This window comes from Mucilaginibacter sp. P1_A3, from assembly GCF_056406855.1.
This window is the reverse complement of record NZ_JBFTZJ010000018.1, coordinates 1-57,671: the sequence shown is the minus strand read 5'-3', so window position 1 is coordinate 57,671 and position 57,671 is coordinate 1. Positions and strand designations below refer to the sequence as shown.

At 40.8% G+C, this 57,671-nt stretch carries 50 protein-coding genes and 1 tRNA gene; 17 read left to right on the top strand and 34 right to left on the bottom strand.

Going from position 1 to position 57,671, the window contains the following annotated elements; genetic code table 11:
* Positions 1–99: 99 nt before the first annotated feature.
* From AC1D0K_RS29515 to AC1D0K_RS29505, 3 genes are all read right to left on the bottom strand, one after another.
* The gene (locus AC1D0K_RS29515; RefSeq protein ID WP_477395708.1) at positions 100–582 is read right to left on the bottom strand and encodes a hypothetical protein; all 483 of its coding nucleotides are present in this window, start codon (positions 580–582) and stop codon (positions 100–102) included.
* A gap of 427 nt (positions 583–1,009) precedes the next feature.
* Entirely contained in the window at positions 1,010–1,399 is a 390-nt protein-coding gene (locus AC1D0K_RS29510) for a hypothetical protein (protein WP_477395710.1), read from the bottom strand.
* A gap of 206 nt (positions 1,400–1,605) precedes the next feature.
* A tRNA-His gene (locus AC1D0K_RS29505) sits at positions 1,606–1,679 on the bottom strand.
* A 116-nt stretch (positions 1,680–1,795) separates the two neighbouring features.
* Here AC1D0K_RS29505 and AC1D0K_RS29500 point away from each other — a divergent pair.
* Positions 1,796–3,898 (top strand): heavy metal translocating P-type ATPase, encoded by a 2,103-nt coding sequence (locus tag AC1D0K_RS29500; RefSeq protein ID WP_477395712.1) that lies wholly within the window; start codon positions 1,796–1,798, stop codon positions 3,896–3,898.
* Between the two features lie 77 nt (positions 3,899–3,975).
* Complete coding sequence (rnhA, locus tag AC1D0K_RS29495; protein WP_295719950.1) at positions 3,976–4,443, top strand: ribonuclease HI; 468 nt, start codon at positions 3,976–3,978, stop codon at positions 4,441–4,443.
* A 38-nt stretch (positions 4,444–4,481) separates the two neighbouring features.
* Here the strand turns inward: rnhA and AC1D0K_RS29490 are convergent, their stop codons facing one another.
* Positions 4,482–4,976 (bottom strand): metallophosphoesterase family protein, encoded by a 495-nt coding sequence (locus AC1D0K_RS29490; protein WP_477395715.1) that lies wholly within the window; start codon positions 4,974–4,976, stop codon positions 4,482–4,484.
* A gap of 199 nt (positions 4,977–5,175) precedes the next feature.
* On the opposite strand from AC1D0K_RS29490, the gene AC1D0K_RS29485 reads away from it, so the two are divergent.
* Entirely contained in the window at positions 5,176–5,850 is a 675-nt protein-coding gene (locus tag AC1D0K_RS29485; RefSeq protein ID WP_477395717.1) for a hypothetical protein, read from the top strand.
* A gap of 15 nt (positions 5,851–5,865) precedes the next feature.
* On the opposite strand, the gene AC1D0K_RS29480 is transcribed toward AC1D0K_RS29485, so the two are convergent.
* Entirely contained in the window at positions 5,866–6,570 is a 705-nt protein-coding gene (locus AC1D0K_RS29480; RefSeq protein ID WP_477395719.1) for a tRNA1(Val) (adenine(37)-N6)-methyltransferase, read from the bottom strand.
* A gap of 129 nt (positions 6,571–6,699) precedes the next feature.
* On the opposite strand from AC1D0K_RS29480, the gene AC1D0K_RS29475 reads away from it, so the two are divergent.
* From AC1D0K_RS29475 to AC1D0K_RS29465, 3 genes are all read left to right on the top strand, one after another.
* The gene (locus AC1D0K_RS29475) at positions 6,700–7,170 is read left to right on the top strand and encodes a hypothetical protein (RefSeq protein WP_477395721.1); all 471 of its coding nucleotides are present in this window, start codon (positions 6,700–6,702) and stop codon (positions 7,168–7,170) included.
* A gap of 157 nt (positions 7,171–7,327) precedes the next feature.
* Entirely contained in the window at positions 7,328–7,684 is a 357-nt protein-coding gene (locus tag AC1D0K_RS29470) for a hypothetical protein (protein ID WP_477395723.1), read from the top strand.
* Positions 7,685–8,881: 1,197 nt separating this feature from the next.
* Positions 8,882–9,238, top strand: coding sequence for a hypothetical protein (locus tag AC1D0K_RS29465; RefSeq protein ID WP_477395725.1), 357 nt, complete (start codon positions 8,882–8,884; stop codon positions 9,236–9,238).
* Between the two features lie 65 nt (positions 9,239–9,303).
* Here AC1D0K_RS29465 and AC1D0K_RS29460 read toward each other — a convergent pair whose 3' ends face one another.
* The 9 genes from AC1D0K_RS29460 to purL all read right to left on the bottom strand — a co-directional run bounded on the left by AC1D0K_RS29460 (position 9,304) and on the right by purL (position 18,526).
* Entirely contained in the window at positions 9,304–9,744 is a 441-nt protein-coding gene (locus tag AC1D0K_RS29460) for a hypothetical protein (RefSeq protein WP_477395727.1), read from the bottom strand.
* A gap of 229 nt (positions 9,745–9,973) precedes the next feature.
* On the bottom strand, positions 9,974–10,366 hold the full coding sequence (locus tag AC1D0K_RS29455; RefSeq protein ID WP_477395729.1) for a DUF7674 family protein: 393 nt from the start codon (positions 10,364–10,366) through the stop codon (positions 9,974–9,976).
* Positions 10,367–10,483: 117 nt separating this feature from the next.
* On the bottom strand, positions 10,484–10,774 hold the full coding sequence (locus tag AC1D0K_RS29450) for a hypothetical protein (protein WP_477395731.1): 291 nt from the start codon (positions 10,772–10,774) through the stop codon (positions 10,484–10,486).
* A gap of 366 nt (positions 10,775–11,140) precedes the next feature.
* On the bottom strand, positions 11,141–12,064 hold the full coding sequence (locus AC1D0K_RS29445) for a ribose-phosphate diphosphokinase (RefSeq protein ID WP_477395733.1): 924 nt from the start codon (positions 12,062–12,064) through the stop codon (positions 11,141–11,143).
* Positions 12,054–13,472, bottom strand: a complete 1,419-nt coding sequence (locus AC1D0K_RS29440) for a nicotinate phosphoribosyltransferase (RefSeq protein ID WP_477395735.1) — start codon at positions 13,470–13,472, stop codon at positions 12,054–12,056. Before AC1D0K_RS29440 ends, AC1D0K_RS29445 begins: the two co-directional genes overlap by 11 nt.
* A gap of 4 nt (positions 13,473–13,476) precedes the next feature.
* Positions 13,477–14,373 (bottom strand): NUDIX domain-containing protein, encoded by an 897-nt coding sequence (locus AC1D0K_RS29435; RefSeq protein ID WP_477395737.1) that lies wholly within the window; start codon positions 14,371–14,373, stop codon positions 13,477–13,479.
* Positions 14,374–14,566: 193 nt separating this feature from the next.
* The gene (locus AC1D0K_RS29430) at positions 14,567–15,253 is read right to left on the bottom strand and encodes an NUDIX hydrolase (protein WP_477395739.1); all 687 of its coding nucleotides are present in this window, start codon (positions 15,251–15,253) and stop codon (positions 14,567–14,569) included.
* A 661-nt stretch (positions 15,254–15,914) separates the two neighbouring features.
* The gene (gloA2, locus tag AC1D0K_RS29425) at positions 15,915–16,304 is read right to left on the bottom strand and encodes an SMU1112c/YaeR family gloxylase I-like metalloprotein (RefSeq protein WP_295719915.1); all 390 of its coding nucleotides are present in this window, start codon (positions 16,302–16,304) and stop codon (positions 15,915–15,917) included.
* Positions 16,304–18,526, bottom strand: a complete 2,223-nt coding sequence (purL, locus tag AC1D0K_RS29420; protein WP_295719912.1) for a phosphoribosylformylglycinamidine synthase subunit PurL — start codon at positions 18,524–18,526, stop codon at positions 16,304–16,306. The genes gloA2 and purL overlap by 1 nt, the downstream gene beginning before the upstream one ends.
* 230 nt (positions 18,527–18,756) lie before the next feature.
* Between purL and AC1D0K_RS29415 the strand changes: the two genes are divergently transcribed.
* On the top strand, positions 18,757–18,966 hold the full coding sequence (locus AC1D0K_RS29415; RefSeq protein ID WP_295719909.1) for a UPF0175 family protein: 210 nt from the start codon (positions 18,757–18,759) through the stop codon (positions 18,964–18,966).
* The gene (locus AC1D0K_RS29410) at positions 18,959–19,384 is read left to right on the top strand and encodes a PIN domain-containing protein (protein ID WP_477395744.1); all 426 of its coding nucleotides are present in this window, start codon (positions 18,959–18,961) and stop codon (positions 19,382–19,384) included. Before AC1D0K_RS29415 ends, AC1D0K_RS29410 begins: the two co-directional genes overlap by 8 nt.
* 420 nt (positions 19,385–19,804) lie before the next feature.
* Here AC1D0K_RS29410 and AC1D0K_RS29405 read toward each other — a convergent pair whose 3' ends face one another.
* The 9 genes from AC1D0K_RS29405 to AC1D0K_RS29365 form a co-directional block, all read right to left on the bottom strand.
* The gene (locus AC1D0K_RS29405) at positions 19,805–21,781 is read right to left on the bottom strand and encodes a DUF3857 domain-containing protein (RefSeq protein WP_477395746.1); all 1,977 of its coding nucleotides are present in this window, start codon (positions 21,779–21,781) and stop codon (positions 19,805–19,807) included.
* Positions 21,778–23,700, bottom strand: a complete 1,923-nt coding sequence (locus AC1D0K_RS29400) for a DUF3857 domain-containing protein (RefSeq protein WP_477395748.1) — start codon at positions 23,698–23,700, stop codon at positions 21,778–21,780. The genes AC1D0K_RS29405 and AC1D0K_RS29400 overlap by 4 nt, the downstream gene beginning before the upstream one ends.
* A complete protein-coding gene (locus tag AC1D0K_RS29395) occupies positions 23,700–26,990 on the bottom strand; it encodes a hypothetical protein (RefSeq protein ID WP_477395750.1) in 3,291 nt (1,096 codons plus the stop codon). Before AC1D0K_RS29395 ends, AC1D0K_RS29400 begins: the two co-directional genes overlap by 1 nt.
* A gap of 154 nt (positions 26,991–27,144) precedes the next feature.
* Entirely contained in the window at positions 27,145–27,696 is a 552-nt protein-coding gene (locus AC1D0K_RS29390; protein ID WP_477395752.1) for a hypothetical protein, read from the bottom strand.
* Positions 27,689–28,408 carry a hypothetical protein gene (locus AC1D0K_RS29385; protein ID WP_477395754.1) on the bottom strand — a complete coding sequence of 240 codons (720 nt, stop codon included), beginning with the start codon at positions 28,406–28,408 and terminating at the stop codon, positions 27,689–27,691. Before AC1D0K_RS29385 ends, AC1D0K_RS29390 begins: the two co-directional genes overlap by 8 nt.
* 212 nt (positions 28,409–28,620) lie before the next feature.
* The gene (locus tag AC1D0K_RS29380; protein WP_295719892.1) at positions 28,621–28,812 is read right to left on the bottom strand and encodes a cold-shock protein; all 192 of its coding nucleotides are present in this window, start codon (positions 28,810–28,812) and stop codon (positions 28,621–28,623) included.
* 117 nt (positions 28,813–28,929) lie between these two features.
* Complete coding sequence (locus AC1D0K_RS29375; protein WP_477398468.1) at positions 28,930–29,448, bottom strand: hypothetical protein; 519 nt, start codon at positions 29,446–29,448, stop codon at positions 28,930–28,932.
* A 180-nt stretch (positions 29,449–29,628) separates the two neighbouring features.
* Positions 29,629–30,396 carry a DUF4382 domain-containing protein gene (locus AC1D0K_RS29370; RefSeq protein ID WP_477398466.1) on the bottom strand — a complete coding sequence of 256 codons (768 nt, stop codon included), beginning with the start codon at positions 30,394–30,396 and terminating at the stop codon, positions 29,629–29,631.
* A 119-nt stretch (positions 30,397–30,515) separates the two neighbouring features.
* The gene (locus AC1D0K_RS29365) at positions 30,516–30,860 is read right to left on the bottom strand and encodes an MmpS family transport accessory protein (RefSeq protein WP_477398464.1); all 345 of its coding nucleotides are present in this window, start codon (positions 30,858–30,860) and stop codon (positions 30,516–30,518) included.
* Between the two features lie 262 nt (positions 30,861–31,122).
* On the opposite strand from AC1D0K_RS29365, the gene AC1D0K_RS29360 reads away from it, so the two are divergent.
* A complete protein-coding gene (locus AC1D0K_RS29360) occupies positions 31,123–31,578 on the top strand; it encodes a GNAT family N-acetyltransferase (RefSeq protein WP_477398462.1) in 456 nt (151 codons plus the stop codon).
* 25 nt (positions 31,579–31,603) lie between these two features.
* Positions 31,604–32,398: a GNAT family N-acetyltransferase gene (locus AC1D0K_RS29355; RefSeq protein WP_477398460.1), complete on the top strand. Its 795-nt coding sequence runs from the start codon at positions 31,604–31,606 to the stop codon at positions 32,396–32,398.
* Positions 32,399–32,484: 86 nt separating this feature from the next.
* Here AC1D0K_RS29355 and AC1D0K_RS29350 read toward each other — a convergent pair whose 3' ends face one another.
* The 3 genes from AC1D0K_RS29350 to AC1D0K_RS29340 form a co-directional block, all read right to left on the bottom strand.
* The gene (locus tag AC1D0K_RS29350; RefSeq protein WP_477398458.1) at positions 32,485–33,315 is read right to left on the bottom strand and encodes an energy transducer TonB; all 831 of its coding nucleotides are present in this window, start codon (positions 33,313–33,315) and stop codon (positions 32,485–32,487) included.
* 205 nt (positions 33,316–33,520) lie between these two features.
* Positions 33,521–34,345 (bottom strand): energy transducer TonB, encoded by an 825-nt coding sequence (locus AC1D0K_RS29345; RefSeq protein WP_477398456.1) that lies wholly within the window; start codon positions 34,343–34,345, stop codon positions 33,521–33,523.
* Positions 34,346–34,596: 251 nt separating this feature from the next.
* Positions 34,597–35,442 carry an energy transducer TonB gene (locus AC1D0K_RS29340; RefSeq protein ID WP_477398454.1) on the bottom strand — a complete coding sequence of 282 codons (846 nt, stop codon included), beginning with the start codon at positions 35,440–35,442 and terminating at the stop codon, positions 34,597–34,599.
* A gap of 295 nt (positions 35,443–35,737) precedes the next feature.
* Between AC1D0K_RS29340 and AC1D0K_RS29335 the strand changes: the two genes are divergently transcribed.
* The gene (locus AC1D0K_RS29335; protein ID WP_477398452.1) at positions 35,738–36,094 is read left to right on the top strand and encodes a hypothetical protein; all 357 of its coding nucleotides are present in this window, start codon (positions 35,738–35,740) and stop codon (positions 36,092–36,094) included.
* A gap of 195 nt (positions 36,095–36,289) precedes the next feature.
* Positions 36,290–37,597 (top strand): ammonium transporter, encoded by a 1,308-nt coding sequence (locus tag AC1D0K_RS29330; protein WP_295719866.1) that lies wholly within the window; start codon positions 36,290–36,292, stop codon positions 37,595–37,597.
* A gap of 346 nt (positions 37,598–37,943) precedes the next feature.
* Here the strand turns inward: AC1D0K_RS29330 and AC1D0K_RS29325 are convergent, their stop codons facing one another.
* The 4 genes from AC1D0K_RS29325 to AC1D0K_RS29310 form a co-directional block, all read right to left on the bottom strand.
* A complete protein-coding gene (locus AC1D0K_RS29325) occupies positions 37,944–38,435 on the bottom strand; it encodes a hypothetical protein (protein ID WP_477398450.1) in 492 nt (163 codons plus the stop codon).
* A 95-nt stretch (positions 38,436–38,530) separates the two neighbouring features.
* Positions 38,531–39,127 (bottom strand): DUF4468 domain-containing protein, encoded by a 597-nt coding sequence (locus AC1D0K_RS29320; protein ID WP_477398448.1) that lies wholly within the window; start codon positions 39,125–39,127, stop codon positions 38,531–38,533.
* Positions 39,128–39,252: 125 nt separating this feature from the next.
* Positions 39,253–40,323 (bottom strand): outer membrane beta-barrel protein, encoded by a 1,071-nt coding sequence (locus tag AC1D0K_RS29315; protein ID WP_295719863.1) that lies wholly within the window; start codon positions 40,321–40,323, stop codon positions 39,253–39,255.
* A 184-nt stretch (positions 40,324–40,507) separates the two neighbouring features.
* Positions 40,508–42,130, bottom strand: coding sequence for an ammonium transporter (locus AC1D0K_RS29310; protein ID WP_295719860.1), 1,623 nt, complete (start codon positions 42,128–42,130; stop codon positions 40,508–40,510).
* A gap of 610 nt (positions 42,131–42,740) precedes the next feature.
* Between AC1D0K_RS29310 and AC1D0K_RS29305 the strand changes: the two genes are divergently transcribed.
* Positions 42,741–44,915, top strand: a complete 2,175-nt coding sequence (locus AC1D0K_RS29305; protein WP_295719858.1) for a glutamine synthetase III family protein — start codon at positions 42,741–42,743, stop codon at positions 44,913–44,915.
* Positions 44,916–45,410: 495 nt separating this feature from the next.
* On the opposite strand, the gene AC1D0K_RS29300 is transcribed toward AC1D0K_RS29305, so the two are convergent.
* Entirely contained in the window at positions 45,411–47,192 is a 1,782-nt protein-coding gene (locus tag AC1D0K_RS29300) for a chloride channel protein (RefSeq protein ID WP_477398103.1), read from the bottom strand.
* A gap of 187 nt (positions 47,193–47,379) precedes the next feature.
* Between AC1D0K_RS29300 and AC1D0K_RS29295 the strand changes: the two genes are divergently transcribed.
* Complete coding sequence (locus tag AC1D0K_RS29295; protein ID WP_477398101.1) at positions 47,380–48,561, top strand: AIR synthase related protein; 1,182 nt, start codon at positions 47,380–47,382, stop codon at positions 48,559–48,561.
* Between the two features lie 182 nt (positions 48,562–48,743).
* On the opposite strand, the gene AC1D0K_RS29290 is transcribed toward AC1D0K_RS29295, so the two are convergent.
* Positions 48,744–52,079 (bottom strand): TonB-dependent receptor, encoded by a 3,336-nt coding sequence (locus AC1D0K_RS29290; protein ID WP_477398099.1) that lies wholly within the window; start codon positions 52,077–52,079, stop codon positions 48,744–48,746.
* A gap of 369 nt (positions 52,080–52,448) precedes the next feature.
* Between AC1D0K_RS29290 and lpdA the strand changes: the two genes are divergently transcribed.
* Together lpdA and AC1D0K_RS29280 are read left to right on the top strand one after the other, a co-directional pair.
* Positions 52,449–53,840, top strand: coding sequence for a dihydrolipoyl dehydrogenase (gene lpdA, locus AC1D0K_RS29285; RefSeq protein ID WP_477398097.1), 1,392 nt, complete (start codon positions 52,449–52,451; stop codon positions 53,838–53,840).
* 215 nt (positions 53,841–54,055) lie between these two features.
* On the top strand, positions 54,056–54,895 hold the full coding sequence (locus AC1D0K_RS29280; protein WP_477398095.1) for an MBL fold metallo-hydrolase: 840 nt from the start codon (positions 54,056–54,058) through the stop codon (positions 54,893–54,895).
* Positions 54,896–55,225: 330 nt separating this feature from the next.
* Here AC1D0K_RS29280 and AC1D0K_RS29275 read toward each other — a convergent pair whose 3' ends face one another.
* Together AC1D0K_RS29275 and AC1D0K_RS29270 are read right to left on the bottom strand one after the other, a co-directional pair.
* A complete protein-coding gene (locus tag AC1D0K_RS29275) occupies positions 55,226–55,456 on the bottom strand; it encodes a helix-turn-helix domain-containing protein (protein WP_477398093.1) in 231 nt (76 codons plus the stop codon).
* Between the two features lie 3 nt (positions 55,457–55,459).
* Complete coding sequence (locus AC1D0K_RS29270; RefSeq protein WP_477398091.1) at positions 55,460–56,107, bottom strand: DUF2975 domain-containing protein; 648 nt, start codon at positions 56,105–56,107, stop codon at positions 55,460–55,462.
* 224 nt (positions 56,108–56,331) lie between these two features.
* Between AC1D0K_RS29270 and AC1D0K_RS29265 the strand changes: the two genes are divergently transcribed.
* A complete protein-coding gene (locus tag AC1D0K_RS29265; RefSeq protein WP_295719838.1) occupies positions 56,332–57,192 on the top strand; it encodes a sigma-70 family RNA polymerase sigma factor in 861 nt (286 codons plus the stop codon).
* Positions 57,193–57,671: the final 479 nt, after the last annotated feature.

Below are 57,671 nucleotides of genomic sequence, written 5' to 3'. Positions count from 1 at the left end.
TTTTTAATATTAACATTCTCCATGTTAGCAAACCACCATAAAAAAAGACCACCCTAAGGCAGTCTCCTTTAAAATATTACGAAATTCTATTTTTTAATATTACATAGTCCCGCCGCCGGCGTATTGCAGCATTAAATCAATTTTACCATCCTTGTTAAATCCCCAAACTTCGTGAATACGCGATTTAACTTGCTTCCCATCTTTATCAGTAAATTCTTCATTTCCCCAAATACAAACTGAAACCCCATTCTTGTCTGTACTTTTTAAGCTCACCCATGCATCTACAGTAACTTTATAATTTGTTATTGAACTTCTGAATTGCTTTGCATTGGCAAGGTTTTCGGCTTTCCCTTTTATGTTATTCCCGCTTGCCCACATCATGTTTACCGTGTCGGCGAACCATTCAAGATGTTTATCCAAAGCATTGTTTTCAAAATCTTTCCAAAGCATCAAGACTTTTTCTGAATAACTTGGATCAGCGATTTTGAAACTTGATGAATAAGCGGCGGTATAACCGCTGTGGGCCTGGCTCATTGCCGCAAATGGCATCGCCAATAAAAAAAGAACAAATAGCTTTTTCATGATTTAGAGATTTAAATTTAAGTAACTGGTTTGTTACATTAAAGCTATAACTTAAATATCTAACAATCAAAATTTTATAAAAACTGTATACTATGCTCACATTGCCTGTTGGCGTGATTTTTTGGCGACTTATGACGAGAATCGAGCGGGCATGTACATCTTCTTTTTTTAAGAACACGATTGAAATAGTTACTTCACTCGCCTGGGAGTTAATCCAGAAAACACGGACTTGATGGCAAAAAAGGGACGGAAATCTCAAAAAGGATGTAGTGCTTGACCCGAAGCAAGTTAGTATCAACAAAAAAGCCTCCAATTTTCATGAGAGGCTTTCGGGTCGGTTATGGTTTATATTTCGAACAGTTTATAGCGGACTTAAAAAAATAGCTCGAATATGAGGACGGTCATGGTGCAAGATTGAACCGAATATTTAATCGTAATTAAATTTAAACAGCCATATAGTTACAAACATAACCACGCTATACATAATTGTTAATTGAATCCTTCCAGAAGCATTTGGTAATACAATAATAAATGAAGTATACACTAAAATAAAGCTTGTTATAGTTAATGTGATTTTTATTATATAAGTTTTAATCGCACGGAACATCAATAATAAAGAAATAGTGTATAGTAGAAAAAAACTTGGTGCTGAACATAATGCGCCAACAATGATCGCGAAAAGCATCACTTCAAAACTTGTTGAACTAAAGGCAGTAGAATCCTTCTCTATGAGATAACCAAATATTAAAAGCAATAAAGGTGACGAAACTGCTGTTGTAACCCAAATCTTTAAAAGATAGATAACTAATTGCTTCATGATTTAGGTTTTACTTTTGTTATCCGACTGAATGGTTTTAATGCAACCAAAATTGCATAATTCTATAGTCGTTTTGATATAATTAACCAAACACTTTTTTTAGCTAACATATAAAGTTACAAAATATAACCCTGTAACATACTTTAGTAACTATATGAATTTTTATAGTCATAAAAAAAACCTCCCATTTTCATGAGAGGCTTTCGGGTAAATGATGGGGCTCGAACCCACGACCCTCGGTACCACAAACCGATGCTCTAACCAACTGAGCTACATCTACCGTTTGGAGAGTGCAAAAATAGAAATCTCTACGCTATTTGCAAACTCTTTTTAAAATTACATTCAGTTTACCTCATTTTTTCAGAACGATTTTAGTTAATGCTTAGATTTGTATCTATGGCTGAGCAATTAATTGAACTGAATGTGACGGGGATGCATTGTAATAATTGCGCCATGTCTATTCATAAACTCCTCGAAAAAAAAGGGTTACGAAATATACTTGTTGATTTTGCCAGCGAAGAAGTAAAATTCTCCACCAGCGACGACTCCAAACTGCCTGAAGTAATAAAAGGCATAGAAAATTTAGGATTTAAAGTAATTGATGACATCGGGCAGCATTCTCCGGCATTTTATGAGCCTGTTGAGAACAAATTTATATTCTGCGCCATCTTTACAGCGCCACTTTTGATGCATATGTTGCTGCCCTGGCATTTTTTACACCAGCCTTTAGTGCAGTTGTTTTTATGCTTACCTGTTTTTATAGTAGGCTGCCTGCATTTTGGCAAAAGTGCCTGGAGCTCGGTTAAAGGCGGTATGCCCAATATGGATGTGCTGATATTCATTGGCTCAACTGCGGCCTTTGTATACAGCCTGGCAGGCACCATACAAAACCTGGGCTCACAATATCAGTTTTATGAAACCTGCGCTACAATCATAACACTTGTATTGCTTGGTAATGTATTTGAAAAACGTTCGGTAACTCAAACTACCTCGGCCGTAAAAGACCTTATTAAATTTCAGCAAGTAAATGCCAACCGGGTTATAAACGGCGGTATTGAAGTAATAAATGCCAAAGAGGTACGCCCGGGCGATACCCTCATCGTAAATCAAGGTGATAAGATTCCCGTTGATGGCGAAATACTTTCTGGCAGCGCATCTGTTGATGAAGCCATGCTTACCGGCGAAAGCATGCCTGTTGAAAAAGAAAAATACGACAAAGTAATAGGCGGCACCATCCTGCTTAATGGCAATTTCCATATGCTGGCCACTAAGGTTGGTTCAAATACCATCTTATCACAGATCATTGATCTGATGAAAAAAGCCCAGGCTGCTAAACCTCCGGTGCAAAAGCTGGGTGATAAGGTAGCTTCAATATTTGTTCCCGCAGTGTTATTGATAGCTCTTGTTACTTTCATCATTACCTATTTTGCCGGTGGTGCGGGCATGCAAAAATCGCTTATGAATGCTATTGCAGTATTGGTAATATCCTGCCCCTGCGCCATGGGTTTGGCCACCCCAACCGCCGTGATGGTTGGTTTAGGTCGTGCTGCCAAAAATGGAATACTCATTAAAGGTGGCGATATCATTGAAGCGGTAGCCCACACCAAATATGTGGTATTTGATAAAACCGGAACGCTTACTACCGGTAAGTTTAGCATTGATGAGATCAAAGTTGAACCGGGCATCAATATAGAGCTCATCAGGGGTATTGTTACTGCAATCGAAGAAAGATCAAACCATCCCATTGCAAAATCCTTAGTGGAGGGGCTGAAAAAGCTACCTCAGCAAAAGGTGATCCTCAAGACTGCTAAAGAGGAAAAAGGCCTGGGTATGCGCGCCGAAGATGTAGAGGGTAACCACTACTTTTTAGGTACAGCCAAACAAAACGCCCAGGACCATTTTAACCTTTCACTGTATAAAAATCAAAAGTTGCTGGCGCAGATAGCAATTGACGATGAGCTTAGGCCCGAAACTGCGTCTATGATTATCAAACTTAAAAAGATGGGCATCATTCCTATCCTTTTAAGCGGCGACAAGATAACCCGCTGCCTGAAGGTAGCCAGCCAGATTGGAATCACCGAGGTACACGCCGAAAAACTGCCCGACGAAAAGCTCCAGGTTATTGATATCTACAAACAAAAAGGCAAAACCATTATGATAGGCGATGGTATCAACGATGCCCCTGCCCTTACCAAAGCCGATGTAGGTGTATCAATGAACGATGCCAGCCAGGTGGCCATTCAATCTGCCAATGTGGTATTGCTTAATACCGATCTGCTTTCTGTTATTAAGTTTTTACAGATCAGTAAACATACATTGCTCACCATTAAGCAAAACCTTTTCTGGGCCTTTGCTTATAACATTATAGCTATCCCTGTTGCGGCCTTTGGCTTCTTAAACCCTATGGTTGGCGCTTTTGCCATGGCATTCTCGGATGTTGTGGTTATAGGTAACTCATTGAGGTTGAAGATCAAAAAAGTGAGCCCCCCAGCCCCCTGAAGGGGGTGTTCTTTGATCAGGCATTTAAATTCGTATTCTCCCTTTAGCGGGTTAAGGGGCTTTACTATATTTGCCCTATGATTGAGATTTATACAGACGGTGCATCAAGTGGTAATCCGGGTCCGGGGGGGTATGGGGTGATATTGCGTTCGGGTAAGCATTATAAGGAGCTATCCGAGGGATTTCGCAAAACTACCAATAACCGGATGGAACTGCTGGCTGTTATAAAGGGCCTGGAATCTATAAAAAGTCCTAACCAGGTAATGATCTTTTCTGATTCTAAATACGTTATCGATTCTATCGAAAAAAGATGGGTGAATGGCTGGGTTGCCAAGGGCTTTGCAGGTAAAAAAAACAAAGACCTATGGATGCGCTATTTAGAGGCGAGCAAACCACACCAGGTTAAATTCACCTGGGTACGCGGTCATAACGGGCACCCCGAAAATGAACGTTGCGACCAGCTGGCTGTTGCTGCCGGCAAACAAACTCCACTGCTTATCGATTCGGTTTTTGAGGTAGAAAACGCAAAGGCTGGTTTATTATAATTATTTGACAGTTAAATTGTTATTAACAAACCCGCAACTTACCTTCCGGCCAGTTCAATAACCTGCAGGTCCTGAATTTTATCGCCATCAATAGTAAAGCGTATCAGGGTACGTACTTTGTGCCAGCCTTGCTTGCCGGCAGCGCCGGGGTTAAGGTGCAGGCAGCCTAACTTTTTATCATTCATCACCTTGAGGATATGTGAATGTCCACAGATAAATAACTTTGGCGGATTACTGTATATCTCATGCTTAATAGCCTGGCTATACCTGCCGGGGTAACCGCCAATGTGCGTTATCCAAACATCTATCCCCTCGCAGTTAAAACGCAGGTTTTCGGGATAAACCGTTCTGATATCTTTACCATCTATATTGCCGTAAACACCTTTCAGCGGTTTAAAGGCAGCCAGTTTATCTGCCAGCTCAAGGGTGCCAAAATCACCGGCATGCCAAATTTCATCACAGTTTTCAAAGTGTTTAAAAACGGCATCATCCAGGAAACTATGGGTATCAGATATAAGGCCAATATGGGTCATGGACGCAAATATAGATAGAAGATGCCGCAGGCAACAAACAAGAGCATAGAAAATTCACATGTCAACTCCCCGGTATGCGTCCTTTTGTTACCGCGGAGTATACAATTATTGTAACAAATAGTTTTAAATATTTAAAATACCGCGAAACTATTATATATTAGGTACACGTATAAGTGCTTAAAAATAAAAACAGGTTTGTATGAGAGATTTGTACCTTAAAATTTTTGCTTTTCTGTTTTTAATAGCGGTGGTTAGCAGTTGTAAGCTGGAGGGAGATGTTTTGCCACCCGGCGCGACAGCAACCGGCACAAACCCGGGAACTGATCCAACTACAATTACCGGCGAATATTATTTTAAAGGCACTTTAAATGGTCAGGCTTTGACCTGGCAAACAACTGATGGCGTTAAAGGCTGGGTTATTGGCTCGGCTGCGGCAACTTCAAATAACGCGGGTGAGATCACCGGTAGTCTTTCTGCCCTGATATCCCAGGCGCAAACACTTAACCCGCAAATAGGTGTTGAGTTTGGAACCTACCATGTTTTACCAACCGATGATAAAAAAGCTATTTTTAACGCCTTTATCAAAACAGGTGTATTAGCCTTCGGAACAGATCATAATGCTATCGATGCTAAGTTCATCAACATTAGCTATACAGACAGCCAGGGAAACTTTTATACAAGTGCTACAGGCGCACAAACAGGCAGCACTGCAAATATTATATCGGTAACCCCTATACCGGCCACATTGGGCTCTGGCGCAACGCTAAAAATTAAACTTACTTTTAATTGCAAGCTATATTCCATTGATGCTTCGGCCCCTGCGTTAACTTTAACCAATGCCGAAGCCACCGTATCGCTGGAAAATCTTTTGTAAGAGACAGGTATTAATCTAAAAAATCGTCAGGAATTCCTTCAACACCTCCTGGTATGCTTTGCTGTAAATCTTCGGCTCATCATAAATCACAAACTCCTGTGTTGTGGCTTGCTTATGCTCAAACCCAAAGGCCAGGATCTCCCGATGTGCCGCGTCATCATTAAACGAATGAACATTTATTATTTTATGCAGATAAAGCCCGCGCTGTAACGCCAAATCCTTAACCATCTCCGCGGTATCCGGCGGCAATATCAGCCAGCATACCCCATCACTACTTAGGTTGTTTGATACCGCTTCAATCAATCCTTCAAAAAAACCATCCCCGGCGTGCTTAGCCAAATTTATTTTTGGCCCCGGCGATCGCAGGGAGTTGATATAAAATGGCGGGTTGGAGATAATCAAATCATATTCCCTATCCGTGCGGGTCGTAAAAAAGGCTTCAAAGCCCAATGGATAAAGCCTAATCCTGCTGGCAAATGGCGAATTTCCAAAATTCTTTTGGGCTGTTTTGGCAGCGCTTTCATCAATCTCAACAGCATCAATTTGGGCATTGCCAAAACGCTGTGCAAGCATAAGCGCTATTACGCCTGTGCCTGTACCAATATCTAAAATAGACACCGGATTATCAGCCCCCGTTAAAGCACCAAGCAAAACCCCATCGGTATTGATCTTCATGGCGCAGCCGCTTTGGTCAACGCTGAATTGTTTAAAGTGGAACATTAAGGCGAAATTATAATTAAATAGCCGAAATCATTTATCTTTAATGGCATTAAAGTCACGATTACGCCCCGCTTTCAACCACAGCTGCATACTCGCGTCAGAGGGCGAATAAAGCTTCAAAATATACGCATGAATAAACTAAGTTATGAAGAACAAACAAGGCAACTAATAGCTGCCATAGATATTGCGTTGACATCTTTCAGACTTTATTCACCTAAAAACTGGGATAACAGCACCAAGCAGCATGTGCTAAATACATATTCGTCTTGGAAAAACGACCTCCAGAATCCAAATCCTAAATTTAAAAACAAACAAAGTTTAAGTATTATAATAAATGATGTATTAACATACTTTCAAGATGGTTCCGGCGAGGCGGTAAATTATTTTTGGCAGCAAATCAAGAATGCAGGACTTGATTTCAAGCGGGAAAATAAACTCAAGAAAATAATAAAACGAAAAAAAATTAAGACTCAAATAGAATACGACTTCATTATTGATGTATTTGTTCCTTATCAACAAGAAGGGCTTATCAGTAATGACGAAGTCGGTTTGTTAAATAAATTATTATTGGATTATGAAGATTTGGCTAAAACAGCATAGCTCATAATTAATATGTTAAATAAGTTCAATTACACTCCTTGATGAACACGGCATTATATGAAGAAACAAGCAGGGAGGCATTTGTACGCCTGGACTTCTATAAATAAAATGATTAACTGTTATTGCAATTAGTTGTTCCTAACTAATGATAATCGATATGAAAATTAAATTCCAAATCAAAAAACAAATAATTTCTCAGCGAAAAGATACCCATGAAAGAATTCTTGCATTTTTAAACGATTCAGATTATAGAATTGTGCAAAACACACAGCAAAATATCTCATTTGATGACGAAAAAGAGTTCCAATGGAAATTTAAATCGAATTTGAGATATTATAAATTGACTGATGGAAAATTTGATTTTACCGTGAACGAAAGTGCCAATATATTAAGTTTGCGTTATAATATGGATATATCATTTGAAATGTTTTTTTTCACAATATCACTTTTTTGTGGAATCTATGTTGATCATATTTATTTGCATCATTATTTATCATATCCAGTTTGCTTGTGAAATTTTACTTTTTGAGGAGTGAGGGCGGAGATATGATGAATAATATTTTAGAATAAAATATTATTGGCCATGGATATTTCGCCAATTTGGCGCAATGCAGCCCTGGCCAAAAACGTGGAATACTTACGACTTTATAAAAGAGATGGCGCATACTTAGCATGCGGACCACAAGGGTGTCCCCTTGAGTAGCGGCGGTAGGAATAAAACGGTAAGACAATATCCTTGGAAGATTTTGAATATGCCAAAGAGAAAAATATAATGGTTGACCAACTTTTCATTGATCAAAACAATTAGCTATAAGCAATAAAGAAATTATATGATCAAGAAAATTTCTTTTCCATTTTTTTTTATAATTGAACTTGCTGCGATATATTTTTTATCGAGACCAATTATTGAAAATACAAATCACACTCTAAACGTATTTGGAAGCAGACTTCAATTAGCATGCTTTGTACTCATACTAACCGTATGTAACATTGTGAACCCCAAATACAGAAAGCCAACCACAATCGGACTGATGTTTTTATATATTTTATTTTTAATTATGGCTAGGGAACTAAATCTTCTATAGTGCAATCTTCCTTCATTTGGCGCGAGGTACTTTCATACAAAGCAACTTTTAAATAATACAGTGAAAAATATTATCAATTCAATAAAAACTATAAGAAAGTTTGAAAAGCTGTTTATCGCACTTATTCTTATTTCTCTATTCTTAAAAATCGCGTTTAATTACAAGTCGACGTTGGATCTATTTATATTTAGCGGAGTATTATCTATATGCTACTTTCCTCTTGGGTTCTATTTTTTAGGGAAGTCTCCGTCTAATAATAACTATATAATCTCTATTGCTTTGGGCTGCCTATATTCTACGTGTATTATAATGTTCTTATTGGGCTGTTTTGCTGAAAAGGAATACACTTTGTTTTATTGGCTTGAATTACCAGTCCTCTCAATTATATTATTAATTTTTGGCGCAAAAATAAGACGAAATTTTGATGATTATTATGCTTCACAGATTATAAGGACAGTTTTTCTCCTTGTAATTAATACGACACTTCTTCTTCAAATTAACTAATATTAATCAAAATTTGTGATTCATATTCAACAAATTCCTTTATTGGCACTCCAGCTTTCGGTCACTGCCTGGCGCGAGTATGCAGCCCTGGTCAAGAGCGTGGAGTACTAAACAATTAACCAATGAAAAACCCTATTTATATAATCCTGGTACTGATTGTCCTTATTTTAGTTGGTTGTTTTAATGTGAAAGAAAATGCATTGATTGGCACGTATAGCTACAGCACAGATCGGGCGGATATGATTTTTGTATACAACGACCATTCTTATACTCATAAATATGTTAACTCAAAAGGCAGGGTATATGAATGCAAAGGAAAATGGAAATACCGCACAGGATACATTTCATTTGATGATTTTAGCTTTTTTAATGACAGGGGACAGATCGGCTCGGGCGTTTGGATGTCCAGAGTGGAGGAAGACGATGGGAAAATAAAACTGATCTTTTCCTCTGATGACGATACCTATTTTGGAAAGTAATGACCAATTTGGCGCGAGTATGCAGCCAAATGGGGACAACGGTGCTTCTGCTATTGAAGATATCTTTAGTTATCCTGTTGGAGCTTATTGATCTTTCCCCTGATTTTTTCAATTTCACGATTAATGCTTTTTACTTTCTCCTGATCCTTTTTCAATTTATGGGTCGCATCCTCCGCATCGCTGGTTTCGTTGGCAGCTTTTCGCGCTGCTTTTGCAGCTTTACGGGTATCTCCAACATCGCCTCCCACTGCTGATGCCGCTTTTTTACGACTTTCTTCCTGCGCCTTATTGGAACTTGATGCCGTTTGTTCTACCGCTGCCTGTTCATCGGGAATACGATTCTGTATCTTGGAAAGATCTGTTTGTAAGTCGGCTAGTTTTTCGTTCAATTTCACTACCTGTCTGTTGATTTTTGCTGTATCCTTTTTTGCTGAATCAATTGGCGCCGATGCATTGGCGAACGAAGACACAAAGGCAAAAACTACAAAAAATAAAATTCTTTTCATTATAATCCTTAATTAATGAGCGGTTGTTAGTCGCCTGGTTAAAAAACGATTCAAAGAAAGGCGAGGACTTGATCAAATAAAAACGCGTTCGACATAAAGCCCCATTCGTTCGATGGAAACCAAGTAGCAATCGTTGGAAAATTATAGGATTTGAAATAAATAAGCTAAAAGTCACGAGTACTCCACGCTTTCGGCCTTGCCTGCATACTCGCACCAGACGGGGGAGAAATTATAAATCCTTTAAAAATTTATTAAGTTTTTCATTCTTCGGTACTGATGCTTGATATGTATTTAGCTCAGAAATTATTTGTTTGAATCTTTTGGGTAATATTTTCTCAACCACGCCTCCTATTGGCATTTTTAATTTACCTATATAAGAAATACAAAGTGAGTTTCTAACTTCAAGATTTACGATATCATAGTTTGCTTCAAGAAACAAAAAGCATTTTTTAACCTGGTCTAAGTTATTGAGATCAATAGCCTGTTGTGTAAACCGTCTAAAACATCCAATTTGTAAGGATATTAATCCTGCATAATCTTCATCTAACACTTCGTTTTTTAGTTCTGGAAATTCTTCTATAAGTTTTGTTAAAAAAGAATTATCATCATGTGTGTTACTCATTTGCCGCCTCTTTTGCTTTATTTAATTTAACATAAACTCGATAAGTCACGAATACTCCACGCTTTTGGCCAAGGCTGCATACTCGCGCCAGATGGGGGGCGTACGCTCCGCTTTTGGTCAAGGCTGCATAGTCGCACCAGAGACGTAATAGATATACAATCCAACAATAAGGGATATATTCACTATAAGTAATGAATCGGTCTTAATAATGATTTGTTTGCGAAATAAAAGGACGAGTATCATCAATTGGATCAGTGCAAAAAACATTGATACCCAAACAATAAATTTATCGCTTAAAGCCCCTTCACCGAAGAGAAAAAAATGAGCAAACTGAGAGATTATTTGCAGCGCGATAAACAGTAAAACATTCAAAATGGTAATGGCGACAAAACTTAATATTCTTTTCATTATTTTCAATTTACAGCGACTTCGATTACGTAAAACTCGCCTGCTCTCCGAAGTCTTTCCGCTGTTCGAATGTCTCCGACTTCGAACGACTATGCCTGTAGTTTAAAACTACGGTGTGTATAGCTAAACAATGGTGGCCGGCAGAACCCCTTGTTGCGGCTTTGTTGCGGTTTTTATTTTATGGCAATTGATAATGTATTGATTATTAGACAGGTAACATTTTCTACTGTTTCACCTGTTGCGAACGCAACACTTTTTAAAATCTTTATTCTAAATTATAGCTTTGGATACTCCTGCCCCCCAATTTGGCGCGAGTATGCAGCTCTGGCCAAAAGCGTGGAGTACTCGTGACTTATAAGCCCTCTCCTAAATCACCGAGCAGATCAATTCAGCCATACTGTTTACCTCCACAAAATCATCATCGATGGCCTGCATATTCATATGCGAATCTGTGCAGATGAGCTTTTTGATGAGGCCGCTGTTTTTCAATTTTTCGATGCCGTTGTTGATGAACAAACCATGTGTGGTTATTACATAAATATCGGCGGCACCGGCATTTTTGTAGGTTTTGGCAGCGTTAATGATACTGCCGCCAGAGCGAATCATATCATCATAAATAACCACCGTTTTACCAGCAACATCCGCATTGATGGCGCTTACTTCGGTATCATCTCCCTTTAATCGCCTCTTGAGTATAAAGGCGGCGTTTACGCCCATATCATTGGCTAATGACTCCACCCATTTAGCCCTGCCCGCATCGGTACTGGCCATCACAAAATTATTGCCGCCATATTTAAGGGCGGCCTTTATCACCAGATCCTTACAGTAAACATGTACCGGGTAAAGATCATGCTCAAAATAATACTGAATCCCTTCTGAATGGAGATCAAACAACACTACTTTATTACCCCTGTTTGATTTTGGGATGGCCGAAATTAATCGTGCTCTTGTCTTAGCTGTTACAATTTCGCCACTCAATACTGCACGCTCCATGGTTGAATAGCCAAAATATGGGATAACCAATATTAATGAGTTGGCCCCATAACTTACCAGCGAAGATGCCAGGTCATAAAGTTCCAACGTGGCCTGGTCTGTTACGGTACCTCCAATTATAACTACATCCCGATTTTCAACAGGGGTTAAAATACGCTGATAACGCTCGCCATCGGTAAAATGATTAACTACTAATTCTCCTTTTTCAAACGTTCCGCAGGCCAGTACTTTTTCGGCCAGGTATTCATAATCTTTTATTGCAAACAGCAGTTTCGTCATGGTGGTATTAATTGGCATTTACGTTGGTCTTTATCTGTTCAAAAGTAAACGTATTAATTAAATTACCATTCTCAAAAACGGTTTCCAGCAGGTTTTCTGCCCCGGGTTCATCATTTTCATTAACGGTTTTAAATACGCCGTTCAGTTTCAGTAGTTTTAACCGGCCTCCTTTGCTCTTTTTAAAACTTTCGGTAATGTCACCCTGCGCGTTCATCTCTGCCGGACTTTTCGCAACGCTAACCTCTTTACCATTAATAACAGCGCAGCTGCATTTTAAAGCAAATTTCTGCGTATCGCGGTCAACCTTTTGCAGCAAAGCGCCACCCATGCCCAATACCAGGTTTTCGGCACCGATGCCATTATTTTTTAACGCTTCATAAATGTTTCCTATCTCATTATAATTTACGCCATCGCCCTGGATCACCCTTAGCTGTGGCGGTAAAACTTTGTACCCCTTGCCGTTAACCGTATAACCAAATTGAGTAAACAGGATCTCAAATATTTCAAGCAGGGTCCTCACGGGGTCGCCGCTATCCGGGCGGATCACCAGCGTGCCATCCCTGCTCAGAATCTCGTTCCGCAATTCGGTTCCCCAATACTCTTTGCAAGCCCTGAAAATGTTAAAACTGTCAGACACGCAGGCAATGGTACCTGTAGGGAAGGTTTTTAATACATGCCTGAAAACTTCCAGCTCCCCTTCCCTGCCCAGTAATGTGCAGATGCTATGCTCGGTAGCCGGGATACTTAAACCATAAACCTTTTGGGCTTCATAATAATCAATAGCCATTAATGAACCTGCCATGTTATCGCTGCCGCTAAAATTAAGCAAATGCGCCGCGCCGCCAATTTTAGCGCTTTCCACACTGCTAACACCACGAAAGCCAAAATCGTTCAGCACAAAGTCTATCCCGGCGCTGGCTTCAGGTGTGGCAGTTTCGGTATAGTACCGGGTTACCATCTTTTTTATCTGGTTGCTTAGCGTTGCTACGGTGCAGGGGTACCAAACCTGTACCAATAAGGTTTCTAAAAAATTGGTAAGCCAGTAACATTCTGGGTCGGTATTTTCAATGGTCATCAATACATTGCCAGTTGGCACAGCAGTACCTTCGGCTACGGCCTTTATAGTTACGGGTAATTTGCCATTATACTTATCCAGTATATACTGAAACTTACTTTTATCAAATACATCGTCGCGGCCAAATACCTGCTGCAAAAAGCCTTCGGCTTCGTCCAGTTCCTGCTGTGTAAATGCGGGGCCCTGCAGGTATTCTTTCAAAATATATTGTAAGCCAAAAAAGATGGTTTCATTAAACATTCCGCCACGACTTTCCAGGTAACTGTAAATTTTAGTGGTACCGGGATAGTATAATTTATGGTGGGCATATTTATAAGCATCGGCTAACAGAATGAGGTTTTCGCGTTTCATCGGTTTAGTTTTTAACGTATTTAGTGATGATGAGCTTTAACATTTTGGCGTGCTCATCGTTAATAAGGCCATCGGCAATCATTTGTGCCAGGTTTTCAATTTTAAACCAGGCCACATCTATAATATCATCGTTAGCCGTCGGCTCCCCGGCAAGGTGATCGCAGCTGAACAACAAGGTAATGATTTTATCGGCTTCGTTACGGTAACGCCAATCGTTTACCCGGTGACTTGTTTCATAGATCATATTGCTTACCTGTAGCTCGCCACACTCTTCAAACAGCTCGCGTTGGGCGGCAGCTTCGTAGCTTTCATCTTCCGGATCGGCAAAGCCTCCTATAAAGCGCCATGTATTGCTATTGGATTTTTTGCCTAACAGCAGTTCTGTTTTATTGTTCCTGAACACAGCCACATCAACCGTTGGGTATACTTTAGTATATTGGTTATAATAGGCATACAGGATACCTGCACGGAAATCGTTAGAATCAAATACCTTATCGGCATATTGTTTACGCAGTTCGGTAGCATTATAATCGCCATGCGCGGGCAGCTCAACCGTTTCAAAATGCCCTGTGTAGTAAGGAATAAAACTATCCCTGCTACCAAACAAGTAAAATTGACCATTAGGAAAAACACTTTTTAATAAATTATCCAGATTATCAGACCATACCCTATCGCTTGGATGATCACTCACCGGCAGAACAACAACATCCGGGTATTCCCTTTTGATCATTTTTTCGCGGGTATGGTAATCATAAGGATTTTTTCTGCTACCCATCACTGGGCTTACGCCAAGCAGGATAATAAGCTTAGCATAATCTTTACTTACGGTATCTATCAGTTGTTTATGCCCCTCATGCAGGTAAGGTGTTTGGAAGCGGGCAACAATTACGGCTATCTTCATGCTATTTGCGTTAATTATACGCAAATATAAATATGCGTTTTAAATACGCAAATTATTTTTGATTTTTTTTCCGTAGAGACGCATATTTGCGTCTCCCGCCAGACGAGCGGTTATGCATGCGAGATTTGACCGGTGGATTTGCATGGTTGACCTGCATGCGGGAGACGCAATTATGCGTCTCTACAGGGAAACTTTAAATTTCGAAGTTGATGCCTTCTTCTTGAAGCTGGAAGTATTTGTCCTTGTTAAAGCTGAAAAGATTTCCCGGTCGTCCGGCCCCTTCAAGCACTTGTTTTTCGGCAGTCTCTTCTAAAAAACCGAATTTAATTACTTTCTTTTTAAAGTTACGACGATCTATATCGCGGTCTAATACAGCCATGTATAGTTTTTCCAGTTCGGAGAAGGGGAATTTCTCTTCCAGTAGTTCGAAGCCCACGGGCTGGTAAAGGATCTTGCTTTTAAGGCGTTCATGCGCTGCGATGATGATACTATCGTGATCAAAAGCCAGCGACGGAATTTTTTTGATGTTGAACCATGCCGCTTCTGCCGCATCAGTGGCTGCATGTATCTCAAAGGCCTCGGGTTTAACCAGGCCGTAATAAGTTATGGAGATCACCCTGTTACGTGGGTCGCGGCCAGGTTTACCAAAACTATATAGTTGCTCCAGGTAATTAATGCTAATGCCTGTTTCCTCTTTCAGTTCGCGTTGTACAGCATCTTCTAAGGATTCATCGTTGCCAACCAGTCCGCCCGGTAATGCCCAGTTGTTTTTGAAAGGATCAATATTGCGTTTAATAAGTAATACGGATAATCCTTCTTTGGATGTATATCCAAATACTACAGCATCAACGGCTACTTTAATATCCTGGGTGGCGGGCATCGAAATATTTTGTGGTAAACGACAACATCGGCCCGCTCAGTTGCCGCGGGAGGGCTGTTACTTTTTTCGTTATTAATTTATTTTTAAAAGAACTCAAGAGGGCTACGCCGTTTGTCTTGATACAAAAGTAACCAAAAAATCAAGACGGAAAAATCCTTCCCCCCACAGGCAAAACTCCCAGGCCCGCGTTTTCCGTCAGGCCTTTGCCCGCTTTTTATTTTCAATATTAACAGCCAATTCATTCTGTTAATTCTTTAATTCGAAAAAATTCAGGTTTAGACATTTTTTGCAAGTGTACAAATTGATTAAATGAGCGGCCACTATGTATTTCTTATTCTGAAATTCTTTAATTCTGAAAACAACGCAGCCTTCTTGAACTCCATTAAAAACAAACAATTGTGAAAAATTCCGATTCAGACAAATTTTTGCGTTAGGGATCGGCGCGGATACCGGCCAATGTGAATAAGGCCCGTGCAGTATGAGCATAGAGCCCGGCCGACACTTCTATCAGTGGCGGAAACGCCCGGAAAAATGAGCAGAACTTTTATTATTGTCCTGTTTAGTTGATCTACAAAATGGACCTGTATAGTTCATAGATCCTTCGTTCCTCAGGATGACAAAAGAGAGAAAAGAACAAAGAAAGAAAAAATAGACTTATCCCCTATCGCTCGTACAACTCCAGTGGCAAGCCATCAGGATCTGTGAAGAAGGTAAAGCGCTTGTTGGTGAGTTCATCTACACGGATGGGCTCTACTTCTACCCCTTGTTCTGTAAGGTGAAATACGGCCTCGTCAAGGGCATCTACCTCGAAGGCTAAATGGCGCAAACCGGCCGCTTCTGGGCGCGAAGGGCGGGGTGCAGGCTCTGGAAATGAAAAAAGCTCAATCTGGTAGCGGTCGCCCACTTCCAGATCAAGCTTGTATGATTGTCTTGCTTCGCGATATACCTCGCGTACTATTTTTAAACCCAGTACTTCGCTGTAAAAATGCTTCGACTTTTCATAGTCGGAACAAATGATGGCGATATGGTGTACCCGGTTCAGTTTCAGCATTATTCGCCTAAAATAGAGTGTAATACATTGCTGTGTACCATTTTCACATCGGTAACGTGACCAAACAGTTCACCGTCAACATTCAGGAAACCATTGTTTACAGTACCCAGCAAGGTAAATTCAGTTTCGCTGGTAGCCATAAACTCAATAAAACGTTCCTGCTCCTCTGGTGCTACCGTTACCACAATCCTGCCCTGTGCCTCACCAAAAAGGAAGGCATCCTTGCGGATAGCAGCATCTGTTTCGATATCAAAGCCCAGTCCGTTTGGCATGGCCGACTCTAACAGGTTAATGTATAAACCACCATCGGCAACATCATGTGCAGATACCAACACACGGTGTTTAATAAGCTCTTTAATGGTTTGTTGTGTATCGTATTCTTTGTCAATATCAAAATACGGGGCCTGGCAAGCTGTAATTTTATGCCATGAAGCCAGGTATTGCGATGACGCGATATCATTTACCGATTCGCCTATCAGGTAAATCAGGTCGCCGGGTTGTTTAAAATCAGCGGTCATGATGTTCTCGGTATCTTCCATTACACCCAGCATACCAATGGTTGGCGTAGGGAAAACCGAACCACCATCTGCCGACTGGTTATAGAAGCTCACGTTACCACCGGTAACCGGGGTTTCAAACTTGCGGCAGGCATCGCCCATACCTTTAATGGCGCTTACAAACTGCCAGTAAACTTCGGGATTGTAAGGGTTACCAAAGTTTAAGCAATTGGTGATAGCCACAGGCTCGCCACCGGCGCAGGTAATATTACGCGCAGCTTCGGCAACGGCAATGGCTGTACCTTTATAAGGATCAGCGTATACGTAGCGGGAGTTACAATCTGTAGTTAATACAATAGCTTTGTTGGTATCCTTAACGGCCACAACGGCTGCATCGCAGGCCAGGTTAGCTGTCATGGTTTGTACACCTACCATGCTATCATACTGATCAGTTACCCAACGTTTTGATGCTAAGTTAGGGTGAGCAGAAAGATGCTCGGCAACCTCAACCAAATTGGCAGGTTCGGCAACATCATCCATATTAAATTTCTGATTTTCGGCAAAGTAAGCAGGCTCGCGGTATTCGCGTTCGTAAACCGGGGCACCACCACCTAACACTAAATCGTCAGCAGGTACATCGGCCACTTTTTCGCCATGCATGTAGTATTCTAAACGTTGGGTATCGGTAACCTCGCCAATAATGGCACAGTTAAGGTCCCATTTATCAAATACAGCCTCAACTTCTTTTTCACGTCCTTTATGTACCACGATAAGCATACGCTCCTGTGATTCAGAAAGCAGGATTTCGTAAGGTTTCATATTGGCCTGGCGGGTTGGCACCAAATCCAGATCGATACGCATACCGTGCTCGCCTTTGGCGCTCATTTCTGAGTTTGAGCAGATGATACCGGCAGCGCCCATATCCTGCATACCTACAACGGCACCGGTTTTTATAACTTCTAATGTAGCCTCCAACAACAGTTTCTCCTGGAAAGGGTCGCCCACCTGTACGGCAGGAAGATCATTCACAGAATCTTTGCTGATATCTTTGGATGCGAAAGCCGCGCCATGGATACCATCTTTACCGGTTGCCGAACCTACTATATAAACAGGGTTACCCACGCCGTATGATGTTGCCGAAACGGTTTCGCCCGCCTTAACAATACCTGCCGACATGGCGTTTACCAACGGATTTACATTATAACAGTCGTCAAAAAACAACTCGCCGCCTACGGTTGGGATGCCAAAGGCATTGCCGTAATGGCTGATGCCTTTTACCACGCCTTTAACCAACCACTGGGTTTTTTCCAGTTTAAGATCGCCAAAGCGCAGGGAGTTTAGCTGGGCTATGGGCCTTGCACCCATAGTAAATATATCGCGGTTAATACCGCCCACACCTGTGGCAGCACCCTGGTAAGGTTCAAGCGCCGATGGGTGGTTATGTGATTCTATCTTAAAGGCGCAGCCAATGCCATCGCCCAAATCAACCAATCCGGCGTTTTCTTCACCTGCCTTGGCCAGCATGCGGTCGCTGTCTTTAGGCAAGGTTTTTAGCCAGGTGATGGAGTTTTTGTATGAGCAGTGTTCGCTCCACATTACCGCGAAGATGGATAACTCGGTAAAGTTGGGCACTCGCCCTAATATCTCTATAATACGTTCAAATTCTTCGGGTAGTAAGCCTAAATCTTTGGCGGTTTCAACGGTGGTTAATTCCTGGTGCTCCAATTTAATATTGTTTTATTTGAAAGGATGCGCAAAATTAGGAAAAAAGCTGGAAAGACGAAAGGATAGCGGTAAAAGGTGACAGGTTTGTTGCGGGGGTGAAGTGTGGGTGGCGGGTAATTTAAATTTGTTTGCCCTGTTATTGTTATTATCAATACCGTATTCAACAAACTACCTGATAAATCATTATACGTTTTAATTTGAATAATGCTTATCTTTATAATATGACTACGATGACAATACAAGTTCCTGATGCGCTGGAAAAAGAGCATGATGAAACCGTACGTTTAATTGCGGCCAAACTGTATGAGGCTGGCAAACTATCATTAAACCAGGCTGCCGAAATGTGCGGAATGAAAAAATGGGATTTTGCTGAAATTCTGATCAATTTTGGTGTAAACTACCTTGACCCCAGTGTTGAGGCCGACCTTGATCATGCCTGAAAACACTATTGTTATTACCGATACCAGTTGTTTTATCATTTTAGATAAAATTGATGCATTGTATTTACTCCCTCAATTATTTGCACATGTTATCACAACTCCCGAAATAGCGAAAGAATATGGCAAAACCTTACCAGATTGGGTAACCATTAAGCTTGTTCAGAATAATTTACTGCAAAGCGAATTTAATGATCTTATTGATCCAGGCGAAGCCAGCGCCATAGCTTTAGCTGCCGAGATAAAATGCGATTACCTACTCACAGATGACAGGGCCGCCAGGAAATTTGCCGAACAAAGAGGAGTAGCCGTTAAAGGTTCGGCGGGGGTGCTGCTTTACGCAAAACAGCAGCGTATAATTCCTTTACTGCGACCTTACCTGCAGCTTATTCAGCAAAATATCCCCATCTTTGGTAGATAGACTGATTAAGGAAGCCGGAGAAGAATAGGTTATAGTTTTTTGTGGTTTCTTAACTTCTTTATGTTAACGAAGCAGCCGGGACTTGTATGACTAAGAAAACCACAAGTCCCCTATCACTCAATGCCCAAAGCACAACACTTGAGCCAAAGAGCGTATCCCTGCGGGCCGGGCTTTATGCTCATACTGCACAGGGCATTATCCGTTAGCTAACGGACGGTATCCCCGCCAATCCCCTACGCAAAATTTGTTTGAACTCGAATTTTTCAGAATTTTTTATTTTCAATGGAGTTCAAAAAGACTCTGCCATTTCCGGCATTAAAGTATAAACAGAATGAAAGTTCAATAAACCTTAGGATTTTGTTTAACCACATCAGCGGTTAAACAAAATCCTGGTACCTGATACTGTTCTGTTTTTCAAGACTATATTTTCTCCAATATCAATACTACCTTATTAAAATCAGACGATGCGTTGATAATTTTCCTGAACGGATCGAATATAGTGATGGGGTATATTGGTTTGCGGTATTGCTCCATAATGTGGATGGTGAGCTGGTTTCCTTTTAGTTCATAGTCAGATACAAAACCCATAGTTAGCTCGCCATCTTCTTTGTAGGTCTGGTCAATCTTCAGATCATTAAGATTTCTGATCTTGTAGCCGGCCGGTATGGTAACTTCCAGTTTACGTTCTTCAACGTGGCCAAAACCCATATCAACAGGTAACTGGCGGGGTTTATCCTGGTACATCTCTACCTGCGGACCAATTGCCATACCTATTTTCAACAAAAGTTTATTGCCTGCACTCTCTAAAAACGCGCCCGATTTTGCTTTGATGTGTAAAATCAAAGGCAGGTTGGCGGTCTGGCTTTCAAAAGGCTGGTTTAACACTTCTGATGAAAGGATGGTTTCGGAACTGAAATAGTTTTTGGTGAGGTCTTTAAAAAGCTGGCGTTTTTGTTCGTCGTTGGAGTAGTTAAAGGCATCCCGATAGTTTGTTGCTGCATAACCACCAAAAATTTGTTTGGCATCGGTTATTAACGAATCCAGATCTTTGGAGAAGGTTATGGTAGCCTCCATGCTCTGCATAGATTTGGTATAATCCTCAAGCGGCACCATCTTGATATCCGCTATCGCTGTCGAAAAATTGCCCAGCATGGTATGTTTACAATACAAACCATAAGTTGCTCCCCAATCTGATGGAATCCAGGGATAACGAAAATCAGCCCTGGTTGGTGCCAGGAATTTACCTTCGGCCGGGAAATAAAATATAGGATTATCACAATTATTCCAGTTTTCAAAAGTTTTATCAATCAGGTATTTGCTGCGTTCGGCTGTTAACACAAACTGGTAGTTTACACCCAGGCTTTGATAAAACAAGCTGTATAAATGCACAATACCTACCATACCGGCATTTTTGTTGCGCAGTATGGTTTCTACCCGGTTTTCATTTTCGCCTCTGGCGTCTTCGTGGTATGAGTAATTCTTTTTGATATAATTTTCAACCGCCGTTATTTTGGCTACCTCATCAGTAGAGGCGGCCAGGTTATTTTTTTTGATAACATCAGCAACGGCCGCAGCTTCCTTGTCCGAGTAATCGGTATAAACGCCGTAAATGCGTTTGGCCAGCAGGTTCCAGGTATACAGACGCTCGCTTTTGTTTACTGATAGGTTATAAGCCAGCTTAAATTCCAACCTTTTCAGGCCAGAATAATAGTTTGAATATTTTTCCTTCTCTACGCCGGGGGTTTCGGTAAAACTGCATTCGCTTATGGCTTTTTCGTTCAGAATAGTGTCTTTACTTACCACGTCGGTGTTATAAGGCTTCACCTCAAACTTTAACCTTTTTGGCGCAAACAACTGAAACTGGCTAAGCAATATGGGAGAGTTACCCTGCACTACCTCACGGCCAAAAAACGTAGCAGGCCTTTTAAATGTATAATAGTATTCCACCTCGCAACCTTTTTCCAAGCCATCCATCGCGAAAATCTTGTAAATCTGGTCGTCCTTTTCTTTTACTTCTTTAATATCATTCTTGTTAAGCTCCACTATTTTACCACCTGGCGAAATACTGCGGGCTTTAATATCTACAATATCAGCCTTATCGCTTATGCCCAGGTAAATTTTATTATAGCCTTCAATCCCCCTGTCATCATTAATATGGACGATCTTGTGCACGGTATAATATTCGGCTAAAGCATCTTTTCCTTCGTCGGTAAATTCTACCCGGTGTTTATCCAGTACAATTACGTCAGATTCTTTGCTGTATTTATCGGCAATTTTATGAATAGCAGGTTTATCTGACCAGGTTTCTTTTTCTATTCCCGGCGTTTGGGCGTGTGCGTAATGGCTTGCTAACAATACAGTGAGCAGGCTACAGGTTTGTTTTATTATAGACTTCATTTTTTGGCGAGGCTTAAGGTTTCTTTATATAAAGGGTACAGGTTTTCGAGCACTTTATTCCATTGGTCAAAACCATCGGCGGCAAGCATTAGGTTATCGTTATCAAACTCCTGGGTCATGATCACGTAGTTGCCTTTTTGCTCGTACTTAACATCAAAGCCCCAAACTTTATTGTGGTAGGCTTTACTTGGCGGCAGGTAAGATACCTTGTACCCATCGGGCACTTTAAACAGGGTAACGTATTTTTTTTCGAAGTTAAAATTCTGCTCAACAGGCACTTTGCGTTTGGGGTAATCTATCTGCTCGTTTTGGAAAAATTTAAACAGGTTGATGTTCACGTAATAATCATCGCCCAGTTTTTTGCCATAATCGGGCAGGGTAAAATTGGCGTACATGGATAGCTCGCCTGCGCTTTGTTTTTTATCTACATAAAAAGTATCCAGCTTAAACTTGTTCGATCCCCGTTCAAATTCGTCTTTCATGTACTCATCCATTTTGTTGCGGTTCCAGTACATGAGCTTACCGTGCATCTCCATGGCAAAGTAGCCTTTTACATCGCGTTTAATATGACCTTTAATACCGTTGGCGCCCATTTCCAGCCAGGTACTATCTACCAGCATGTTTTTGTTTTTCTCAACAATGGGCACGTTTAAAACCTTGTACTCGTTTTCGCCAATGGCTATCATCGCCTCCTTTTCCTGAATGCCTGATGATGGCATGCCGAAAACACAGGTTGGGTCGGTACCATCTAAAAACACATATTTATCGCCCAGTTTAATAGTACATATCATGTGGTTGCTCACCAAGGGCAACGGTGTTTGTGTAAATTTATAGGGTAAATCGCGTGTGCCTATCCAGGTAAAATAAGCTTTTACGCCGGCCGCGTTCAACATTTCGGTAAGGATGCTGGCCATATCTTTACAATCGCCAAATCTACGGGTGCACACCAGTTGGGCATCCCGGGGAATAAAGCCGCCCATACCATCCTCAAAAGCCACGTATTTGATATTGGCCTGTACCCAGGAGTAAATGCTGCGGGCCTTTGCCTCTTCGGTATGCAAACCGTTGGTTAACGAATCTACAATATGTTTAACAGCAGGTGTAACTTCGGTATTTACATTTTTAAGGTAGCTGTAGTTCAGGTGGTACAAGTCATCTATATTAGATAAGTAGGGCACGGTATTGCCCTTATCATCCTTGTAACTATCCAGGTAAAAAACCACGTGCGGCGAGTACCAGGCAAAACCAGGCGCGTTATGGTATGATTTATCGGCCGGGCAGTTTTTGTACTGGAAACTATAAATTTTATTATGGCCTTTACTTTCGATATTAACCTTGATGTTGCTGGTATCCTGGCCTATAAACCGGTATTTAAGAGAGATATCTTTTGATACCGTAATTTTAAGCTCGCTGTTGATAACCGGCATATAGGCGGTGAAGTAAAAGGGTGATAACAGGTGCGGGTCCTTATTATCCCAGGCCACCTTTAAATTGCCTATGGCGCCCGGCTCCACAGCCGGGAAATGGAAACTGGTTTCTTTTACATCATCGTAAAAAACAAAGCCGGCTTTATCATCGTTGGTGGTAAAATCGCTTACTTTAAGCTTTTTACCATCCGGCGCCTGGGTAAAAGCATCGTACGATACCAGCTTATGGAAATCGCTATGCGAAAACCCATAACCGCCCATGTACGCTGTAGCGCTGCCCAGCAGATATTCTATCTGTTGCAGTTCCCTGCTTTCCACATGTGGCACACCGTTTTTAAGATTGATGTTGTATTCAAAAACGCGGTTTAAAAGCACCGCCTTTTCATCAGGAAACTGTTTGCGTAAAGTTTCAAAGTCCTGTGCTTTTGCTGTGCTTACCCATGCGCAAAAGCAGGTAAATAAAGCGCCAAATAATAAACGTGATTTATTCATTATTTAACAGAGATAAGTTTATCATAGTAATACCACGTAGTTTTAACCAGCTTTCCGTTTTCATCAAAATATTTTGTAGGTCCATGATATTCTCCGTTGTCAAAGGTCATTTCTTTCTTCAGGTTGCCGTTGGCATAGTACTCTTTACAAACCCCGTCCGGATTATCCATAATATAATTATATACAGATTTTAGCTTCCCGTTGGGATAATAGTCTTTTGTTATCCCGTAGGCCAGTCCATATACCGGGGTATCTTCCGACCGAATTTGTCCGTTGCTGTAGTAAATCACATCGTGGCCGTTTTTACCCCCATCGCTGTAGCTGCACTCTCTTGATGGTTTTCCGTTCGGGAAAAAGGATTTTACCGTACCATTGTTATATGCTATAACAGCAGGCGGGGTTAATTTACCATCCGTTGCAAGGAATGAGTAAGAAACCGCGTAATCATCATCAAATGTGGTTTGGTAGGCTAAGGTGCCGTCCGGATCATATTTTTTGGCTGGGCCATCAAGCACACCGGCTTTATATAGGCCAATGTAATCCTTAGCGCCGTTTTCAAAGTAATAAGTTCTTTCGCCGTTAAGCTCGTCGTTCACATAATTGCTGGTACTGCTTAGCTTGCCATCTTCATCATAAAACTTCCAGAAGCCGGTTTTACTACCATGATCAAACATGCCCTCGGAGTTTTTTTTGCCACCGAAACGGTAACTTACATAAGCGCTATCTATATAACCCCGTTTATACACAAAGCTACTTTCCAGGCTGCCATCAAAATAATAAGTTTTACAGGGGCCGTCAAGCTCGCCGTTTACATAATTACCCTCTGTCATCGGCTTGCCGTTGGCGTAAATCAGCTTATATTTTCCGGTAGCTTTCGGGAAGGTATCTACCAGCATAACCTTTTCGGTGCTATCATACTGGGTTATTTTTTCCAGCCAGCCCAGGTGATATTTTTCTTCCAGGCTTTTTTTACCATTAGGGCTATAGGTTTCTTTAAAACCATCCAGATCATTGTTTAAATAGTACGACCGGTTGGTAAGCCTGCCCTTCTCGTCATAAAAAAGCCAAACGCCCTGGTGGTCGCCGGCCTGTAGCCACCCTTCCGATTCCATCATACCGTTGGCATGATAGCTTACCGAGTAACCATTGCTTTCATCCTCAGTCACCGGTATTTCGGCTTTCTTTTTGCCGCTTGTGTAAAAGCTCAGCGATGTGCCGTTGAGCTTATCGTTTTTATATTCATCAATCTGGCTCACCCTGCCCGATGGATAAAACAAGGTATCCGGCCCATCCAACTGACCCGCGGCGTTAAAATGTCTGTGCCTTTTTTTAATACCATCAATGCTGTAGGTAACCAAATCGGCCAGGGCTGTTTTAGCTTCGGCATGGTAAACCTGTTTGCCGGCAAGGTCATTATATTCGGCCATTACAACAACACCGTTGGCAAACACCTGTTTACTCCATACCTTGCCATCTTCGCGGTAATAAACCACGTCGCCGTTTATCTTGCCTTTTTTAGTATTATAGATAACCGATATCTGCCCGTTTTCATAATACTCGGTATGCGGGCCTTCCTCGTTGTTATTTATATAATTGCGCTTTTCTTTGATCTTGCCCGATTCATAGTAAAATTTCCACTCCCCTTCGGCATTAGCATTCACAAACTGGCCATCGGTTGATATGCCCAGCGTTTCGAACGATGATTTGTAAGGCCCTACGGCTTTACCGGCGCTAAAGTGCGATGTGCTTTTTATTTTACCGTTTTTAAAGTATTCGGTAGCTATACCGTTAAGCTCATCGTTGCTGTAATTATCTACCTCCTGCAAGCTGCCGTTGGCGTAGTACTTGCGTTCTATCCCGTCTTTTTTGCCCTGCTTGTAGGTGGCCGTAAACTTAAGGGTACCGTTGTAATTGTATGTACTGCTCATTCCTTCCAGGTTGCCGTTTACATAATTTTCCACCGAACTTGGGTTACCATTCTCAAAATAATATTCCTGTTTACCCATCAGCTTGCCAGCCACAAAAGTCTCTTTAGCCTTTAACGCGCCCGAATAAAAATAGTACGTCCAGGTGCCAATCCGCTGGCCGGCATCATTATAGGTTCCGATGTTTTTTTTATTGCCGGCACCATAAATTGACAACCACGGGCCCATCACAATTTTACCATCAGCAGATAGCTTGCCTTTGCCAATCAGCTTGCCATCTTCGTAATAATACTTTTGGGTAACGGTATCGCGGTTGGCAAAATTCAATTGGCGGGTTGAGCGGAGCTGGTTAAAATAATATGCCGCTTCGTCAACAAACTTGTCCAGTTCCTTTTTATGCCTTTTGCTGTAATCCTTTACAACAGGCAAGTTCACGTTGCTGAATGCATGAAAAATAAACAACTCCAGTTTATTCTGGCTAAAAACCTGCTTGTAATAGGGCAGGTAATATTGCATCCAAAAATCCTTGCTATCCTTTTGGTACTCCAGCTTTTCAAATACCGCCTGTATCTGGCGCGATATCGGGTCGTCAATAGATATCAGAGGTTTGTATGATTTATCGAGCGCTATTTTTGATAGCACAATTTCCTCTACCTCGGCATAAGGATCGTCGGCAGTGCCCACTTTATTCTTTTTAAGCTCCAGGATCTCATCGGAACCTTTAGATATTTTATCCAGGATGCCTATCGACCGCGACCAATACCTGCCCTCGGGGTTAACCAGCAGGTAGCCAATAAGGCTCAGCATAGCCGGCATAATTTTACCCTGCTGCAAAGCCACAAAACCCAGCTGAAAATGCGCACTGTACATATAAGGGTTTACCAGCAAGGTTTTTTGAAACATCGCCTCGGCATCGGCATAGCGATTCATGCCCATGTAGGTTATCCCTTTGTTAAAGTACAGTAACGAGTACGATGGGTATTTGGCTATAGCCTGGTCAAAAATCTTAACCGCTTTTTCAGGTTGATGCAAATCATTTAAAGCGTTGCCGTACGTATTATACAATTCAGGCTCATACTCCCGCTGCGTAGTAAGCGAAAGTCCTTCCTGGCAATATTTTATAGCCTGTGTGTATTGGCTGTCGGCCGAGCAATTGATTGCCTTTTCGTAAACCGACCATACGTAATTGGTATCGCTACGGTTAACTTTGGTAAGCACTTGAAGAGCATCCTTAAACCTGGCAGAATCGTAAAGGGTAATAGATTGTTTAATTATTTCGCCCGAATTGACGAGTTCAATTTTTTGTGCAGAAGAAGTTTTTGATAATACAACAAGCAGCAAAAACAAATAGTAATAATATTTCATGTGATAAGGTTTCAAGCAGGGCTCTCGGACAGTGAAATTATTACTTTTTTTGAAACAAACTAAAGTTTTTTGAAACAAATATTCCTTTTGCGTAAAAGAGTAGCACACCCGAAGTGTCAAGAAATCGCAGGAGTCAGCCTTTCAAAAACCAATATCACCCCCTATCAATCTCGCTAACCCGTATGGAAAGAATCCCAAATGCAAAAGTGAGCGATACAAAAACCAGTTGGTATATTAATAAAAACAGCAGCATGCTATAATTTAACATGGCCGAGGATGATGACTGGATAACCGTATGCACATCATCACGGCCCCATTCCTTAATTAAGTTGGCTTTACTGCCCATTTCCTGCAGTCCTTGTTGAAGTTCGCCCTGGGGCCACACCGGGAAAAATAGGGGCTTTGAGTCTTTATACCCAACAACATATTGGTTAAAAAGAAACAGGTAAAGAAACAGGGTGACCCCAAAGGTTACTATTGAAACAATAGCCAACCGATTGATGGTTTTTATGGGAAGAGATTTGAAAAAGCCGGAGTTGAACCTCAATATTAAAAGCGTAAATACCCCAAAAGATTCTATTATGCCGCAAAACAGGTATTTTGAACTATCGGGCGGTACCCCTATGTTACTTAAAAGCACGCCCAAACCCGGAATAGTTGCAAATACTCCTGAGCCGGTTTTTAAAATGGCTTTCCATTTATTCATTTTGAAAATCCGCGGTTACTTTTTGAGTTGGTTCTGTATCCATAGGCCTGGTATAATGGGTACGGATCAAAAATTTATTACCCAATTTAAATACTACTGTATAAACTGTTTCATCAATAGTTACAGAAGTATTTGTTTGATCACTATCGACCATATAATCGCTTAAAGATTCGATATGTTCTTTCCACGGAGTGTTTTCAAATTTGCTTTTCCAAATTCTGTGCGGTACTAAATATACACTGGCCCTTTGCGGCTGCGATTGAAGCATTAGTTTTATCCTCATGTTAATACCGCCATATTTAACAACCTGCATCTCCCGGCCCCACCAAACAGCCCAACAAGTGAGCATTTTATGCTGATCATAAATTTTCCTGGGGATACGAACCTTAATTAAAAAGCCGACGGAATCCTTATCGATCACCCTTGCTAAATCATGATACCAGTTTATTTCGGGGGTATTATAAGTGAGGGCAAAGCCTTGAAGCGTACCTGCGCCTTTTATTTTCGAAGTTGGGTTTACGTGTAAAAAGGCTGTTATAACGGAGTCTGTTTTAAGTGTGGTATCAGGGTTATTAACCCAGGTATTATAAATTGAATCCAGTTGGCTGGCATAAAACCGAAGGCTATCAGTTTGCGAAAAGCCCTTTAAGCTATATGCCAGCATAAAGACCAAAAGAATAGCAGCTCTTTTTAAAACACATTGAAAAGTCATACTAATAGGCTTAAGAGGGCAGACTGTTTAATATTTCAACTATTTATAATCCATTGAATATTAATCTAATATAAACCATAAAAAGGATACTTGCAACCGTTTTTTTACCCTGTTGCCAGCAGCCGCGTGCCGCCTGGTTCGCCAAAATAAAAGCGCATAAAAAAAGCCCTCTCCCAAAAGGAGAAGGCTTCATGAATGGTTATAATAGAGTATTAAACTATTTTTACATTTACGGCATTAGGGCCTTTACGACCTTCTTCTACGTCAAAACTAACTGAATTGCTTTCGCGAATGTTGTCAATTAAACCTGAAGAGTGTACGAAAATTTCGCTTCCACCATTATCTGGGGTGATAAATCCGAAACCTTTTTCGTCATTAAAAAATTTTACTGTTCCTTGTTGCATTATATTGTATTTAATAAGTTGCAAAGGTAAACATAATTTATGACATTTTTACTATTGGTAAATTTATTTAAGTTTTTGTTAAATTAATCCACAAAGGTCATTAGGAAATAAACTCATTTAATCTTTGTGACCATGACCGTGCCCCTTACCATGTCCCTGGTCGTCATCATCGCCATGCTTGTCTTTTTTATATTTTTGCTTGTCCCAGCCTTTGTGCTTACCATTATCCCAATGATCGCGATATTTATCATCACGGCTATCACGGATAACAACCTGGTCGCGGCGGCCTCGGTAAGCTGCATACCGGGTACGGTAAACATCATTTCTTACCCATGGGTTGCGTTCATTTATAACAACTTTATAGCCGTGGTAAAGGTCGTAATTACCATACCTGGCCGGCAATACGGTTGTTCTGGTCCATGAATTACTTTGATAATAAATGTATTGATGTGTGGGTACAGAATAGTATACGTCAATATCAGGCATATAATAATAATCGGCATGGTCATAGCCAACTGGGCCCCACTCGGGCTGGCTGCCAATATTAACACCCAGGCTAACACTAATCTGCGCTTCAGCAGCTTTAAAACTAAGGCAGCCTAATAAAATGGCTACGGTGAAAATTAATTTTTTCATATAAGGTGAATTTATAGTTATGACATGATGCAGGTTAAATGGTTTGATGTGCACTTAACTTATTTTGAATAAAAATCAGCAGCGGGTTGTATTTGTCAAATAAAAAAGTCGTTCAGTTGAAATATACCGGCAATATTTTATTCAACTAAACGACCTTTAATTCTTTGTATTACAGCAATATTACTGTGCTATAGTAACTACACCAACATCTTTAACAGCACCATTTGTAATTACTACGTTATTAATGCTTCTAACTAAAAATGGGTTTAACGGTACAAAGTCAATTTTATAAGTTCCGGATGCTAAACCCGGGAAATAGAATTTGCCCGTAGCATCTGTAACTGTACCAACGGTATCTGTACCTTTAATGGCGTAAACCATCGGGCTGGAGGCTGCCGGAATAACTACCCCTACCATGGCGCCAGATACTTCCTGGGGTATAGCGCGGATTACTGGTTTTAAAATATATTTTCCGTTGCCGGTAGTTACAATTGACTTCGCAGCATCAAAATCAAGCAACAGCGTATAGGCAATACCTGCTTTAAGGTCATCTTGTACTTTAAGCTTTACGCCTGATGTTTGCCCGCTCGGGGTTTTAAGATCATACGAAACACCATTTACAACTACCCTGTTTCCGCTATCATTTAAAACAAGGCGAACTTCCTGCAACCTGCCCGCAGGTACATCCTGTGCGGCCAGCAACGTATCTTTACCTAACCTAAAGTTCAATATGTTAATTGGTTTGCCATTTACTGCTAAATGACTTTCGACACCTGCTGATAAAACAACTATTTCTTTAACATTTAGTATAACGGCATCATAGGCACCAGGGGCATCGGTCATTTTAACACTCATATGTGTTTTTGAACCAGCATTATCACCACCTTTTTTACAGGCCGTAAAAGCCAAACTTGCCATGGCAAATCCCAATAAAAGTTTTCTTTTCATTTTTAGTATGGTTTTTATAATCAATCAAATACACTGAATATCAATACATTTGAAAACGGATTAAATTTTAATATTGTTAAACAAATCAACTTGTTCTGAAATAACAACAAAGGTTATTGTTAAGGCAACACGGTTGAAATAGCGATATTGCTAACTGTGCCATTGCTTTGTGCTGATTGATTACCGTCAATGAAGATTTTACCACCAACCGGGCTGCCATCACTACTAATTACAGTTAATTTAAGCACCAAACCATGTTTGCTTGAAGGAAAACTAATAGTCCAGCTTGCATCTTCATTATTCTGAGATTGAACATTTCCATTCTGATCGGTGTAGGTAACGTTCGATTTACTTGAACCCTGGATAGTATATTTTACCGTATGGGTGCTATTGCCATCTTTTTTACAGGAAAAAGTAAAAACTGAAACCAACGCGAGGACGGAAAAAAGCAATATTTTTTTCATAAGCTTAATAATTTTATATTCTTTTATAACATTATTGTTACAGGCGCCAGCTTACAAATGCGATGCCAGCGCTTAATATTATGTTAACCTACTCATATGCAATCCAATAACACGAGCGCTCAATTGGGTCTAAATCTCCAATTATGTATTTTATTTAGGTCATTTTGATTGATAAGCACCATTAATTTAGGAATTGAGGAATGTTTTACTTTTTAGCTTTACCCCTCCCTCCTTTTTTCCAGCTTATTATATTTTTGCATCAATGAAAACAATCCGCATAACCAGGACCACCAGTGATAACCCCGATTTCCGCAACCTTACCCGCGAACTGGATGCCGACTTGCGCGACCGCAACGGCGATATCATGAATCTGTACGATCAGCATAACGTGATAGATCAAATAGATACTGTGGTACTTGCTTATTTAAATGATGCCCCGGCTGGCTGCGGATGCTTTAAAGGATTTGATGCCGATGCGGTGGAAATTAAAAGAATGTTTGTACGCCATAACGCGCGAGGAAACGGCATAAGTACCATGATACTAAAGGAACTGGAAACCTGGGCATTTGAATTAGGTTATCAGTATACCGTATTGGAAACCGCCAGTAAACAACTGGAGGCACATGGCTTGTACCGAAAATCGGGCTACGTACAAACCTCCAATTACGGCGTGTATGTTGGCTTGCCTGATAGCCTTTGTTTCAGAAAGGTTTTGTAGAGATTGATATTTTTAAAATAGGCATATGGAAGTTCAGCCTTTGAATGATAACGACATAAACCTGCTTGGTGACTTGCAACCGAGTGGCTGGCCCAATATTATACCAAGCTTCCGCTTTTACACGGCTTCGTCTTTTTGCTTCCCTATAAAAATAATTATCGACGGTAAAATTGCCGGCATCGGCGCAACAATCATTCACCATGAAATAGCGTGGCTGGGCCATATAATTGTCCATCCGGAATACAGGGGTAAAGGAATTGGGGGCTATATTACCCAAACCCTGGTTGATATGGCCAAACAACATCATTGCGAAACAATTAATTTAATTGCAACCGACCTTGGAGCCCCCGTTTACGCAAAAGCCGGCTTTACTACAGAAACCGAATACCTTTTTTTCAAAGACATTCATATAGCATCAGCACTTTCGCCTCATGTTATACCCTATAAAGAAGAATTCAGGGAACAAATTGCATACATTGACTACTTAACCTCACAGGAAAACAGGATGTTTTTCTTTGAGGAACACCTTACCCGCGGATTGGTGTATTGCAGCAATAATATGGTTGAAGGTTTTTATCTACCCACCCTGGGCGAAGGTTTAATCATCGCCAATAGCCCGGATGCAGGAATTGAACTACTGAAAGTACATCTTAATGCCAACGATAAAGTTGCTTTCCCTAAAGATAATTTATACGCTGCCACATTGTTGCATGAAAGAGGATTTAAAGAGATCCGTACCGCCAAACGAATGATATTGGGTAAACCAAGGAATGTAATACTCTCCAATATCTATAACAGAATAGCAGGAAATATTGGTTAAATGAAAAGCCCCCGCATAACGGAGGCTACAACCACACCACTTATTCACCACTATCACACACGAGCCTCGCGACCCCAAACCCGATCCTAATTATCAGCCAACTGAAAATTCATCGGTATTACATACTTAACCCGTACCGGCCGCCCGTTTTGGATACCGGGTTTCCACGCTTTGGCCAGCTTTAATACCCGTGTAGCCTCCTCATCAAATCCGTAACCCGCGCCGCGCTCAACTACTATGTTGGATAAATGACCATCCTTTTCTATTACAAAACTTAAAAATACCCTACCCGAGATACCTTGTTCCTGCGGAACGGCGGGGTACCTGAGGTTTTTTTGCAAAAACTTACTCCATGCTGCAGCGCCACCTACAGGTTCGGGCATAGCTTCAAGTCCTTCGCCACCGGCGTCGTAAATACGTTCATCTATTTTAACGGCATCGCCGCCCCCACCTGTTCCTGTTTCAGGTTTAATAACATTATCACCACCGGCAGGTCCTTTAACATCTTGCGGACCAATAGCATCTTTTATATCCGCAATAACCGGTGGCTGCTCAACCGGCTCATACGGCACAATCACCGGAGTAACAAACCCGGTTGCAGGTACAGGAGGAGACGCCTTTGCAGGTTCAACATGCTTGGTAAGTTCGGGCTTTTTAATCTCCGGATCTATAATTTTAGATACAGGCGGCAGAATGCGAAACTCAGGACCTATATAAACCGTGTTTGCAGGCTTAGGTTTAAAAATAACGCTCGCCGCTATTAAAACAGCAAGCCCTGCAAAGGTTAAACCCATGGCTTTGCTCATGGTACGGCTATAATGCTGCCTTAGTTCGTAAGCGCCGTATGCTTTGTTACGATGGTCAAATACAAGATCGAGCCACTCGGCATTGTACAAATTAAATTTCGAAATACTCATCTCAAACAAATTAAGTTTCTTTTAAAACAAATATACAGAATAACATTCTACATAATTAACATTTTTGAAATTTTATTTTGATTTACAACTATTTACTACCCATTAATTTGGCAAACAAAAAAAAGCCTCCGTATTATACGGAGGCTACAACCACACTACTTATCTACCATCATCACACGCGAGCCTCGCAACCCGAAACCCGATCCTAATTATTATCAGCCAACTGAAAATTCATTGGTATTACATATTTAACGCGTACTGGCTGCCCGTTTTGCATACCGGGTTTCCAGGCCTTGGCCAGTTTTAAAACCCGTGAAGCTTCCTCATCAAATCCAAAACCTGCACCACGCTCAACCTTTATATTTGATAGCTGACCATCTTTTTCGATAACAAAACTCATATATACCTTGCCAGATACACCCTGCTCCTGGGCCACTACAGGAAATCTAAGGTTTTTTTGCAAAAATTTGCTCCAGGCAGCTGCGCCCCCTACCGGTTCGGGCATTACTTCAACCCCATTAATGTCATGTACAGTATTATCAACCACGGGGCCGCTCCCGGTACCAACCGGTCCTTTATCTGCAATTACATTTCCCGGCTTATCGTCTCCTTTGCTTTCTACACTTCCAATAGTACTTGCCTGTAACTCTGCAGTGGTATGCGGCTGAACAACTGGATCATTGGCAACTATCACCGGCGGTGGGCTTGCCAGGGTTTTGATATGTTCAACAGGCTTTGGAGCATCTTCTGCTTTAGCCTGTTTTGGTTTTTCAATTAATTTTTCCTGCTTAAACGTTTTCATATCCAATATCGGCACATCGCGTATAACCAGCATCTCTCCTGGTTTGGGTTTAAAAACAATGCTGGCAATTACTAAAACAGCAAGCCCCGCAAAGGTTATCCCCATGGCTTTTGTCATGGTACGCCCGTAGTGCTGCCTTAATTCATAAGCACCGTATTCTTTGTTACGACTGTCAAATACAACGTCGAGCCACTCGGCTTTGTACAAATCAAATTTTGTGATAAGCATAGTTTTAAGAATTAAATTTTATCTATAACGAATATACATACTTTATATTTTACAAAACATAAAATTATCACACTTATTTAAAAAATAAATTTCATCAAAATTTCATCTTCAAGAATATGCTTACCGCTTAATCGTTCCTTCGCGACGGACCTAAAAAACTTTAGAGAAGCCAATGTGTTTAACAACAAAAAAGCCCCGCATTATACGGGGCTAAAAGACTATTACTCAATGCCATTCACCACAATGGCGACTCACTGTTCAGCTAACTGAAATTTAATAGGTATTACATATTTAACACGTACAGCCTGGCCATTTTGTACACCCGGTTTCCAGGGCTTAGCCAGCTTTAGTACCCTTAGTGCTTCTTCATCAAACCCAAACCCCGCACTATGCTCAACTGCTATATTTGATAACCTACCATCTTTTTCGATAACAAAACCCATGATCACTCTGCCGGATACACCTTGCTCCTGGGCCATAATGGGGAAGCGTAAATTTTTTTGTAAAAAACCGCTCCACGCTGATGGGCCGCCAACCGGCTCCGGCATCACTTCCAGACCGCCAAAATCATGTATGGTATTATCTGCCACAGGAACAACCACCGGGGCGGTACCGGTACCTCCTTTGGTTCCAGAATTATCCAGTACGTTTTCAACACCTTCGCTTCCGGCAACCTTAACATCGGCGTTGCCAATAGCGCCTTCAATTTTGCTAATTACGGGCGGCTCTTCGGTTGGCCCTTTACTAACAATTACCGGGGTAACAAACCTTGTAGTTGATACACGCGGGGCAGATTTAACCGGAGGAGCCGGCGCTGCAGGTTTTGGCGGTTCAATGGGCTTTACTGGCTCAACGGGCCGGCTAAGCTGCGGGGTAAGATCAACCATTGTTATTTTTACAAGTTCGGGTGGTTTGGGCTTTAAGATCAGGCTGAGCGCTACAAACAATGCGACGCCTGCCAAAGTTATAGCAAGGGCTTTTGCCAAAGTACTCTTATAATGCTGCCTTAATTCATAAGCACCGTATGCTTTATTACGATGGTCAAATACAAAATCGAGCCACTCGATTTTGTATAAATCAAATTTGGCCGAATGCATTTTGTTAAGAATTAAATACAATTATATAACGAATGTACATACATAATATTTCGCAAAAATCGAAATATTCCTACCCAAATAGCCCATTTATGACCCGTAAACCGGCCTCGATAAATTCTATGAATACTCTTTATTCATTAACAAATAATCAATAAACCGTTTAATTTTTACATTATTTTAATAAATTATCAAATTAAAAAGACAAAATCAATACATAATTACCATATAAACAGATAAAAGATTAAAATATTTACAAAAAAATCACGTTTATTTTAATTTTTTACTACTTTTAGATATGGTTAACAGGCTTTATCGATTTACTGCCTTATTTTTTCTACTCTTTTCCGGGTTTTCAGCCTCGGCAAGGGGAGCATTATACCATATTAGCCACAAAGACGAAAAAAAATCCACTGTATCGGCTACAACAGCTCATCATAATCCATATAATTATGACGCTATCCTTAACAATGTACCGGTACAGCTTATCAACCTGCAACAGCACAGGGGTGCTTACCCGCTGCATGGCATTTATATAAGCCCCAATTTTTACACTATACATGTAAAGTATCTCAACTTTGTTTGCGGTGGGGGCACCAGCGAACTATCGCGTTTCCGCAAACTCATCCTTTTTCCGTTTCATGATTTCTGGTAGCAGATAAAACAGTTTCATCCGTTTGCGCTGATTACGCAGCCGGATTTTATTGTTTTTTAAAAAATTTAGTTTTAATACTGATGGCATTTTGATTGGGTGCCTCATTCAGTATTAGTTTTTGAAACTGCCCGGTATTTTGATTGGGTACCGGGCAGCTTCTTTAAATTTTATTAACTCTTCCCTAAAACCCGAAGCATGAAAAAATTCATACCATTTGGCATACTTTTACTTATAATCGTATTAGCCCTTGTATTTCCATCTGTTACCTTAACAACTATTAAAGACAGTAAAATTGATACGGGCGATACCGCCTGGCTATTAGTTAGTACTGCTCTTGTATTGATCATGACACCCGGCCTTGCCTTTTTTTATGGCGGTATGGTGAGCAAAAAAAACGTACTCTCCACCATGCTTCAAAGCTTTGTGTGTATGGGCGTAATTACTGTAATATGGGTTATTTTTGGTTTCAGCCTGGCTTTTGGTGATTCCATTGGCGGTTTCATTGGCGATCCGCGTACCTTTTTTATGATGAAAGGCACCCTGGGTAATGCTACCTGGAAACTTGCCCCTACTATTCCGTTGGTATTATTTGCCATGTTCCAGTTAAAATTCGCGGTTATTACCCCCGCGCTGATCACCGGCGCCTTTGCCGAGCGGATCCGTTTTAACTCTTATGTTATTTTCCTTTGCCTGTTCATGATATTTATTTACGCCCCGCTGGCCCACTCAACCTGGCACCCGGATGGCTTTTTATTCGGAAAAGGCGTGCTTGACTTTGCCGGTGGTACAGTAGTACACATGAGCGCAGGCTGGGCAGCACTTGCATCAGCTTTATATTTAAAGGGACGTAACGAAATATCACACAGTCCGGCCCGCATAAGCTACGTACTATTAGGTACAGGTTTATTATGGTTTGGCTGGTTTGGCTTTAATGCTGGCTCTGCATTAGGCTCAGGTACACTTGCAGCAACTGCATTGGCTACTACAACCACAGCATCTGCTGCGGCAGCGATGGCCTGGATGTTTTTCGATATCCTTCGCGGTAAAAAACCTGGCGTTTTAGGCGCCTGTATTGGTGCCGTTGTGGGCCTGGTGGCTATTACACCTGCGGCCGGCTTTGTAACCATCCCCCACTCGTTAATTATTGGTATTGTTGCAGCTGTGGTAAGTAATCTGGTAGTTATCTGGAGAAGCAAAACCAGCATTGATGATACGCTGGATGTATTTCCTTGCCATGGTGTAGGCGGTATGGTAGGTATGCTATTAACCGGCGTATTTGCTCATCAAAACGTAAACGCGGGCAACACAACCGGCAATGGCTTGTATTACGGCGAAACACATTTATTCTTCCTGCACCTGATAACTTTAGTAGGTGTATCGGCATTCGCGTTCTTTGGCTCATTAATCCTGTTAAAAGTAACAGACATGATCAGCACATTACGTGTTACTCCCGAAGAAGAAATGGCAGGTTTGGATCTTAGCCAGCACGATGAAGGATTGTAATTATTATAATAACATCAATTGTTCCTAATTTTATCAAACCCTAATTAAACTAACAAAACAACAAACAAATTTTAAAAAATGCTTTGTCAAACCAATAACACAAAGAATTAACGTTTTTATTATTATCTCGCCAGGTTAATAAAAAACTAAAGCCGCCCTGTATTAAAGGGCGGCTTTTTTATTGACCACGAATTTCACGAATGTAAGAGGGGCAAATTTCACGAATAGGACCAACCTTCTAGCTTAAAACAAATTGTGTAAATCCGACTGCATAACCTCCCCTGATTGGCATTATCCAAATTAAAGGTTGTTATTGCCATCACACAAATACATATTCCTTCAACACTTAAATCATTCTATCTTGAAAACCTACAGAGTCATCGAAAAACTCCTTTATGAAGTAAAAGCTATTTTGATTATCCTGGTTAAATTTCAATAAAAAGAAATTCTTCCCAACAAAAAAAGCATCCGTGGCTTGCTCCTTGATCTCTATATTTATTTTCTCCGAAGAAATAATAATCGAATCATAACCAAACCATTTAAAAGTCTTTATTGAGACCTTATTGTCAGTTATGAACACCTTCTTAATCATATTGTTAATATATTTTCTTTTTTGAAAAATTGAGGAATAAATTATACCACCCAATATTAAAATTGGAAAAAACAAAACAAAAAGTAGCTTTAACGTTACACCAACCATTTCGATTGAAAGAGCAGAGTAAAGAATAAAAAGTAATATAACCGCTACAATTCCAATTATCGCATCTTTCTTCCATTTCTTGTAAAACCCACCTGCCTTGTAATTAGCAATTAAAACCAAATCTCCATTACTTTCCATAACATCAAAGTTTTTACCCCCTCACCATTGTTAAATACATCATACCACGTTCCAATTTCAATTACACTAAATGCATTTTTTGTCCCAATACCAACCTACCACTCCTTGGTCGATATCTTTTTGATCCCTTTATCGGTTCTTGGCAGCGATGAGGTTTTTAACATGTATGATTTTAATATCGCACCTACCTGACGGCTGTTTTGCAGCACTTTATCCAGGTAAACAGCCAGATCCCTCTTGTCAACTTTATTTTTGGCCTCCTCCAATGGTATATTTACACCTGGTGTTGGCACATCAGCCCCATACCTATCGCGCTGGTACGGCGTATAAACAAAATCGGTAAACCAATAGCGGTATTTGGCATCCTTTACCTCTATTCTTAACATATAGGCAATCTGACCACCAACGCTGCTTAATATCAAAGCTTTTTTAGCAACCATAAAACTACCATTGCCTGTTAAAACGCCCTGGGCTTCATCAGCCAAAGATGGTTTTATCTTACTTTTTGGGGCCGCCGTTTTCATAAAATATAAACCCCTGCGGTACAATGTATCTTTAGTCAAATCGGCTTGCGCTACGGTTTGGTAATAAATATACTTGTTGTGCTCATCAAAAGCCAGTGAATCTGCTTGCTGTGCCGCTACGGTTTTAGCAAAAAAGATACACATCATGGCCACTATCAAATTTCTCATACGTTTAAAATAAGTATTATAAACAGCTGCGCCAAATTTAACCCGGGCATGCAGCTTTTGCTATAAAGATAAAAAGCCTCCCGGTTATCGGGAGGCTTTTCTAAAAATATTGCTTTACGTAAATTTTAGAAAGAATATACCGCCGCTAATACAAATTGCGAAGCGGATTTAGTACCGGTTAAACCGTCACTTTTAACAAATCCATCTATATTTTTGGTGTGATCCAACCTAAATTCTGGTATGAAATTTAAAGGACCAGCTTTAATATTAGCAGTTAAAGTAGAAGCAAATACTGAATTACCCGGAGCAATACCAATATCAGGACCACTGTTTGTTGCTTTTGCTTTGAAATACTCTTCTCTTAAACCAAAGGTAACTGTTTTTGAAACAGCCAACTGCGGATACAACGCGTAACCATAATAATTTAACGCGCCAGCACCTGTTTTTCTTGCAGCATTTAAGCCTAATTTAAAGGCATCAGTTATTTGGTAAGCTGTGGTTAAATCCAATACAGTACCAGAATATTTACCGCTTGCCAGGTTAATATAAGCTGTCCATCCTTTAACAGGGGCTAAAAATAACTGCGCACCAAAGGTTGATACTTCCGGAGTACCTGAATTTGATTTGTAGGTATTCCAGTTATCATTAAACACACCAGCCATCAAGCTAACTTTATCAGAGAAAGCGTAAGTTGCCTTAAAGCCTGCATTTTGGAACGGGCCGGCACTAAATAAATATGATGTCGAATAGTTAAAATTGGCTGCCGGGCTAATAACTTCGTAACCAACAAATGTTGCCATATAACCTGCGGTTAAATTAAAGCTCGCAGTTACATCATATGAAACATATAAATTTTGAATATGATAGCTGGAGGTTCCTGCTGGTAAAGAGCCATAAAGCGCATCAGGAATTGATTGCTCCTGGCCACGTGGACCAAAAGACATTTCACCAACAAAAGATGCTTTACCCACTTTTTTCTTCAAGCCCAGATCAATCATACCGATAGATACTGAATTTTGATCAGAGGCAAAAGAAGTTTGAATATTGGGACGCTTTGCAAAATCATATTTGTAATAAGTATCTACCGAGCCATAAATGACCAAAGGAGCATCTGAAGTGGTCTTCACCGTGTCCTGCGCTTTAACCGTAAAAGCGGCAATACTTAAAAATGATAAAAGTAAAAGTGTTTTTTTCATGATAACGATTTAATTGATTTGAATTTGATTTGGGTTGTATAAAGCTTCCCCATTAAGCTAATGCACAACATAGCCTTCAGGTAAAGCGGTTAAAATTTAAAAGATTAAGAAAAATACCTGTGCGGATGGTAAAACAGATGTCGGTAATGATTTAACCAACCGCACAAGGTATTATAGAATTTTATTATACTGTAGTTGGGGATTTTACACCTTTATCAAAAAGGCCGCTCAAGCTGATCTCGTCATCCTGAACCGGGTAAACTTCAATACCGTGATCAAATACATCGATACCACCGGCTCCTGTTTCGCCTTCTTCTTCAATGCGTAATTTCCATGGATGACCTAATTTATTGATCACAAACATCATTGCAAAAGTTACTATAAACACAGCTGCTGTAATGGTAAAGCTACCAATGGCTTGTGCTTTAAGTACGCCAAAGCCGCCACCGTAAAATAAACCTGTAACCGGTGCTGAATTATCAGCTCCTGTTGGGCCTGTAGCACCAAACTGGCCAGATGCAAATAAACCTAATGATAATGTACCCCAGATACCGTTAAAACCGTGTACAGATACTGCACCAACCGGATCGTCGATACGGAACCATTCGATCAAATAAACACCACCAAAAATGATGAAACCAGATATACCACCAAGCAATATAGCACCAAGCGGACTTACCCAGTAGCAAGGGCAGGTAATGGCAACTAAACCAGCAAGGAAACCATTAATGGTGAAAGCTAAATCAAACTTACCTTTGGTTGGGCCAAACCATAAAGCAGCAAGCATAGCAGTGAAACCACCGGCGCAAGCGGCAAGCGTAGTGTTGGCAGCAACACGGCCAATACCCTGCATATCCATTGCAGATAAAGTAGAACCAGGGTTAAAACCGTACCAGCCAAACCACAGGATGAAACCACCCACTGCAGCTACTAATAAGTTATGGCCTGCAGGTAATCCGCCTTTTTCTTTATCATCACGGGCAAAAATCCTACCCAACCGTGGGCCTAATACCATTGCACCCGCCAATGAAGCTACACCACCAATAGTATGTACCACTGTTGAACCTGCAAAATCACGGAAAGGCTGAGCGCTGATGTGAGCTAAGAAGCCTGAAGTTCCCATTGTTGCAAGGAAACCATCCGGTCCCCAGGCCCAGTGACCAATTATTGGGTAAATAAAACCTGTAATACCTATACTGTACAAAATATCGCCACGGAAGCTGGTACGACCAATCATTGCACCAGAAACAATAGTTGAGCAAGTATCAGCAAAAGCGTACTGGAATATCCAGTGTGCCAAAACAGGGATACCTGTTGAACCGTAAGTATCAGGCGTGTTTTGCAGGAAGAACCAGTTAGTGATAGTTTTACCATCAGCACCTAATCCACCCCAGCCAATGAAACCGTTACCATTACCAAACATAAAGGCATAACCTATGGCATAAAATAACAAACCACAAAGGCAAGTATCAAAAATACACTCCATTAAAACGTTCACCGTTTCGCGTTTGCGGGCAAAGCCTGCTTCAAGCATAACGAAACCAGCCTGCATACCAAATACTAAAAAGGCTGCAACCAGCGTCCAAACCGTGTTAACTGTATTAATTAACGTGGTTTCATGAGCGGTGTACGTATCGGCAGCATGTGCCGATGTGCCAAATACACCTGGCAGAACCATCATTGCTGCAAAAACCAGCAATAGGCCAATCATTTTTCCTGTTAGAATGGTAGCACCCAGCGCCCATTTCTCTCGTGTCAGCTGCCGGACTGAACTTAGGAGGTCTAATTTTGTAGAACTTACTTTCATTTGTTTTTTAATTTAGTTTGATTGTTTTTTAATAGTTTAATTTTAGTTTGATTGTCGTATTGTTAATTTGTTTGATTGCAAGGGATAAATTATTCAGAATTACCTCTCAAAAACACACTCTTTAGGTTTTGACCTATAAAATCTACATTCCTTTTGTAAAAAATATAATATTTATAGGGTTTCTGTAAATTATTTCCTGAAATTAGGTAGTATTTTTAACAATAACAAATTTTCGACAAAAAAAAGATCACAAAAAGTGTAAAAATTATAAAAATCATAATTCAAAAGTTAAAAACAGATTAAATTTTAATGAATTTCAAATTACAAAACGCAATAAATTCACATTAAATGAAAATAACACAAAAAACAAGATGATTTAAATCTTAAAGTTCCATTTTTTACCTGTTTTAGTTAAAAACAGTTAAAAAATTAACACAAAAGGTAAGTTTTATGGCATTATGCAATAAAAATAAACTTTCAATTATATAAATGATTTATAAATCAGGCTGCCGTATATCACTTCCCTCTATTATATTTCAATTATTTTTAATGCTTATTTAAAGGATAGTTCTATTTTTGATTTTGCCTTTATTTTAAACCGCATATAATTATGTCTAACATTCGATTTAAAGCACTGCAGGACGTTCTGAGCAGAACCATACCTGAAGTTAAACCACCTGCTGCAAAAATCTCTGATTATTTTGGTGCCAATGTTTTTGATAAAAAGAAAATGAAGGAATACCTTTCAACAGAAGCATACCAGGGCATTGTTAATTCTATTGAAAAAGGCGAACCTATCCCACGTGATTTGGCAGAACAAATAGCATCTGCCATGAAATCATGGGCTTTGGGCAAAGGAGCAACACACTATACACACTGGTTTCAACCACTTACCGGCACAACAGCCGAAAAACACGACGCTTTTTTTGAACCCACTGCCGATGGCGGCGCAATTGAGCGTTTTAGCGGCGATGCTTTATCTCAACAGGAACCGGATGCATCCAGTTTCCCGAGTGGTGGCATCCGCAATACCTTCGAGGCCCGGGGCTATACCGCCTGGGATCCTTCATCGCCTGCGTTTTTAATGGCACGTACTTTATGTATACCCACCGTATTTGTATCATACACCGGCGAAGCGCTGGATTATAAAGTACCATTATTAAAGGCTTTGAACGTTTTAGACAAAGCAGCGGTGGATGTTTGCCACTTTTTTGATAAAGGAATTGAGAAGGTAAATGCCTCTTTAGGTTTAGAGCAGGAATATTTTTTAGTTGATATCGCCTTATTTAATGCACGCCCGGATATGTATTTAACCGGCCGTACCCTTTTTGGTCATATCTCGGCCAAAAACCAGCAGCTGGAAGATCATTACTTTGGCGCGATACCAGGCCGGGTATATGCCTACATGCAAGATATGGAAGCCGAAGCCTTATTATTGGGTATCCCATTAAAAACACGCCATAATGAGGTTGCACCATCGCAGTTTGAATGCGCCCCTATTTATGAAGAAATAAACCTGGCTATTGATCATAACCAATTATTGATGGATTTGATGGATCGCGTAGCCAGGCGACATAACTTTAAGGTGTTACTGCACGAAAAACCATACGCCGGCATCAACGGATCAGGCAAGCATAATAACTGGTCGCTGATTACCAATACCGGTAAAAACCTGTTATCGCCAGGAAAAACGCCAAAGAACAACCTCATGTTCCTTACGTTTTTTGTGAATACCATCAAAGCGGTTTATGAGCATGCCGACCTCCTGAGGGCATCCATTGCATCGGTGAATAATGATCACCGCCTGGGCGCTAATGAAGCTCCTCCGGCCATTATATCTATTTTCCTGGGCAGCCAGCTAAATGATGTACTGGATGAGATAGAAACCTCCAGGATCAGCAAAAAAATAAAAGAAGATAATTTATTATGGCAGGGTATCCCCAAGATCCCCCAGATATTTCCTGATAATACCGACCGTAACCGTACATCGCCTTTTGCTTTCACCGGTAATAAGTTTGAGTTAAGGGCAGTGGGTTCTTCAGCCAATTCGGCAAGCCCAATGACCATTTTGAACCTTATTGTGGCCGATCAGCTTAAAAAATTCAAATACGATGTTGATAAGCTGATAAAAAAGGGAGAAAAGAAAGACCTTGCTTTATTGATCGTTATTAAAAAATACATCAAGGAATCAAAAAATATCCGTTTTGAGGGCAATGGTTACAGCGATGAGTGGGAAAAAGAAGCCGAAAAACGTGGCTTAGCCAATATAAAAACTACGCCGAAAGCGCTTGATGCATTTTTATCAGAAAAAGCGGAAGTACTGTTTGCAGAAACCGGCGTATTTACGCCGCGTGAGGCTCATGCCCGCCACGAGATATTATTAGATAGCTTTTACAAAAAACTCCAGATTGAAGCCCGCGTAATGGGTGAACTGGTACTCAACGTGATCATCCCGGCGGCGATCGCTTACCAAACCAAACTGGTTGAAAATGTAAAAGGCTTAAAAGATCTTGGCATGGCCCCTTCAACTTATGAGGCTCAAATGGATATTATCAATAAGATATCTGAACATGTTAACTTCATTAAAACCAACGTTGATCACATGGTTGAGGAGCGCAAAAAAGCAAATATCATTGAAGATATCCGCCAGCGTGCCATTGATTACGATGAAAAGGTAAAATCATTCTTCGCGCCAATCCGTTACCGGGTTGATAAGCTGGAGCAACTGGTTGATGACGGAATGTGGCCATTGCCTAAATTTAGGGAGTTGCTATTCATCAAATAATTACTTCACCAACTTCACGAATTGAAATAAAAACAAATTTTCCCGAATCATATTAATAGGGACTAAAAACCGCAAATTGAATTGAAATAAAATGCAATGAAAATCATAAAATTTTTATGTCTGTTTGTTTTATTTATAGGTTTTCTTTCTATATCAATGTATTTTGGAAGCAGACAAATGCATCCCGTAACGCATGATAAAACCTTTGCTATTGTAGGCGCTATGATGGTTATTACCTCATTACTGGTATTCATAATAGTCACCACAACTTCAAGCAAGAACCAAAAACGGTAATATAATTAATTCAATTTGCTAATGCCACTAATGTTGAGTTAGTGGCATTTTTGTTTCGCCCCCTTTCTGTCTCTTCACCATCTCCTTGAAAAGGGACCAAGAGACCGCTTACAATGTGTAAGGCTTTCAAGTTTGCTCTGTGTGCCCCCTCGGCGACCTGCTTAGTGGCATTCGTCTTTATTCGTGAAATTAGTGTATAATTTATGCAAACAAATCACTAGCCTTATGCTGCTCAATAATTGCCTCTCGATACTTACTTAACAGGGCCGACTTGGATATAAAGCCAATAAACAGGTTATCTTTTGTTACCGGGAGCTGCCATACATCAATGGCATCAAAGGTTTCCATTACGCTGCTGGCTGGCTGCTCATAGTCAATTATCGTTGGCGGTACAATCATGATATCGGCAATGGTATCATCGGCTATCTCCTGGTTAAACAGGCGGCGGCGAATGTCATCAATCAGCACTACACCTTCCAGCCGGCCATCATCTTTCAATACGGGGAAAATATTGGCATCGGTTACCGCCAAAATTTTATAAAAATCATTAACCGTTGTTTGCTTGTCAACGGCAGTGTATTTTCTGTTGATAACACTATCCAGCGTAATGGCATTCAGCATACTATAATCCTGCCCGGGATGAATGTTTTGCTCATGAATAAGGTGCTGCCAGTATATATTATGTGGCGACGACAACCGCGATATGATGTAGGAGATAGAGGATACAATCATCAGCGGAATAAATAAAACATACCCCCCGGTAATTTCGGCTATCAAAAATATGGCGGTGAGGGGCGCGTGCAGTACACCGCTTAATGCCCCGGCCATGCCTACAGCAATAAAATTACTGGTATTTAAATGGATAAGCCCTGTTGCATTTACGCTATAAGCCACCAGCAAACCCAAAAAGGCGCCGGTGAACATGGTAGGCGCAAATGAACCGCCATTACCACCCGAGCCTAAGGTGATACCTGCCGCTATGATTTTCATAAAAACCAGCGACGCGATAAACAGGATCATAAGCATCGGCTGCGAAAGCCAGTCAGCAAATAACGATTCATCTTTGAGGGCATCAATATTACCATTCAAAATCTCCTGCAGGTAATGATAGCCCTCGCCAAAAAGCTGCGGAAATAACATAATAATACCCCCTAAAAACAAACCACCCAAAAGCGCCCGCACATAACGGTTTTGTTTTTTCAGGATTCCGCCCTCCAGTTTGCCGCCTACCTTATTAATATATAAGGCCATCCATCCGCTAAACAAACCCAGCAAAATATAAAAAGGAATTGCAGTAACTACCCAGCCCTCGGTAACTAGGTGAAAAAGCTGACCAGAATATAATAATTTAGAAACCACCACCCCCGTTGCTGATGCAATCAATAAGGGTATAAATGTAGGTATGGTTATCTCGCCTATTAATATCTCCAACGAGAACAGTACCCCCGCTATGGGGCTGTTGAATACCGCCGCTATACCAGCCGAAGCCCCAGCAGCCAGTAATACCGTTTTTTCGTAGGGACTAAGTTTAAAAAACTTACCCACATTGGAGCCTATGGCGGCACCGGTAGCTACAATAGGTGCTTCCAAACCGGCCGACCCTCCAAAACCTACGGTTAACGAACTGGTTACTATATGCGAGTAAATATTATTTACCCTGATGTTTGATCTGTTCTTTTTAATATTGATCAAAATACTGCCTATGCCTTTTTGAATTTTATCGCGGTTGATGAGATGCTGCCAGGCTACGGCCAAAAAAATACCCAGTGCGGGCAAAAACACATAAGCGATATGATAATACAGGTGCGATGAGATGCTGTGGCTTACATCCTCCATAAAATGCACCAGAAACTTTAACGCGATGGCTGCAAGGCCACCAAAAAAGCCCACAAATACACTGCAATAAATTAAAAAGTTACGCTGGCTGTTTCGCCTAAGGCGCCAGCGGTTTATTTTATAGGAGATGGATTTTAATATCAACACAGATTTCACGAATTAAGTCGAATTAACACCAATTCCACCGCACATGGCAAGTTATACATTTTGAAAAACATTCCCCACACTTCTACCTATTTGTAAAACCCGTATTTCTTAAATTCGTGATGATTCGTTCCCATTCGTGAAATTCGTGTTTATTTGAGATTCGTGTACGATTAATTTATATTTGCCCATGATTTCTTCGCAAAGATATGATCAAAGAGGTGTATCCGCCTCAAAAGATGATGTACATAATGCCATTAAAAACATTGATAAGGGCATTTTCCCGAAAGCCTTTTGTAAAATAGTACCAGATATTTTAACCAACGACGCGGAATACTGCAATATTATGCATGCCGACGGCGCTGGCACAAAATCGTCACTGGCGTATACTTACTGGAAAGAAACCGGCGACATATCTGTATGGCGCGGAATTGCCCAGGATGCCATCATCATGAATCTTGACGACCTGCTTTGCGTAGGCGCTATTGACAATATCCTGCTATCATCAACCATTGGCCGCAACAAAAACCTGATTCCGGGTGATGTAATTGCAGCTATCATTAACGGCACCGAAGAAATATTAACTGAACTGCGCGATGCTGGTATTGGCATTTACTCAACCGGGGGCGAAACTGCCGATGTCGGCGACCTTGTACGCACCATTATAGTCGACTCTACGGTAACCTGCCGCATGAAGCGTGAAGATGTTATCTCTAATCACCGCATCCAGCCTGGCAACGTTATAGTTGGCCTGGCCTCATACGGACAAGCCACCTATGAAAAAGAATATAACGGCGGCATGGGCTCAAACGGACTAACATCTGCCCGCCATGATGTGTTCAATAAAACCATTGCCGATAAATACCCCGAGAGTTATGACGCGGCTATCCCCTATGATCTCATCTTTAGCGGCAGTAAAAACCTGACGGATCTTGTTGACATCGGGAATGGCCAAAGTATAACCGCAGGTAAACTAGTTTTAAGCGCTACACGTACTTATGCCCCTATCATTAAGGCGATGCTTGATAAATATCGCAGCCAGATAAACGGCATGGTACATTGCAGTGGAGGCGCGCAAACCAAGGTGCTGCATTTTATTGATGAACTTCATATTATAAAAGATAACCTGTTCCCGGTCCCTCCGCTGTTTAAGCTTATCCAGGAGGAGTCAAAAACCAGCTGGCAGGAAATGTACAAGGTATTTAACATGGGGCACCGTATGGAGCTGTATGTACCCGATGCAATAGCAGAAGACCTGATTAAAATATCTCAAAGCTTTGGTGTTGACGCGCAGATCATCGGGCGTGTTGAAAAGGCAGAAACCAAAAAAGCAACCATCACATCGGAATTTGGCGTTTTTGAGTACGAATAAATTTTATATCCTTCTAAATAGATAAGAAAAAGGCCTTGATTTCAGGGCCTTTTTTCATTATCACTATTTTCAAAACTCCGGTATTTTTATCCTGCAAAATAGTAAAAGCAAATACCAGGCGCACAAAAAAAAGTCCCGGACCAACCGGCCCGGGACTTTTAAATTTATACTATCAGGAAAGATTAGTTGAAGATGTATCTAACACCAATCTGAGCCTGGAAACGAGAAAACTGGCTGATATCCGTTTTGTACGAATTGGTAACAGGGATAGCGTTATTTGCATCAAGATAAGGGAATGAATAAATTGCCTTATTGGTAGTAGCATCTTTACCCATATACCTTAACACAGTAGTAGCACCATTGTTAAACCCGCTGTATGAAACTTGTTGTAAACCCCAATTTCTGTTCAACAGGTTGGTAAAGTTGATTACATCAAAAGTAACTTCCAGAGTGTTTTTTACTTTACCAGTTTTGATAAAGAAATCCTGGGCAAAGTGCAGATCAAGACGTTTGTAGGTAGGCAATATGGCGCCGTTCCTTTGAGCAAACTGACCTCTGTGCTGGCTAAGATAATTATCCTGGTTAATAAAGCCATTTAACTGAGTCCAAATCTGAGCAGGCGTACGTGTATCTACAGTTCCATTTTGAGCTGTAGGTGCCTGGGTTAAAATAATATCGCCCTGATTTTTAGGGATGAACATCAAATCATTGGTAGCACCGTCACCGTTAGGGTCATTGGCAGTAATGTATGATATAGCTCCGTTGTTAGCAGCTTCAAATATCAAACCTACAGTAGTAGCCAAGTTTTTAGCATATTGCTTGCGGTATGATACGGTTGCAATGATCCTGTTAGGCTGAACGTATGAACTGTTTGAAAGGTTATCGCTATTAGGGTTACCAGCTACATATCTTGTGCTCCAGATGGTGCTGGCAGTTGAACCACCGTCATTAACATCTTTTGATTTGGTATAAGTATAGGCAACACTGGCAGCAAAACCATTTGTGAAGCTTTTTTGTAACTGACCGGTTACGAAGTATGAAAATCCTTTGCTGGTGTTTTTCATATAATACAAACCTGTAATTGATGGGTTAGCAGCAGTGGCAGCCGCAGCAGCAGGCGTAGTATTTTTAGCATCGTAACGTATTTGACCTTCTGGACCAGCAAAAGTGCTAAAGCCATCAGACAATACTAAATTCTGGTGATAGATAGCACGGATATCTTTGGTATATGCACCTTCGATAGTTCCGATGATACCACCAGGCAATTTTTGATCAACTGCAAGGTTTGTTCTCCAGATTTTTGGATATTTTAAATTTGGATCAGCAACATCAAGCTCGTAAGATGTGTTTGCAGTTGCATTTTGTGGACGGTTAGCATTAACATTCGGGTTAAAAACTAACTGCGAATTGGTAGGATCGTTAGCTTTTGTGATTGTGCGTGAACCAAACAATAAACCATTGTTTGAAGCCTGGTTAGATATCCATACAAACGGTACCGATCCTGTAAATAAGCCAGAACCACCACGTACCTGTGTAGAACCATCACCATTAACATCCCAGTTAAAGCCTACACGAGGAGAAAGCTGTATTCTGTTTTTAGGTAATTTAGAAACATCAACATGAGTACCACCCTGGAAAGTTAAAGCAGCAGCATTGCTGTTTGCCGCCAACGATGTAGGGAAAGCATCATAATCAGCCCTTAAACCATAAGTTAACCTGAAGTTATCAGTAACATGGTATTTATCCTGTATGTAAAGGCTGTAAATAGAAGCCTTTATTTTTGCTAATGGCAATGAGCTACCTGTAGCAGGGTAACGTAAAGTATAAGCAGCGGCAGGTTTATCATTGATAAAGTCTGATGCTGAGTTATAAGTATATAAACCATTATAATCAGGAGCAAAACCATTGGTATAGCTTTGAATTTGGTTACTTGTACCAATTGTAAGCTCATGTTTACCTGCGTATATGGTAAAGTCATCGGCAAATTGCCAAATGTTGGTACTTAATAAGTTACCTGCAGTATAAAGCTCAGAACCAAAACTTGTTGCTGTAGCGCTTGCACCGGTAACAACATTACCATTTACATCAGAAGTACCGTTGCCAATATCAACCATTGGTAAAGATCCATTACCTAAAAAGGCACGGTAATCTCTCAATGCTGAATAACCTACAGTAAGTTTGTTTGACATTGCATTGGTAACACGGGTATTTAACTCAACAATTCCGATATTAAAGTTATTGTTGATGGTATAACCAGAACCGTAGAAAGGCAAAGTATTAGGGCCCGGAGCACGTGTTGTACCGTAACCTACACTTGTTTTACCATCGCTATTGCTGATACCTGAGTTACTGGCTGGCTGATCTTTAAACGATTTTAAGTAGAAATACTTAGCGCTTAAAGTGTTATTCTTGTCAATGTTCCAGTCTAATTTAGCGGTTAACTTATCGCTTGATGTTCTGTAAACATAGTTTTCATAAGCTCCCGGATCATAACCAAAGCTTTTTAGTTTGTTTTTAATGTCTTCTAACGTGCTTGACTGAACTGCCGATACGTTAGAACCACTTAAACCAGGACGACCTGCCACGTATGCAGTTGCAGGTGGCTGGCTAACTCTTTCCTGCTCGCCAGATACGAATAAGAACAATTTATTTTTGATAATAGGGCCTCCTATTGATGCACCAACAGTATGGTAATCAAACGGAGTGATAGGCACATTTGTATTACCTGCATGGTAACCTGTTAACCTAACACCACGACCGTAGTAGTAAACAGTACCTTTTACTTCGTTGGTACCTGATTTTACTACTGTATTAACACCCGCACCGGTAAAGTTACCCTGGCGAACGTCATAAGGAGCAATATCAACCTGGATCTGGTCAATGGCATCCAATGAAATTGGCTGTGAACTTGCCTGGCCACCTAAAGTACCTGATAAACCAAATGAGTTGTTAAACAATGCACCATCAACAGTAATGTTGTTAAAGTTACTGCTACGACCACCAAAGCTCAATCCGTTTGCAGATGGAGTTAACTTGGTAAAATCGCTTAATGAACGGTTTACAGTTGGTAAATTTTCAATTTGTGAACGGCTGATGGTTTCGCGGGCACCGGTACGTGAAGAGTTGATCACTTTGCTTCCGGAAGCTGTTACTTTAACCTCAGACAAATTAGTAGTATTATCTTCAAGCGCAGCAGCGATCCTTTGATCCTGGCCGATAGATAATGTGATGTTATCCTGAACAAAATCCTTATAACCAATAAAGGTTACTTTAAAGGTGTAAGGTCCACCTACCCTTAAGTTAGGGATGTTAAAGCGACCGTCTGAGCGGCTAACGCTTGCATACACGGTACCTGTTGGTACGTGTGTGATAGTAACGGTTGCACCTGGGATAGCACCTTTAGCATCGGTAACGATACCGTTGATGCTCGCGGTGGTAACACCCTGGGCGGCTGCATTCCTGCTGAAAAGGAATGATAAACCCGTTAATAATAATAAAAGAAGTAAAGGCTTCCTCATAAATTGTTTTTTTAATTATACTTTTAGTTAATTAGCGGCAAAGATAAGTAATCGCCTGACTGACAATGTTAAGTTAATGTTAACAATCGTTGTATTTTTTTCAACACAGTGTCATAAAATCATAAATAATCACAAGTAAATAGGTAGATATTATATGATATTCGTAATTATTTCCTTGTTTTAAGCCCCAGAAAACATTGTGCTGTAAAAATAAATTTTTATCGCCGTGGTAAATTGTTCAATTTTCTCATTTCGCCTGTTTTTACTTAGCTTTGGGCCTTTAAAATTATAGCGCCTGCGGCAAATAACACATCCCGCTATAATCCGTACAAAACAAAAATTTAGTTATCAAAGTATATCATTAAAAATATGGACTACGATTTAATTGTTATAGGGTCAGGCCCGGGTGGTTATGTAGCAGCAATCCGCGCTTCGCAACTCGGTTTAAAAACTGCCATCATTGAAAAAGAATCATTAGGTGGTATTTGTCTTAACTGGGGTTGTATCCCAACCAAAGCTTTAATAAAAAGCGCCCAGGTATTTGAATACCTTAATCACTCGCAGGATTACGGTATTAAAATTAACGGTGCCGGCGAAGTTGATTTTGCAGCTGTTGTTAAACGTAGCCGCGGTGTTGCCGATGGCATGAGCAAGGGCGTACAGTTTTTAATGAAAAAAAACAAAATCGATGTTGTAAACGGTTTTGGTAAATTAAAATCAAAAGGCGTTGTTGAAGTAAAGCTTAATGATGGCTCAACCAAACAAATCACTGCTAAAAATATCATTATTGCAACCGGTGGCCGCTCACGCGAGTTACCAAACCTTAAACAGGATGGCGTTAAAGTAATTGGTTACCGCCAGGCAATGGTATTGCCTAAACAGCCAAAATCATTAGTGGTTGTTGGCTCTGGTGCTATAGGTATTGAGTTTGCTTATTTTTATAATGCAATAGGTACCAAAGTAACCGTAGTGGAATTTTTAGATAATATTGTTCCGTTGGAGGATGAAGAAATTTCAAGAAACCTGCAACGTATTCTTAAAAAACAGGGTATCAACATCATGACCGGTTCAAATGTTGAATCTGTAGATACCAGCGGCGAACTTTGTAAAGTAAATATCAAAACCGCAACAGGTACCGAGGTTATTGAAGCCGAAGTGGTGTTATCGGCCGTAGGTATTGCTACCAACATCGAAGGCATTGGCCTGGAAGAAGTTGGTGTTAAAACCGAAAGAGGTAAAGTACTGGTTGATGATTATTACAAAACCAATATTGAAGGCGTTTACGCTATTGGTGATATAGTAAAAGGCCAGGCGCTTGCGCACGTTGCATCTGCCGAAGGTATTATTTGCGTGGAAAAAATTGCTGGTCAAAATCCGCATCATTTAGATTATAATAACATCCCTGGTTGTACCTATTGCTCACCAGAGGTTGCATCAGTAGGTTATACCGAAAAAGCGGCTAAGGAAGCAGGTTACGAGATCAGGGTTGGTAAATTCCCATTCTCGGCATCGGGCAAGGCGAGTGCCGCCGGCGCTAAAGATGGTTTCGTAAAACTGATCTTTGATGCCAAATATGGCGAATTCCTTGGCGCACACATGCTGGGCTACAACGTTACCGAAATGATTGCCGAAGTGGTTACAGCCCGCAAGCTGGAAGCTACCGGTCATGAAATCATCAAATCGGTTCACCCGCACCCAACCATGAGCGAAGCTGTTATGGAAGCTGCAGCAGCCGCTTATGACGAAGTAATACACTTGTAAAAGAAGTCCCATAAACGATAGCCGATAGTCCATTGTTATTTTTTTAACTTTGAGCTATCGGCTTTTTTGTGCTTATTTATTGGCAAAATGAAGTCCATGGACGATAGACCATAGTCAATAGCTATTTTTTAACTTTGGACTATCAGCTTTTGCGCCTTTTACTAAAACCTTTATTAAAACCATGGTCTATTGACCCTCTATACTATTGACCCTCTATGAAACTACACACAATAGATACCGGCTTTTTTAAATTAGATGGTGGCGCCATGTTTGGCGTGGTACCAAAAACAATTTGGAACAAAACCAACCCGGCCGATGCCAACAACCTTTGCACCTGGGCCTTGCGCTGCCTGCTGGTAGAGGACGAGGGCAGGTTGATCCTGATTGATACCGGCATAGGTAATAAGCAGGACGAGAAGTTTTTTAGCTATTATTATTTACACGGCGATGCTACGTTGGATAGCTCATTAGCTGCGCTCGGTTTTCACCGGGATGATGTTACCGATGTATTTTTAACCCACCTGCATTTTGATCATGTTGGCGGTGCCGTAATCAGAGAGGGTGAAAAGCTATCACCTGCATTTAAAAATGCCGCTTACTGGAGCAATCCTAAACATTGGAACTGGGCCGTTTATCCCAATGATCGTGAAAAGGCTTCTTTTTTAAAAGAGAACATATTACCAATCCAGGAGAGCGGTCAGCTGCAATTTATCGCTCCAGAGGATGGCATCGCTTTTACCAAAGATTTCAATATCCGTTTTGTATCCGGCCATACCGAAGCCATGATGCTGCCGCTCATCAACTATAAGGGCAAACAAATCCTTTACATGGCCGATCTGCTTCCCTCTGTAGGGCACCTTCCGCTGCCTTATGTAATGGCTTATGACATGTTTCCACTTACTACCCTCCAGGAGAAAAAGGTGTTCCTGACCGAGGCCGTGGAGAACGACTACATCCTCTACTTTGAACACGATCCTATCAATGAATGCTGCACATTGCAACAAACTGAAAAAGGCATCAGGGTGAAGGATACTTTTAAACTGAGCGAGGTGTAAGGGCTTGCTGCCTGTGTGCAATGGGCAGGTCACGAAGTTAATAAGTTACATGTAAGCTATTAGCTATCAATACACATACAGTACCTAAAGAATCTATTTCATTGCGAAGCTGACATCCTTATAAAAACCTTTTGTCAGCCTGAACGATAGTGAAAGATCTGCTATTCGCCATGCTTCTTCGCCCTGTACAGTCTGCGAATAGATCCTTCACTATAGTTCAGGATGACAAACTTTTCAAAGGTCATTTTCATCCATTGGATTTTAAACTACCAGCAATTGACATGATTGCTGCCTACTTATAACCCCACCATGTCATTATCTTCCATCTACTTACCTGGTAACATTTTCAATAACAGTTGGTTGTGCGTATTCCAAAATATCTCCCGGCTGGCAATCCAGTGCTTTGCATATCGCTTCCAGGGTTTCTATACGGATAGCTTTTGCCTTACCTGTTTTGAGGACAGATAGGTTGGATATGGTAATACCTACCCTATCGCTCAGTTCGTTTAATGACATTTTGCGTTTTGCCATCATCACATCAAGATTTATGATTATCGGCATGGCTTAAATGGTTAGAGCCTGTTCTTCCTTAAGCTTTGCACCTTGTTTAAAGGCCTCAGCAATAATGAAAACCAATATGGCAATTATCAAGGCTACAAAATCAAAAGAGGATGTGTTTATCACCTTCAATGGCGAATGGATCAAAAGCCTTTGTTCATAATACGTTATAAGCTGATAACCAAAATCAACCAGCGAGTAGGAGAGCAATAGCATCCCGATATTTTTGATCTGCTTAATACATTCCAGCTGAAACATGTTGCCTTCAGCAATATACTGAATTACCCTGTTTATGGTGTAAGCCATTTTGCCCATAATAATTACAATACTCAGTATCAGCACAATTGTTGCCACCCTTATTATCCAGGGAGTTACCAATTTATCAGCATTAACCCGCACTTCGCTGGTAATGTTAATATCCCGCATAATGTAGTCGTCGCCTATCCTTAACTCACCATCGGCCTGGTGAGTTATAAAACTGCCATCTATAACAGGATGCAGGGGCGATCTTTGTGTAAAACCGCTGCTTTTTAAGCCCATTCCATCGCTTAAACCCTCTTTAAAACCCCGCAATGCATCAGCAGCTCCATTCTGAATAAAAAACAAGCCAAATGCTATATAAACCAACACCTGTAATCTTCGTATTTTTTTCATTACCATATCATTAAATTACGTGCAAAGTAAAATATAATTCATCAAAAATCAACTAATATTTATTATTTAACGATAAATATTAGTCGACTTTTATTTTATTAAATTTATTTTTTTATTTATATCAGCTACTTGCCATTGTCAATTTATATGTTTTATTTTAGAACAAATTTTTAACTTTATACGTTCTATTCAGAATATAACGGATAGAAAGTTTTATTAAATAGATGAGACAACTCAAAATAACGCAATCCATTACCAATCGCGAGTCACAATCGCTGGATAAATATCTTCACGAAATTGGTAAAGTTGATTTGATAACTGCCGAAGAAGAAGTAATATTAGCCCAAAAAATACGTGAAGGCGACCAGGCCGCATTAGAGCGTTTAACTAAAACTAATTTACGCTTTGTTGTATCTGTTGCTAAACAATATCAAAACCAGGGTTTAACCCTTGGCGATTTAATTAACGAAGGAAACCTGGGTTTAATTAAAGCAGCCAAACGTTTTGACGAAACTAAGGGTTTTAAATTTATATCCTACGCCGTATGGTGGATTCGCCAGTCGATATTGCAGGCCATTGCCGAGCAATCACGTATCGTGCGTTTACCGCTGAACCAGGTAGGCTCATTAAGTAAAATAAGTAAAGCGTTTTCAAAGCTGGAGCAGGAGTATGAGCGCGAGCCATCGCCAGAGGAACTTGCCGACATTCTGGAAACTACTGTTGATAAAATATCTGATACCTTAAGCAACTCGGGCCGCCATGTATCTATGGATGCCCCGTTTGTACAGGGCGAAGAAAATACACTGCTTGATGTACTTGAAAATCATGAACCGGATACTGATTCTATTTTAATTAACGAATCATTATCTGAAGAGATCAAACGGTCATTATCAACCTTAACCGAGCGGGAACGCGAGATCATTATATTATTCTTTGGCTTAGGCACCAACCACCCCCTATCCTTAGAGGAAATTGGCGAAAAATTTAATCTAACCCGTGAACGTGTACGCCAGATTAAAGACAAAGCTCTGCAACGTTTACGCCACACATCGCGCAGCAAAATTTTAAAATCGTATCTGGGTTAATCATCCTTCAAAAATATTTAAGAGAAGCCATTGGTGAAAAGCCAGTGGCTTTTTGCATTTGTATGATTTTTTCTCCCAATAATCTATTCTTAAACGGCCTGTCACCCTGAGCCTGTCGAAGGGGCGCGCGCAGAGGCCTTTGCCCGCATGCTTCGACAGACTCCCCATGACGTGTTTGTTTCATACCAGGCAATCGGCTCTGTATGCTGGCAACGACTCACCCCGCCGGTCCGCCATTCGCGGATGGCGACCCTCCTATGTTTGTTATCAAATGATAAATTAGATTAGCAGAATAAAAAGTGAAAGGAAATGAGAGCAGACGGCGACCCCAACAACCATAAGGTATGTTCAGAGAGAGAGACTGCCTCATTTCCTTTTACCCTTTAGAGTTTGAACAGAATGTAAGGAATATTGCTTAGCGATATATCCAGGATATCCAACCAGGAGAGCAAACGAAGAAGGGTTATTCACTTTTGATA

Coding starts and splice junctions, on each gene's coding strand:
- AC1D0K_RS29375 (WP_477398468.1), bottom strand. CDS start 29,448: ATGAAAAAATTAATTTTCACCGTAGCCATTTTATTAGGCTGCCTTAGT.
- AC1D0K_RS29370 (WP_477398466.1), bottom strand. CDS start 30,396: ATGAAAAGAAAACTTTTATTGGGATTTGCCATGGCAAGTTTGGCTTTT.
- AC1D0K_RS29515 (WP_477395708.1), bottom strand. CDS start 582: ATGAAAAAGCTATTTGTTCTTTTTTTATTGGCGATGCCATTTGCGGCA.
- AC1D0K_RS29510 (WP_477395710.1), bottom strand. CDS start 1,399: ATGAAGCAATTAGTTATCTATCTTTTAAAGATTTGGGTTACAACAGCA.
- AC1D0K_RS29455 (WP_477395729.1), bottom strand. CDS start 10,366: ATGAGTAACACACATGATGATAATTCTTTTTTAACAAAACTTATAGAA.
- AC1D0K_RS29270 (WP_477398091.1), bottom strand. CDS start 56,107: ATGAAAAAAATACGAAGATTACAGGTGTTGGTTTATATAGCATTTGGC.
- AC1D0K_RS29395 (WP_477395750.1), bottom strand. CDS start 26,990: ATGAAATATTATTACTATTTGTTTTTGCTGCTTGTTGTATTATCAAAA.
- AC1D0K_RS29465 (WP_477395725.1), top strand. CDS start 8,882: ATGAAAAACCCTATTTATATAATCCTGGTACTGATTGTCCTTATTTTA.
- AC1D0K_RS29430 (WP_477395739.1), bottom strand. CDS start 15,253: ATGCCCGCCACCCAGGATATTAAAGTAGCCGTTGATGCTGTAGTATTT.
- AC1D0K_RS29410 (WP_477395744.1), top strand. CDS start 18,959: ATGCCTGAAAACACTATTGTTATTACCGATACCAGTTGTTTTATCATT.
- AC1D0K_RS29320 (WP_477398448.1), bottom strand. CDS start 39,127: ATGAGAAATTTGATAGTGGCCATGATGTGTATCTTTTTTGCTAAAACC.
- AC1D0K_RS29360 (WP_477398462.1), top strand. CDS start 31,123: ATGAAAACAATCCGCATAACCAGGACCACCAGTGATAACCCCGATTTC.
- AC1D0K_RS29310 (WP_295719860.1), bottom strand. CDS start 42,130: ATGAAAGTAAGTTCTACAAAATTAGACCTCCTAAGTTCAGTCCGGCAG.
- AC1D0K_RS29470 (WP_477395723.1), top strand. CDS start 7,328: ATGAAAATTAAATTCCAAATCAAAAAACAAATAATTTCTCAGCGAAAA.
- AC1D0K_RS29335 (WP_477398452.1), top strand. CDS start 35,738: ATGGTTAACAGGCTTTATCGATTTACTGCCTTATTTTTTCTACTCTTT.
- AC1D0K_RS29350 (WP_477398458.1), bottom strand. CDS start 33,315: ATGAGTATTTCGAAATTTAATTTGTACAATGCCGAGTGGCTCGATCTT.
- AC1D0K_RS29275 (WP_477398093.1), bottom strand. CDS start 55,456: ATGCCGATAATCATAAATCTTGATGTGATGATGGCAAAACGCAAAATG.
- AC1D0K_RS29485 (WP_477395717.1), top strand. CDS start 5,176: ATGAGAGATTTGTACCTTAAAATTTTTGCTTTTCTGTTTTTAATAGCG.
- lpdA (WP_477398097.1), top strand. CDS start 52,449: ATGGACTACGATTTAATTGTTATAGGGTCAGGCCCGGGTGGTTATGTA.
- AC1D0K_RS29415 (WP_295719909.1), top strand. CDS start 18,757: ATGACAATACAAGTTCCTGATGCGCTGGAAAAAGAGCATGATGAAACC.
- AC1D0K_RS29380 (WP_295719892.1), bottom strand. CDS start 28,812: ATGCAACAAGGAACAGTAAAATTTTTTAATGACGAAAAAGGTTTCGGA.
- gloA2 (WP_295719915.1), bottom strand. CDS start 16,304: ATGCTGAAACTGAACCGGGTACACCATATCGCCATCATTTGTTCCGAC.
- AC1D0K_RS29460 (WP_477395727.1), bottom strand. CDS start 9,744: ATGAAAAGAATTTTATTTTTTGTAGTTTTTGCCTTTGTGTCTTCGTTC.
- AC1D0K_RS29305 (WP_295719858.1), top strand. CDS start 42,741: ATGTCTAACATTCGATTTAAAGCACTGCAGGACGTTCTGAGCAGAACC.
- rnhA (WP_295719950.1), top strand. CDS start 3,976: ATGATTGAGATTTATACAGACGGTGCATCAAGTGGTAATCCGGGTCCG.
- AC1D0K_RS29385 (WP_477395754.1), bottom strand. CDS start 28,408: ATGACTTTTCAATGTGTTTTAAAAAGAGCTGCTATTCTTTTGGTCTTT.
- AC1D0K_RS29325 (WP_477398450.1), bottom strand. CDS start 38,435: ATGGAAAGTAATGGAGATTTGGTTTTAATTGCTAATTACAAGGCAGGT.
- AC1D0K_RS29265 (WP_295719838.1), top strand. CDS start 56,332: ATGAGACAACTCAAAATAACGCAATCCATTACCAATCGCGAGTCACAA.
- AC1D0K_RS29315 (WP_295719863.1), bottom strand. CDS start 40,323: ATGAAAAAAACACTTTTACTTTTATCATTTTTAAGTATTGCCGCTTTT.
- AC1D0K_RS29295 (WP_477398101.1), top strand. CDS start 47,380: ATGATTTCTTCGCAAAGATATGATCAAAGAGGTGTATCCGCCTCAAAA.
- AC1D0K_RS29330 (WP_295719866.1), top strand. CDS start 36,290: ATGAAAAAATTCATACCATTTGGCATACTTTTACTTATAATCGTATTA.
- AC1D0K_RS29445 (WP_477395733.1), bottom strand. CDS start 12,064: ATGCCAATTAATACCACCATGACGAAACTGCTGTTTGCAATAAAAGAT.
- AC1D0K_RS29400 (WP_477395748.1), bottom strand. CDS start 23,700: ATGAATAAATCACGTTTATTATTTGGCGCTTTATTTACCTGCTTTTGC.
- AC1D0K_RS29450 (WP_477395731.1), bottom strand. CDS start 10,774: ATGAAAAGAATATTAAGTTTTGTCGCCATTACCATTTTGAATGTTTTA.
- AC1D0K_RS29435 (WP_477395737.1), bottom strand. CDS start 14,373: ATGAAGATAGCCGTAATTGTTGCCCGCTTCCAAACACCTTACCTGCAT.
- AC1D0K_RS29475 (WP_477395721.1), top strand. CDS start 6,700: ATGAATAAACTAAGTTATGAAGAACAAACAAGGCAACTAATAGCTGCC.
- AC1D0K_RS29480 (WP_477395719.1), bottom strand. CDS start 6,570: ATGTTCCACTTTAAACAATTCAGCGTTGACCAAAGCGGCTGCGCCATG.
- AC1D0K_RS29355 (WP_477398460.1), top strand. CDS start 31,604: ATGGAAGTTCAGCCTTTGAATGATAACGACATAAACCTGCTTGGTGAC.
- AC1D0K_RS29405 (WP_477395746.1), bottom strand. CDS start 21,781: ATGAAGTCTATAATAAAACAAACCTGTAGCCTGCTCACTGTATTGTTA.
- AC1D0K_RS29290 (WP_477398099.1), bottom strand. CDS start 52,079: ATGAGGAAGCCTTTACTTCTTTTATTATTATTAACGGGTTTATCATTC.
- AC1D0K_RS29490 (WP_477395715.1), bottom strand. CDS start 4,976: ATGACCCATATTGGCCTTATATCTGATACCCATAGTTTCCTGGATGAT.
- AC1D0K_RS29365 (WP_477398464.1), bottom strand. CDS start 30,860: ATGAAAAAAATATTGCTTTTTTCCGTCCTCGCGTTGGTTTCAGTTTTT.
- AC1D0K_RS29340 (WP_477398454.1), bottom strand. CDS start 35,442: ATGCATTCGGCCAAATTTGATTTATACAAAATCGAGTGGCTCGATTTT.
- AC1D0K_RS29390 (WP_477395752.1), bottom strand. CDS start 27,696: ATGAATAAATGGAAAGCCATTTTAAAAACCGGCTCAGGAGTATTTGCA.
- AC1D0K_RS29345 (WP_477398456.1), bottom strand. CDS start 34,345: ATGCTTATCACAAAATTTGATTTGTACAAAGCCGAGTGGCTCGACGTT.
- AC1D0K_RS29440 (WP_477395735.1), bottom strand. CDS start 13,472: ATGAAACGCGAAAACCTCATTCTGTTAGCCGATGCTTATAAATATGCC.
- AC1D0K_RS29500 (WP_477395712.1), top strand. CDS start 1,796: ATGGCTGAGCAATTAATTGAACTGAATGTGACGGGGATGCATTGTAAT.
- AC1D0K_RS29280 (WP_477398095.1), top strand. CDS start 54,056: ATGAAACTACACACAATAGATACCGGCTTTTTTAAATTAGATGGTGGC.